The 56,263-nt window shown below is 68.1% G+C and carries 51 protein-coding genes, 1 tRNA gene and 2 pseudogenes (2 of these 54 cut by a window edge); 27 read left to right on the top strand and 27 right to left on the bottom strand.

Features of this window, described 5'->3' with window-relative positions; translation table 11 throughout:
* The 5 genes in view from AB0M15_RS29185 to AB0M15_RS29165 are tightly spaced (at most 41 nt apart) and all read left to right on the top strand, a layout consistent with a single transcriptional unit that may run on beyond the window.
* On the top strand, nt 1-585 hold the final stretch of the coding sequence (locus AB0M15_RS29185) for a thiamine pyrophosphate-binding protein (protein ID WP_363824667.1). The gene continues 1,140 nt to the left of window position 1, outside the view; only the last 585 of its 1,725 coding nucleotides appear in the window; its start codon lies off the left edge, out of view; the stop codon is at nt 583-585.
* Nucleotides 586-597: 12 nt separating this feature from the next.
* The gene (gene frc / locus AB0M15_RS29180) at nt 598-1,824 is read left to right on the top strand and encodes a formyl-CoA transferase (protein ID WP_363824665.1); all 1,227 of its coding nucleotides are present in this window, start codon (nt 598-600) and stop codon (nt 1,822-1,824) included.
* Nucleotides 1,825-1,860: 36 nt separating this feature from the next.
* On the top strand, nt 1,861-4,002 hold the full coding sequence (locus AB0M15_RS29175) for an acetate--CoA ligase family protein (protein WP_363824663.1): 2,142 nt from the start codon (nt 1,861-1,863) through the stop codon (nt 4,000-4,002).
* 41 nt (nt 4,003-4,043) lie between these two features.
* A complete protein-coding gene (locus AB0M15_RS29170) occupies nt 4,044-5,543 on the top strand; it encodes an Nramp family divalent metal transporter (RefSeq protein ID WP_363824661.1) in 1,500 nt (499 codons plus the stop codon).
* 2 nt (nt 5,544-5,545) lie between these two features.
* The gene (locus AB0M15_RS29165) at nt 5,546-6,091 is read left to right on the top strand and encodes a hypothetical protein (protein WP_363824659.1); all 546 of its coding nucleotides are present in this window, start codon (nt 5,546-5,548) and stop codon (nt 6,089-6,091) included.
* 154 nt (nt 6,092-6,245) lie between these two features.
* Here AB0M15_RS29165 and AB0M15_RS29160 read toward each other — a convergent pair whose 3' ends face one another.
* The 5 genes from AB0M15_RS29160 to AB0M15_RS29140 form a co-directional block, all read right to left on the bottom strand.
* Nucleotides 6,246-6,995, bottom strand: coding sequence for a GntR family transcriptional regulator (locus tag AB0M15_RS29160; protein WP_363824657.1), 750 nt, complete (start codon nt 6,993-6,995; stop codon nt 6,246-6,248).
* A 174-nt stretch (nt 6,996-7,169) separates the two neighbouring features.
* A complete protein-coding gene (locus AB0M15_RS29155; protein ID WP_363824655.1) occupies nt 7,170-7,331 on the bottom strand; it encodes a hypothetical protein in 162 nt (53 codons plus the stop codon).
* Between the two features lie 97 nt (nt 7,332-7,428).
* Nucleotides 7,429-8,589: an NAD-dependent formate dehydrogenase gene (locus tag AB0M15_RS29150; RefSeq protein ID WP_363824653.1), complete on the bottom strand. Its 1,161-nt coding sequence runs from the start codon at nt 8,587-8,589 to the stop codon at nt 7,429-7,431.
* Nucleotides 8,590-8,692: 103 nt separating this feature from the next.
* On the bottom strand, nt 8,693-9,634 hold the full coding sequence (locus tag AB0M15_RS29145) for a LysR family transcriptional regulator (protein WP_363824651.1): 942 nt from the start codon (nt 9,632-9,634) through the stop codon (nt 8,693-8,695).
* A gap of 93 nt (nt 9,635-9,727) precedes the next feature.
* A complete protein-coding gene (locus AB0M15_RS29140; RefSeq protein ID WP_363824650.1) occupies nt 9,728-10,111 on the bottom strand; it encodes a helix-turn-helix domain-containing protein in 384 nt (127 codons plus the stop codon).
* Between the two features lie 88 nt (nt 10,112-10,199).
* On the opposite strand from AB0M15_RS29140, the pseudogene AB0M15_RS29135 reads away from it, so the two are divergent.
* Nucleotides 10,200-10,478, top strand: a pseudogene (locus AB0M15_RS29135) (nuclear transport factor 2 family protein); the annotation flags it as partial.
* A 107-nt stretch (nt 10,479-10,585) separates the two neighbouring features.
* Here AB0M15_RS29135 and AB0M15_RS29130 read toward each other — a convergent pair.
* Nucleotides 10,586-12,952: a tetratricopeptide repeat protein gene (locus AB0M15_RS29130; RefSeq protein WP_363824648.1), complete on the bottom strand. Its 2,367-nt coding sequence runs from the start codon at nt 12,950-12,952 to the stop codon at nt 10,586-10,588.
* 18 nt (nt 12,953-12,970) lie between these two features.
* Nucleotides 12,971-13,897: an aldo/keto reductase gene (locus AB0M15_RS29125; protein WP_363824645.1), complete on the bottom strand. Its 927-nt coding sequence runs from the start codon at nt 13,895-13,897 to the stop codon at nt 12,971-12,973.
* Between the two features lie 123 nt (nt 13,898-14,020).
* Here AB0M15_RS29125 and AB0M15_RS29120 point away from each other — a divergent pair, with 123 nt between their 5' ends.
* From AB0M15_RS29120 to AB0M15_RS29100, 5 genes and pseudogenes are all read left to right on the top strand, one after another.
* On the top strand, nt 14,021-14,365 hold the full coding sequence (locus AB0M15_RS29120; protein ID WP_363824643.1) for a hypothetical protein: 345 nt from the start codon (nt 14,021-14,023) through the stop codon (nt 14,363-14,365).
* A gap of 25 nt (nt 14,366-14,390) precedes the next feature.
* Nucleotides 14,391-15,724, top strand: a pseudogene (locus AB0M15_RS29115) (hypothetical protein).
* On the top strand, nt 15,724-17,085 hold the full coding sequence (locus AB0M15_RS29110) for a hypothetical protein (RefSeq protein ID WP_363824641.1): 1,362 nt from the start codon (nt 15,724-15,726) through the stop codon (nt 17,083-17,085). The pseudogene AB0M15_RS29115 and the gene AB0M15_RS29110 overlap by 1 nt, the downstream one beginning before the upstream one ends.
* Nucleotides 17,082-17,840: a hypothetical protein gene (locus AB0M15_RS29105; protein WP_363824639.1), complete on the top strand. Its 759-nt coding sequence runs from the start codon at nt 17,082-17,084 to the stop codon at nt 17,838-17,840. Before AB0M15_RS29110 ends, AB0M15_RS29105 begins: the two co-directional genes overlap by 4 nt.
* Nucleotides 17,841-17,842: 2 nt before the next feature.
* Nucleotides 17,843-19,153 (top strand): hypothetical protein, encoded by a 1,311-nt coding sequence (locus AB0M15_RS29100; RefSeq protein WP_363824637.1) that lies wholly within the window; start codon nt 17,843-17,845, stop codon nt 19,151-19,153.
* On the opposite strand, the gene AB0M15_RS29095 is transcribed toward AB0M15_RS29100, so the two are convergent.
* On the bottom strand, nt 19,092-21,941 hold the full coding sequence (locus AB0M15_RS29095; RefSeq protein ID WP_363824635.1) for a CHAT domain-containing protein: 2,850 nt from the start codon (nt 21,939-21,941) through the stop codon (nt 19,092-19,094). The two genes, AB0M15_RS29100 and AB0M15_RS29095, sit on opposite strands and share 62 nt — an antisense overlap.
* A 38-nt stretch (nt 21,942-21,979) precedes the next feature.
* Here AB0M15_RS29095 and AB0M15_RS29090 point away from each other — a divergent pair, with 38 nt between their 5' ends.
* Nucleotides 21,980-22,747 carry a hypothetical protein gene (locus tag AB0M15_RS29090; RefSeq protein ID WP_363824633.1) on the top strand — a complete coding sequence of 256 codons (768 nt, stop codon included), beginning with the start codon at nt 21,980-21,982 and terminating at the stop codon, nt 22,745-22,747.
* Between the two features lie 31 nt (nt 22,748-22,778).
* On the opposite strand, the gene AB0M15_RS29085 is transcribed toward AB0M15_RS29090, so the two are convergent.
* Nucleotides 22,779-22,855: transfer RNA gene (locus AB0M15_RS29085), tRNA-Arg, on the bottom strand.
* 193 nt (nt 22,856-23,048) lie between these two features.
* On the opposite strand from AB0M15_RS29085, the gene AB0M15_RS29080 reads away from it, so the two are divergent.
* The 3 genes from AB0M15_RS29080 (at nt 23,049) to AB0M15_RS29070 (ending at nt 30,289) form a co-directional block, all read left to right on the top strand.
* Nucleotides 23,049-24,857, top strand: a complete 1,809-nt coding sequence (locus AB0M15_RS29080; protein WP_363824631.1) for a PrsW family glutamic-type intramembrane protease — start codon at nt 23,049-23,051, stop codon at nt 24,855-24,857.
* Nucleotides 24,858-24,947: 90 nt separating this feature from the next.
* Nucleotides 24,948-28,628: a dynamin family protein gene (locus AB0M15_RS29075; protein ID WP_363824629.1), complete on the top strand. Its 3,681-nt coding sequence runs from the start codon at nt 24,948-24,950 to the stop codon at nt 28,626-28,628.
* On the top strand, nt 28,625-30,289 hold the full coding sequence (locus tag AB0M15_RS29070) for a GTPase (protein ID WP_363824628.1): 1,665 nt from the start codon (nt 28,625-28,627) through the stop codon (nt 30,287-30,289). The genes AB0M15_RS29075 and AB0M15_RS29070 overlap by 4 nt, the downstream gene beginning before the upstream one ends.
* Here AB0M15_RS29070 and AB0M15_RS29065 read toward each other — a convergent pair.
* Entirely contained in the window at nt 30,286-30,939 is a 654-nt protein-coding gene (locus AB0M15_RS29065; RefSeq protein WP_363824625.1) for a helix-turn-helix domain-containing protein, read from the bottom strand. The two genes, AB0M15_RS29070 and AB0M15_RS29065, sit on opposite strands and share 4 nt — an antisense overlap.
* A gap of 54 nt (nt 30,940-30,993) precedes the next feature.
* Between AB0M15_RS29065 and AB0M15_RS29060 the strand changes: the two genes are divergently transcribed.
* The gene (locus AB0M15_RS29060) at nt 30,994-31,509 is read left to right on the top strand and encodes an ester cyclase (RefSeq protein WP_363824624.1); all 516 of its coding nucleotides are present in this window, start codon (nt 30,994-30,996) and stop codon (nt 31,507-31,509) included.
* Between the two features lie 36 nt (nt 31,510-31,545).
* On the opposite strand, the gene AB0M15_RS29055 is transcribed toward AB0M15_RS29060, so the two are convergent.
* The gene (locus AB0M15_RS29055; RefSeq protein ID WP_363824622.1) at nt 31,546-32,169 is read right to left on the bottom strand and encodes an SRPBCC family protein; all 624 of its coding nucleotides are present in this window, start codon (nt 32,167-32,169) and stop codon (nt 31,546-31,548) included.
* Between the two features lie 178 nt (nt 32,170-32,347).
* Here AB0M15_RS29055 and AB0M15_RS29050 point away from each other — a divergent pair, with 178 nt between their 5' ends.
* The 3 genes from AB0M15_RS29050 to ettA all read left to right on the top strand — a co-directional run bounded on the left by AB0M15_RS29050 (nt 32,348) and on the right by ettA (nt 35,870).
* Nucleotides 32,348-32,794 carry a single-stranded DNA-binding protein gene (locus AB0M15_RS29050; RefSeq protein WP_363824620.1) on the top strand — a complete coding sequence of 149 codons (447 nt, stop codon included), beginning with the start codon at nt 32,348-32,350 and terminating at the stop codon, nt 32,792-32,794.
* 112 nt (nt 32,795-32,906) lie between these two features.
* The gene (locus AB0M15_RS29045; protein ID WP_363824618.1) at nt 32,907-33,623 is read left to right on the top strand and encodes a peptidase E; all 717 of its coding nucleotides are present in this window, start codon (nt 32,907-32,909) and stop codon (nt 33,621-33,623) included.
* A 564-nt stretch (nt 33,624-34,187) separates the two neighbouring features.
* Nucleotides 34,188-35,870, top strand: a complete 1,683-nt coding sequence (ettA, locus tag AB0M15_RS29040) for an energy-dependent translational throttle protein EttA (RefSeq protein WP_363824617.1) — start codon at nt 34,188-34,190, stop codon at nt 35,868-35,870.
* Nucleotides 35,871-36,029: 159 nt separating this feature from the next.
* Here ettA and AB0M15_RS29035 read toward each other — a convergent pair whose 3' ends face one another.
* From AB0M15_RS29035 to AB0M15_RS29015, 5 genes are all read right to left on the bottom strand, one after another.
* The gene (locus AB0M15_RS29035; RefSeq protein WP_363824884.1) at nt 36,030-36,692 is read right to left on the bottom strand and encodes a response regulator transcription factor; all 663 of its coding nucleotides are present in this window, start codon (nt 36,690-36,692) and stop codon (nt 36,030-36,032) included.
* Between the two features lie 5 nt (nt 36,693-36,697).
* Nucleotides 36,698-37,963, bottom strand: coding sequence for a histidine kinase (locus AB0M15_RS29030; RefSeq protein ID WP_363824616.1), 1,266 nt, complete (start codon nt 37,961-37,963; stop codon nt 36,698-36,700).
* A gap of 30 nt (nt 37,964-37,993) precedes the next feature.
* Complete coding sequence (locus AB0M15_RS29025; RefSeq protein ID WP_363824615.1) at nt 37,994-38,806, bottom strand: hypothetical protein; 813 nt, start codon at nt 38,804-38,806, stop codon at nt 37,994-37,996.
* Nucleotides 38,803-39,729 carry an ATP-binding cassette domain-containing protein gene (locus AB0M15_RS29020; protein WP_363824614.1) on the bottom strand — a complete coding sequence of 309 codons (927 nt, stop codon included), beginning with the start codon at nt 39,727-39,729 and terminating at the stop codon, nt 38,803-38,805. The genes AB0M15_RS29025 and AB0M15_RS29020 overlap by 4 nt, the downstream gene beginning before the upstream one ends.
* A gap of 134 nt (nt 39,730-39,863) precedes the next feature.
* Complete coding sequence (locus AB0M15_RS29015; protein ID WP_363824613.1) at nt 39,864-40,313, bottom strand: MarR family transcriptional regulator; 450 nt, start codon at nt 40,311-40,313, stop codon at nt 39,864-39,866.
* A gap of 123 nt (nt 40,314-40,436) precedes the next feature.
* Between AB0M15_RS29015 and AB0M15_RS29010 the strand changes: the two genes are divergently transcribed.
* Nucleotides 40,437-41,798, top strand: a complete 1,362-nt coding sequence (locus tag AB0M15_RS29010) for an NAD(P)/FAD-dependent oxidoreductase (RefSeq protein ID WP_363824612.1) — start codon at nt 40,437-40,439, stop codon at nt 41,796-41,798.
* Between the two features lie 139 nt (nt 41,799-41,937).
* On the opposite strand, the gene AB0M15_RS29005 is transcribed toward AB0M15_RS29010, so the two are convergent.
* Nucleotides 41,938-42,396, bottom strand: a complete 459-nt coding sequence (locus AB0M15_RS29005) for a MarR family transcriptional regulator (RefSeq protein WP_363824880.1) — start codon at nt 42,394-42,396, stop codon at nt 41,938-41,940.
* 138 nt (nt 42,397-42,534) lie between these two features.
* Here AB0M15_RS29005 and AB0M15_RS29000 point away from each other — a divergent pair, with 138 nt between their 5' ends.
* Nucleotides 42,535-43,089, top strand: coding sequence for a YceI family protein (locus tag AB0M15_RS29000; protein WP_363824611.1), 555 nt, complete (start codon nt 42,535-42,537; stop codon nt 43,087-43,089).
* A gap of 129 nt (nt 43,090-43,218) precedes the next feature.
* On the opposite strand, the gene AB0M15_RS28995 is transcribed toward AB0M15_RS29000, so the two are convergent.
* The gene (locus AB0M15_RS28995) at nt 43,219-43,821 is read right to left on the bottom strand and encodes a TetR/AcrR family transcriptional regulator (protein ID WP_363824610.1); all 603 of its coding nucleotides are present in this window, start codon (nt 43,819-43,821) and stop codon (nt 43,219-43,221) included.
* Between the two features lie 75 nt (nt 43,822-43,896).
* Between AB0M15_RS28995 and AB0M15_RS28990 the strand changes: the two genes are divergently transcribed.
* From AB0M15_RS28990 to AB0M15_RS28980, 3 genes are read left to right on the top strand one after another with little or no spacing between them, the layout of a single operon-like run.
* Nucleotides 43,897-45,042 carry an acyl-CoA dehydrogenase family protein gene (locus AB0M15_RS28990; protein WP_363824609.1) on the top strand — a complete coding sequence of 382 codons (1,146 nt, stop codon included), beginning with the start codon at nt 43,897-43,899 and terminating at the stop codon, nt 45,040-45,042.
* 11 nt (nt 45,043-45,053) lie between these two features.
* The gene (locus tag AB0M15_RS28985; RefSeq protein WP_363824608.1) at nt 45,054-46,274 is read left to right on the top strand and encodes an acetyl-CoA C-acetyltransferase; all 1,221 of its coding nucleotides are present in this window, start codon (nt 45,054-45,056) and stop codon (nt 46,272-46,274) included.
* Entirely contained in the window at nt 46,274-47,029 is a 756-nt protein-coding gene (locus AB0M15_RS28980) for an SDR family oxidoreductase (protein ID WP_363824607.1), read from the top strand. The genes AB0M15_RS28985 and AB0M15_RS28980 overlap by 1 nt, the downstream gene beginning before the upstream one ends.
* An 11-nt stretch (nt 47,030-47,040) precedes the next feature.
* Here the strand turns inward: AB0M15_RS28980 and AB0M15_RS28975 are convergent, their stop codons facing one another.
* Nucleotides 47,041-47,439, bottom strand: a complete 399-nt coding sequence (locus AB0M15_RS28975; RefSeq protein ID WP_363824606.1) for a cupin domain-containing protein — start codon at nt 47,437-47,439, stop codon at nt 47,041-47,043.
* Nucleotides 47,440-47,442: 3 nt separating this feature from the next.
* The gene (locus AB0M15_RS28970; protein WP_328321054.1) at nt 47,443-48,309 is read right to left on the bottom strand and encodes a helix-turn-helix transcriptional regulator; all 867 of its coding nucleotides are present in this window, start codon (nt 48,307-48,309) and stop codon (nt 47,443-47,445) included.
* Between the two features lie 124 nt (nt 48,310-48,433).
* Here AB0M15_RS28970 and AB0M15_RS28965 point away from each other — a divergent pair, with 124 nt between their 5' ends.
* A complete protein-coding gene (locus AB0M15_RS28965; protein WP_363824605.1) occupies nt 48,434-49,471 on the top strand; it encodes an alcohol dehydrogenase catalytic domain-containing protein in 1,038 nt (345 codons plus the stop codon).
* 9 nt (nt 49,472-49,480) lie between these two features.
* On the opposite strand, the gene AB0M15_RS28960 is transcribed toward AB0M15_RS28965, so the two are convergent.
* Entirely contained in the window at nt 49,481-50,044 is a 564-nt protein-coding gene (locus tag AB0M15_RS28960; RefSeq protein WP_363824604.1) for a TIGR03086 family metal-binding protein, read from the bottom strand.
* A gap of 75 nt (nt 50,045-50,119) precedes the next feature.
* Here AB0M15_RS28960 and AB0M15_RS28955 point away from each other — a divergent pair, with 75 nt between their 5' ends.
* Entirely contained in the window at nt 50,120-51,100 is a 981-nt protein-coding gene (locus AB0M15_RS28955) for a WYL domain-containing protein (protein ID WP_363824603.1), read from the top strand.
* Nucleotides 51,101-51,104: 4 nt separating this feature from the next.
* Here AB0M15_RS28955 and AB0M15_RS28950 read toward each other — a convergent pair whose 3' ends face one another.
* The 6 genes from AB0M15_RS28950 to AB0M15_RS28925 all read right to left on the bottom strand — a co-directional run bounded on the left by AB0M15_RS28950 (nt 51,105) and on the right by AB0M15_RS28925 (nt 55,620).
* Nucleotides 51,105-51,653, bottom strand: a complete 549-nt coding sequence (locus tag AB0M15_RS28950) for a hypothetical protein (RefSeq protein WP_363824602.1) — start codon at nt 51,651-51,653, stop codon at nt 51,105-51,107.
* 23 nt (nt 51,654-51,676) lie between these two features.
* On the bottom strand, nt 51,677-52,111 hold the full coding sequence (locus AB0M15_RS28945; protein ID WP_363824601.1) for a hypothetical protein: 435 nt from the start codon (nt 52,109-52,111) through the stop codon (nt 51,677-51,679).
* Between the two features lie 97 nt (nt 52,112-52,208).
* Nucleotides 52,209-52,925: an ABC transporter permease subunit gene (locus tag AB0M15_RS28940; protein ID WP_363824600.1), complete on the bottom strand. Its 717-nt coding sequence runs from the start codon at nt 52,923-52,925 to the stop codon at nt 52,209-52,211.
* A gap of 4 nt (nt 52,926-52,929) precedes the next feature.
* Nucleotides 52,930-53,844, bottom strand: coding sequence for an ABC transporter ATP-binding protein (locus AB0M15_RS28935; RefSeq protein WP_363824599.1), 915 nt, complete (start codon nt 53,842-53,844; stop codon nt 52,930-52,932).
* Entirely contained in the window at nt 53,841-54,728 is an 888-nt protein-coding gene (locus AB0M15_RS28930; RefSeq protein WP_363824598.1) for an ABC transporter permease, read from the bottom strand. Before AB0M15_RS28930 ends, AB0M15_RS28935 begins: the two co-directional genes overlap by 4 nt.
* Nucleotides 54,721-55,620 carry an ABC transporter ATP-binding protein gene (locus tag AB0M15_RS28925; RefSeq protein ID WP_363824597.1) on the bottom strand — a complete coding sequence of 300 codons (900 nt, stop codon included), beginning with the start codon at nt 55,618-55,620 and terminating at the stop codon, nt 54,721-54,723. The genes AB0M15_RS28930 and AB0M15_RS28925 overlap by 8 nt, the downstream gene beginning before the upstream one ends.
* A 117-nt stretch (nt 55,621-55,737) precedes the next feature.
* On the opposite strand from AB0M15_RS28925, the gene AB0M15_RS28920 reads away from it, so the two are divergent.
* Nucleotides 55,738-56,263, top strand: the 5' portion of a protein-coding gene (locus AB0M15_RS28920; RefSeq protein ID WP_363824596.1) for a GNAT family N-acetyltransferase. Its footprint extends 365 nt past the window's final position; 526 of the gene's 891 nt are visible here — the first part of the coding sequence; the start codon lies at nt 55,738-55,740; the stop codon falls past the right edge of the window.

Raw genomic sequence — 56,263 nt, 5'->3', positions numbered from 1 at the left:
GACGCCAACCCGATCCACCCGCTGCGGCTCGCGCACGAGATCAACGAGTTCCTCACCGAGGACTCGATCTACATCGGCGACGGCGGCGACATCGTCACCTTCTCGGGTGGCGTAGTACAGCCGAAGTCGCCCGGCCACTGGATGGACCCGGGTCCGCTCGGCACCATCGGCGTCGGCATCCCGTTCGTGATGGCGGCCAAGTACGCCCGGCCGGACAAGGAGGTCGTCGCGCTGTTCGGTGACGGTGCCTTCTCGCTGACCGGGTGGGACTTCGAGACGCTGGTGCGGTTCAAGCTGCCGTTCGTCGGTGTGGTCGGCAACAACTCGTCGATGAACCAGATCCGGTACGGGCAGGAAGCGAAGTACGGGCACGACCGCGGCCGGATCGGCAACACGCTCGGCGACGTCAAGTACGACCAGTTCGCGAAGATGCTCGGCGGCTACGGCGAAGAGGTCCGCGACCCCAAGGACATCGGGCCGGCCATGCAGCGGGCCCGCGAGTCGGGGCTGCCGTCGCTGATCAACGTGTGGGTCGACCCGGACGCGTACGCGCCCGGAACCATGAACCAGACCATGTACAAGTAGCGGAGGACCCTTATGCCCAAGGCCCTTGACGGTGTTCGCGTACTGGACATGACGCATGTGCAGTCGGGACCGTCCTGCACCCAGATCCTCGCCTGGCTCGGCGCCGACGTGATCAAGCTCGAGGCCCCGACCGGCGACATCACCCGCCAGCAGTTGCGCGACCTGCCCGACGTCGACAGCCTCTACTTCACGATGCTCAACTGCAACAAGCGCAGCATCACCCTGAACATGAAGTCCGAACGGGGCAAGGAGATCTTCACCGACCTGGTGAAGAACTCCGACATCCTGGTGGAGAACTTCGCGCCCGGCGCGATCGACCGGATGGGCTTCACCTGGGACCGGCTCCAGCTGATCAACCCGGAGCTGATCTACGCCTCGATCAAGGGCTTCGGCCCGGGCCGGTACGAGGACTTCAAGGCCTACGAGGTGGTCGCCCAGGCGATGGGCGGCGCGATGAGCACGACCGGGTTCGAGGACGGCCCGCCGACCGCCACCGGAGCTCAGATCGGTGACTCCGGCACCGGCATCCACCTGGTCGCCGGCATCCTCGCCGCCCTGTACCAGCGGGTCTCCACCGGCAAGGGCCAGCGCGTCTCGGTGGCCATGCAGGAGGCGGTACTGAACCTCAGCCGGGTCAAGTTGCGGGACCAGCAGAGGCTGGCGCACGGTCCGCTGAAGGAGTACCCGAACGACAACTTCGGCGACGAGGTACCGCGCTCGGGCAACGCGTCCGGCGGCGGTCAGCCCGGGTGGGCGGTCCGGACCGCGCCCGGCGGCCCGAACGACTTTATCTACGTGATCGTCCAGCCGCCCGGCTGGGCCCCGATCGCTTCGCTGATCGGCAAGCCCGAGCTGGCCGACGACCCGGACTGGAACACGCCGGCTGCCCGGCTCGACAAGCTGGACAAGATGTTCGGGCTGATCGAGCAGTGGACCGAGCAGCACACCAAGTTCGAGGTGATGGAGAAGCTGAACGCGCTGAACGTGCCGTGCGGTCCGATCCTGTCCACCAAGGAACTGATCGAGGACGAGACGCTGGCCGAGCTCGGCGCCGTCGTCGAGGTGAAGCACCCGCAGCGCGGCACCTTCAAGACGGTCGGCTGCCCGATCAAGCTGTCCGACTCGCCTGTCCAGGTGGAGACCTCACCGGGCTTGGGCGAACACAACTCCGCGATCTACGGCGGCCTGGGCATCGATACCGCCGAACTCGAAGAGCTCAAGGCCGCCGGCGTCGTCTGAACGCCGAACACACACCCCTTCTGAGGAGCTTCAGGCATGACATATGACAAGGCAGCTGTCCAGACCGTCCTCGATCAGGCGCTGGCGGAAGGCCGGACCTCGCTGAGCGCACCCGAGGCCAAGCTGGTCGCGGACGCGTACGGCATCCCGACCCCGGGTGAGGGGCTGGCTACGACTGCCGAGGGGGCCGCGGCGCTGGCGGCTGAGATCGGCTTCCCGGTCGTGCTGAAGATCGTTTCGCCGGACATCCTGCACAAGACCGAGGCCGGTGGCGTGGTGGTCGGCGTCGACAGCGCCGAGGCCGCGGTCACGGCGTACGAGCGGATCATCGCGAACGCTCACGCGTATGACGCGGACGCTGAGATCACCGGCGTACAGGTGCAGAAGATGCTGGTCACCGGGGGTGACGTGCAGGAGGTGATCGTCGGGTCGGTCACCGACGAGACCTTCGGCAAGATCGTCGCCTTCGGGCTGGGTGGCGTCCTGGTCGAGGTGCTCAAAGACGTCACCTTCCGGCTGGCGCCGACCTCCCCGTCAGAAGCGCGCTCCATGGTGGACGGCATCAGTGCGCACGAGATGCTGAACGGTGTCCGGGGCTCGAAGCCGGTCGACAAGGACGCGATCGCGGCCATCATCAGCAAGCTGTCCGACCTGGTCGAAGACTTCCCGCAGTTCGCGGAGGTCGATCTCAACCCGGTGCTGGCCGGGCCGGACGGCGCCACCGCGGTCGACTTCCGGATCATCGTGGACGCCGAGGCCGGCAAGCCGGTCGAGCGCTACACCCAGGACGAGATCCTGACCGCGATGACCCGGATCATGAAGCCGCGCGCGGTGGCGGTGATCGGGGCGTCCAACGAGGACGGCAAGATCGGCAACTCGGTGATGAAGAACCTCGTCAACGGCGGTTACAAGGGTGACATCTACCCGGTCAATCCGAAGGGCGGCGAGGTCCTCGGGCTGAAGGCCTTCCCTTCGATCACCGACATCCCGGGTGACGTGGATGTCGCGGTGTTCGCCGTACCGGCCAAGTTCGTCGGTGGGGCGCTCGAGCAGTGCGGGCAGAAGGGGGTGGCGGGCGCGATCCTGATCCCGTCCGGGTTCGCCGAGACCGGTGAGCAGGAGCTGCAGGACGAGGTCGTCGCGATCGCCCGCAAGCACGGCGTACGGATCCTCGGGCCGAACATCTACGGCTACTACTACCTGCCGGAGAACCTCTGCGCGACGTTCTGTACGCCGTACGACGTGAAGGGCAGTGTCGCGCTCTCATCGCAGAGCGGGGGGATCGGGATGGCCATCCTCGGCTTCAGCCGGTCCAGCCGGATGGGCGTCTCCGCGATCGTTGGGGTAGGCAACAAGGCCGATATCGACGAGGATGACCTCCTGACGTTCTTCGAGACCGATGACAACACCAACCTGATCGCCATGCACCTAGAGGATCTCAAGGACGGCCGGGCCTTCGCCGAGACGGCCGCGCGGGTGTCGAAGAAGAAGCCGGTCGTCGTGCTGAAGGCCGGCCGGACGAGCGCGGGCGCCAAGGCGGCCAGCTCGCACACCGGCGCGCTGGCCGGCAACGACAAGGTCTACGACGACATCCTGCGGCAGAGCGGCGTGGTCCGCGCGCCGGGGCTGAACGAGATGCTCCAGTACGCCCGGGGCATCCCGCTGCTGCCGACGCCGAAGGGCGAGAACGTCGTCATCATCACCGGCGCGGGCGGCTCGGGTGTCCTGCTTTCGGACGCCTGCGTCGACAACGGGCTGCAGCTGATGACGATCCCGCCGGATCTGGACGCGGCGTTCAAGAAGTTCATCCCGCCGTTCGGGGCGGCCGGCAACCCGGTCGACATCACCGGCGGCGAGCCGCCGTCGACGTACCGGAACACGGTCGCGCTCGGGCTCGAGGACGACCGGATCCACGCCCTGATCCTGGGCTACTGGCACACGATCGTGACGCCGCCGATGGTGTTCGCGAAGCTCGTCTCCGAGGTGGTCGAGGAGTACCGGGCCAAGGGCATCGACAAGCCGGTCGTCGCATCGCTGTCGGGTGACGTGGAGGTCGAGGAAGCAAGTCAGTACCTGTTCGAACACGGGGTAGTCGCATATCCGTACACCACCGAGACACCGGTCCAGGTGCTCGGTGCCAAGTACCGCTGGGCCCGGAACGCGGGTTCATTGCAGTAGTCACACCACCCCACAGTTGGCGTCGATCTAAGGAGTCCGCCTTGGACGTCACAAGCAAGACCTCAGAAGTACCCGAAGAGCCCGCGGCAGCGGCAGTCACCGAACGGGTCTGGAAGGCCGGCCGGCTCGAACCGATGCCGATCCGGCCGCTACCGCCCGCACCGCCATCTCTGCACATCCTCGGTCCGACCGTCTTCCTGGTCGCGCTGGGCGTCGGCATGGGTGAGTCCTACATGTGGCCCCGGCTCGTCCTGGTGTTCGGTCCGGACATCCGCTGGCTGTTCATGGTCGGTGTCACCCTGCAGGCGTTCGTGCTGCTGGAGATGGCCCGGTACGCGATGGCGACCGGAGAGAGCATCTTCTTCGGTGCCGCTCGGGTGTTCAAACCGCTGATGTGGTTCTTCTATGTCGCGGCGATCCTGATCTACATCTGGCCGGGCCACCTCTCGGCCGGCGCGGCGGCGTTCGAAGAGATAACCGGCATACCTTGGCAGGCGACCGCCTGTGTCTGTCTGGTGTTCGTCGGGATCCTGTTCAGCCTGCTGTCGGTGATCTACAACTTCCTCGAGAAGCTGCTCGGCCTGCTGATCGGCTTCCTGGTGGTCGGTACCTCGATCATCGCGGCGATCGTCGGCAGCTGGGACGACCTGGCTCAGACGCTGTCCGGCATGTTCGCGATCGGCTTCCTGCCGGACAAGGCACTGACGGAGGCGTGGTTCCCGATCCTGGTCGGCTCGATCGCCTTCGCCGGCCCGTCGGGCATGCAGCAGATGTGGTACACGCTGCAACTGCGCGACAGCGGTGCCGGGATGGGCGCGCACATCCCGAAGGTCCGTGGGCTGCGGACGTCGGGCGAGGCGGAGGCGATGCCGTCGCGCGGCTACATGTTCGACACCGAGGACCCCGAGGAGATGAAGAAGTGGAGGGGCTGGCGCAAGTGGGTCACCTTCGACGCGCTGCTGCTCTTCTGGGGTATCACGATGCTGGTGACGATCTCGTTCACCGTGCTGGCGATGTCGGCGGCGCGGCAGAATCCGAACGTGGCGTCGCTGATCGAGGGTGGTGACCGGGAGGCGGCGTTGAAGGCGATGTCCGACTCGTTCGCCTCGGCGGGCAGTCCGATCCTGGGTACCTTGTTCTTCGCCTTCATCGCGTTGATCGGGCTGAATGCGACGTTGGGTCTGTTCGACTCGTTCTCGCGGGGTCAGGCGGACATGACGTACTACTTCATCCCGGGCGCCAAACGGTTCTCGATGTCGAAGCTGTACGCCGGGTTCCTCTGGGGCGTGATCACGTTCGGCATCCTGATCTTGTTGTTCGGGCCGGCCGACGGTCCGGCGGGCATCCTGGATGTGCTCGCGTTCTTGTCGACCTTCGCGATGGGTGCCTATTGCATCGTGTTGCTCCTGGTGAACAACAAGATGCTGCCCAAGCCGATCCGGCCGGGACCGGTGCGCAACGTCATCATCGGGTTCGGCGCGGTCTTCTACCTGGGCATGCTGTTCTACAGCCTGGTGCGCTTCGGCGTGGTCGTGGGCTGATCATGGACAGGTTGAAGATCCGGCAGCTGGCAGAGTTCTCGTTGCCCGCGGCCACCGTGGGAGTAGCAGCCGGGTTCGTCGCAGGTGGGTTGGCCGCGTTCGTCGGCCGGCCCATCGGCTGGGCGATCGTCACCGGCCTCGGCCTGGCTGTCCCGCTAGTGCTCTTCGGCGTCGGGTACGCCGTACTACTTGCCCTCGGCAAGCTTCCCGCCGGCGTATTCGCTCCCGCGGCCGTCTACTGGGTGATCGGCTTCCCACTAGCCCTGCTGGTCCACGCCGTAGTCACCGAATGGTCGGTCACCGGCACGCCCGGCATGCCCGCCGAACCCTGGAAGTTCCTGGCCTTCCGTGCCCTGTTGAGCATGGGATTCGCCATCGGCTTCCTCTGGATGCACGAACAACTAGGCCGCCACTGGTGGCCCCGCATCACCACCCACAACCCCTACGCCCGCAAGGTAGTCGCCGACTACATCCACCTGGCCGACTCCCTGGCAGCCCGCAAAGCCGCCACAACCCGCTCCCGCAAACCCAACCAACGCACCGTCTGACCCACACCACCTGCCCACCCACCCACCTGCCCACCTGCCCACCATCTGAGGGGTTAACCCCTCAGATGGTGGGTTGCCCCATGAGATCCGGAGGGGGCAACCCACCATCTCAGGGGTTAACCCCTGAGATGGCCCTCGGCCGGGGGGCGGGGGGCTAGTCCGTGGTGCGGCGGCGGGGTTGCTTCTTTGCCGGGGTGGGGTCTTCGGTGGGGGTGCCGGTTTGGAGGTCGTGGTACGCCTTGCGGGTGTGTTCTGTGTGTTCGCGCATGATCTGGGCTGCTTTGTCTTCGTCGCCGTCGGCGATGGCCTTGACCAGGCGGGTGTGTTCGCGCCAGGAGGCGGCGCCGCGGACGGGGGCGACCGGGGTGTAGTACCAGCGGACTCGGCGGTCGACCTGGCCGGCGAAGTCGACCAGGAAACGGTTGCCGGACATTTCGGTGATCAGGCTGTGCAGCTCGGCGTTGGTGCGTACGGTGCCGTCGATGTCGCCGGTCTCCTGCAGGTTCGCGCCGATCTTGCAGAGCTCCTTGAGCTTGGCGACGGCGTCCTTGTCGGGGTTGCGCGCGGCCAGCCGGGCGGACTCGGACTCGAGCGCCGCGCGGGCGGCCAGCAACTGGTCCACCTCGTCCTCGGCCGGTACGTGCACCATCGCGCCGAAGCCAGGCCGCAGATCCACCCAGCCCTCGTTGTTCAGCCGCTGCAGCGCCTCGCGGACCGGCTGGCGGGAGACGCCGAGCATGCCGGCCAGTTCCACCTCGACCAGGTGCCGGCCACGCTCCAGTGTGCCGTCGATGATCATCTCGGTGAGGGCCTCGTAGACCGACTCCCGCAGCGGCGTCGGCCGCTTGACGTGCCGGACGCCAGGGGAGTCGGAGTTGGCTTCCGGGCCCGCGCTGGTTGTCATCATGAGGTCCTTCCCCGCCGATGATGGAAAGCTTGTGGCACTTGGTAGACAGTCTACCAAGTGCCACGGTCTATCGTCCTGCTCCCGGTGCTCCGGATCCTTGCATTCTGCCCCGCGAGGAGTCCGCCGCCGCGGCGCTGACGCGTGTGTCCGGAGCACCGATCGGGCTGGTACTCAGGCGGCAGTGGTGACGCGCTCCTGCTCGCCGCTCTCGGTGTGCTGGTTGTGCTGGTTGTCCTGGAGTTCGACGTCGACGCCGAGCTCCTGCTGCAGCTCCGGTGCATCCGGGAACTGTGGCCGGGCCGCCAGAGCGCCGAACCTACGGGTGAAGATCATGGTGCCCTCTCATCTGGGTTGGAATTCTGCCTTCTGTATACATTCAACCAGGTGTAGCCAGCGGTTATGCCCGCGTCTCACGTGATCCCGGTTACGTTCAGGACTTGGTGGAGTACGAGTGCGCGCCGGTACCGGCCAGCCGGCCGCCGTCGACGATCAGGTACTCGTCGCGGATCGGCATACCGGCGAAGAAGGACTCGAGGATCTCGCGGGTGCCGGCGGCGTACCTGGTCTGAGCGGACAGGGACGAGCCGGAGATGTGCGGGGTCATTCCGTGGTGCGGCATGGTCCGCCACGGGTGGTCGGCCGGGGCGGGCTGCGGATACCAGACGTCACCGGCGTACCCGGCGAGCTGGCCGGTCTCCAGGGCCCGGACGATGGCGTCCCGGTCGGCGATCTTCGCGCGGGCGGTGTTGATCAGGTAGGTGCCGCGCTTCATCGTGCCGATCAGCTTGTCGTTGAACAGGCCCTCGGTCTCGGGGTGCAGGGGAGCGTTGACGGTGACGACGTCGCAGTACGGCACCATGCTGGCGGCGTCCGGGTGGAAGGTCAGGTTGAGTTCGCGTTCGATCGACTCGGGCAGGCGGTGCCGGTCGGTGTAGTGCAGCTTCACGTCGAAGGGCGCGAGGCGGCGCAGTACCGCCGTACCGATGCGGCCAGCGGCGACCGTACCGACATGCATGCCTTCGAGGTCGTACGAACGGGCGACGCAGTCGGCGATGTCCCAGCCGCCGTCGAGGACGACCTGGTGGGACGGGAGGTAGTTGCGGACCAGGCCGAGGATCATCATCACCACGTGCTCGGCGACGCTGATGCTGTTGCAGTAGGTGACCTCGGCAACGGTGATCTGGTTGGCGATGGCGGCGTCCAGGTCGACGTGGTCGGAGCCGATGCCGGCCGTGATCGCGAGCTTGAGGTTCGGCGCCTTGGCGATCCGCTCGGCGGTCAGGTACGCGGGCCAGAACGGCTGTGAGATGACCACGTCGGCGTCGGGCAGCTCCTGGTCGAGTACCGAGTTCTCGCCCTCCTTGTCGGAGGTGACGACGAGGGTATGGCCCTGGCTCTCCAGATAGTCGCGCAAGCCGAGCTCGCCGGAGACGCTGCCGAGCAGAGCGCCCGGGGTGAAGTCGATCGCCTTCGGAGTCGGCGCGGTCTGGCCGCCCGGGTAGGACGCGATGGTCGGGATGTCGTCCCGCGCGTAGCTGGTCGGGTAGCCGTCCTTCGGGTCGTCGTACAGCACACACAAGACCTTGGCCATGGTGGCAACTCCTCAACGTTTGAAGGGGATTCGGTCCTTCAACCGTGGTGGGTCCTGGGTGCTGCCGTCCAAGACTTGCTTGCTATGCCGAGATAGCCGGGCGCTATCGGGTCAGCTGTCCACCCATCAGATGGACGTCGAGCAGTTCGTCCAGAGCAGTGTGTACGCCGGCCTGCCGGGCGACGTCGAGCAGAGCGCGCGCGAGAACCGGCTCGGGACTCCGCGCGGCGATCACCAGGCCGACGCGTGGGCCGTGGGCGGGGGACTTCAGTGGTACGACCTTCATGCCGGCTGGTACGCCGAACATGTGCAGCCAGGCATGCGAGATGACTGTGCTCCAGTGGTTGCCGCGCAGGTGGCTGTAGAGGCCCGAGACGGTGTCGCTCTCGATCGCGGGAGTGGCGATGACGCCGTCGTCGGTGAAGTACCCGTTCATGATCCGGCGGTTGCGCATCTGCGGTGACAGTAGGCAGAGCGGTTGCTCGGAGACCTGTGCCCAGGTGGCGACCGGCAGCTCGGCGAGTTCGCTGCCCTCGGGGGTGAGGAGGAGGTAGCGCTCCTCGTACAGAGGTGTCTTGCGGACCTGGCCGAGGGTGTCGTCGTCGAGGTAGGTCATCGCGACGTCGAGTTCGAACTCGGCGAGTTTCTGGGTGATGTCGCGCGAAGAGAGCGATTCGAGCGTGACGCGGGCCTGGGTGTGGCGCTCGCAGAACGGTGTGGTCAGCAGCGAGACGACCGGCATCGCGGTGGGGATCGCGCCGAGCCTGAGGGTGCCGGTGAGCCCGCCTCGCATCACGGACAGCTCGTGTCTGAGGGCGTCGCGTTCGGCGAGGATGCGTTGGGCCCAGAGCAGGACGCGTTCGCCTTCGGGGGTGAGACCTTCGAAGCGGCGGCCTCGACGGACGATCGGCACGTCCAGCTCTTGCTCGAGTTTGCGGATCGCGGCGGACAGCGACGGCTGCGAGACGTAGCAGGTGTCAGCCGCGCGGGCGAAGTGCCGCTCCCGGGCGAGCGCGACGAGGTACTCGAGCTGACGCAGCAACATCGCCCCTCAGCTCCGCTTCCAGCCGTAGCCAGCATACCGTTCACCTGTATACATAATCCAACACTACGCGCTCAGGCGCGGCCCGGGAAGACGTCAGCGGTCGTCGTAGGCGTCGCGGGCCGCGAGGACCTCTGGGATGTGTTCCTCCGCCCAGCGGCAGAGGGCAGTCAGGGGGCCCTGGAGGGTGCGGCCGAGTGGGGTCAGTTCGTATTCGACGCGGGGTGGGACTTCGGGGTACGAGCGGCGGGTGACCATGCCGTCGCGTTCGAGGTCGCGGAGGGTGTCGGTGAGGACCTTGCCGCTGATGCCGTCTAGGGCGGTCCGGATGTCGCCGAAGCGGAGCGGGCCGTTGTCGAGGACGACCACGGCCATCGCGGTCCACTTGTTCGCGATCCGGGCCAGCGAGGTCCGCGACGGGCACTGGCTGGACAGCACATCCCAGTTGCGCCCCGCCGGTGGAGCGTATGTCTTCGGCATCGGGCCCCATTAGTTACGTTGAAGTGAATGGTCACCAATAGTAAGTATTGGCCTCTGTCAGGGTAAACGATCAAATCTGGAGGATCTCATGAGTGACCCGGTGGCAGTGGTCCAGCAGTACTTCGACGCGCTCGCGGCGAAGGATTTCGCGACGGTGGCGGGCTTCCTGGCCGACGACATCGTCTGGCACCAGCCCGGCGCCAACCGGTTCTCCGGCGTGCAGAGCGGCGCGGGTGCCGTGAACGCGATGATCGGCGGGATGATGGAGATCAGCAAGGGCACCTTCGAGCTCTCCCTCACCGCACCCCCGATGCTCAACGGCGACCTGGTCGCCGCCCCGATCCACTTCACCGCGAAGCGCGCCGGTGCCGACCTGGCCCAGGACGGGGTGGACCTGCTGAAGGTTGCCGACGGCAAGATCGTCGAGGCCTGGCTGTTCTCCGCCGACCAGCCGGGTGAGGACACCTTCTGGGGTCAGGAATCCAGGAGCGTCTGGAGCTGCTCGGTGGGGGCGCCGTGTTTGTCGCAGACGGCCAGGGCCAGTCGCCACTCGGTGCGGGCGTCAGCGGGCCGGCCTGCGGCGGCGTGGCTTTCGCCGGTGCGCGTGCGGATCAGGATCTCCTGGTCGAAGATGTCGTGCTCGACGGCGATGACCAGGGCTTCGGCGAGGTGCGCGAGCGCGTCGTCGTACCGGCCGAGTGCGTGGTTGACGGCACCGAGGTCGGACAGTGCCTCGGCGAGGAAGCCGTCGGCCCGGTCCGGGCTCTGCCGGTGGAGTTCGACGCACTCCTGCAGCATCTCCAGCGCTTCTTGATGACGGCCGCACTCGCGCAGCGATTCGGCGATGAAGCGGAGCCGGTGTGCGAGGTGGTCGGGGCGGCCCTTGTCGCGAAGCGGTTGGGCCGCTCGCTCGAACGCCTCGGACTGCAAGGTGAAGTCACCGGTCTCGCCGGCGAGCGATCCGATCATCAGGTGGGCTGCCGACTCCACGCCGGCCTGGTGATGGGTCTTCGCCAGCGCGAGCGCCTGCTGGGCCCTGACCAGTCCGTCCGCGGACCGCCCGAGGCGTTGCAGGCCGTAGCTGAGGTTGACGAGCAATGCGCCTTCGAGCTGCGGGGTCTTCAGCTGTACGACGTATTCCAGCCCGCGTTCGTGGTACTTGAGTGCAGTCGCGTAGTCCTGGAAGCCACCGTAGGCGTTGCCGAGATCGACCAGCAGCATCGCCTTGGGGGCCGGATCGGTCAGCTCGTCGAGTAGGTCGATGACGGACTCGATAGCGTCGCGCAGCTCGGTCCAGCGTCGCCGGTGCGCGGTGAACCGCATCAGACCGACGACCATCCGGATCGCCGTGAGCTGCTCGTCGGCCGACCCCGCGCGGGCCTTCTTGATCGCGGCGACCAGAGCGAAGCGTTCGCCGTCGAGCCAGTCCAGTAGCGCCGTCAGGTCGCTCAGGTCCGCGGCGGGCGCGGCCCACCGGGGATCCGGCCAGCCCGGCCCGATCAGGCGTCGTGGTTCGAACAGCTCCTCCGACCGCCACAGCATGGATAGGTAGCAGGCGAGGGTTCGTTCCCAGGCGGCATGGCGTTGAAGGTCGGTCAGGGTGCCGTGGGCGCGTTCGCGGCCTACTTCGGCGACCAGGTCGTGGAGACGGTAGCGGTGGAGGGCGGGGGTCTCCAGGAGGTGGACGTCGACCAGGCGTTCCAGGACGTCCTCGGCCTCGGTGAGGGAGAGTTCGAGGACGGCGGCGGCGAGGCGGAGGGGGAAGCTGTCGCCGTCGATCAGTGCGCAGAGTGGCAAGGCCCTGGCGGCGGCCTGATCGAGCGGGCGATCGCTGGTGGCTAGGGCGTCGAGGGACAGGGCGATGGTGCCGCGGACGCTGACCTCGGGGGAGGTGAGTACGTCGAGCCGGGCCTGGTGATCGCCCAGCCGAGCTGCCAGTGTCGCGAGATCGGCTGCCGACCGGCCGACGAGTTGGCCAGCGGCGACGCGGAGGGCTAGGGGGAGGCAGCCGCAGCGGCGTACGAGGTCGAGGGCTGCTGCGGGGTCGGCGTCGACCAGGCCGGCTCCGACGATCTCCGCCAGGAGTTGGAGACTCTCGTCCTCGGAGAGCATCTCGAGGAGCAGGTGGTGCGCGCCGGGGAGGGTGGTCAGGCTGTCTCGGCTGGTGACGAGGGCGGAGCAGCCCGCAGTACCGGGGATCAGCGGGACCACCTGGCTGGAGTCGGCCGCGTCGTCGAGCAGGATGAGGACCCGCTTGCCGGCGAGCGCCGTACGGTAGCGGGCTGATGCGCGGTCCAACTCGTCCGGGATGTCGCCGGCCGGCACGTCGAGGGACTGGAGCAGGATCGTCAGCGCTTCGAGTGAGGTGAGCGGGTTGCGGCCGCCGCTGCCCCGGAGGTTGAGGTAGAGGCTGCCGTCCGGGAACCGGTCGGCCATCAGGCGAGCGGCGTGGACGGCCAGGACTGTCTTGCCGACTCCGCCCATGCCGCCGATCGCCGACAGGGTGACGGCCCGGCCGACGGCCTCGGCGAGCAGTTCGGTCAGTTGCTCGACCTGGGCCGACCGGCCGGTGAAGTCGTCGAGATCCAAGGGCAGGTCGGTCGTCACCGGCAGGCGGTTCCCGGTGGCGGCATGCTGGAACTCCTCGACCTCGGCCGGCGACAGCGAGAGCGCTGCCGCCAGCCTGGTGATCGTGGGCTGCCGCGGGCGTCGCCGGCGGCCGGTCTCCAGCATCCGGATCGCCTCGACACTGAGCCCGGCCCGTTCGGCCAGGGCCTCGCGGGTCAGTCCGCTTCGCGCGCGGAATCGTCGCAACAGTTCCGCTACCGCCGCGGGCTCCATCGCGGCAGCCTACTGCGATCAGTCGGAGGGGATCGCGTCGAGGGTGGCTAGCTCGGTGGGGGTGAGGTGGATGGTGCCGGCGGCGATGTTCTCCGCCAGGTGGGTGGGGTTGCCGGTGCCGGGGATGGCCAGGACGTGAGGGCCTTTGGCCAGGGTCCAGGCGATTCGGATCTGGGCAGGGGTGGCGTGGTGGGCGTGGGCGATGGTGGCGACCGGATCGGAGTGGACCACTCCGCCTTGTTCCCGGCCGGTGGCGGTGACGGCGAAGAAGGGGACGAAGGCGATTCCCTGGGCGCCGCAGGTTGCGAGCATGGTGTCGTTGACCCGGCCGAACCCGACGCCGTAGCGGTTCTGTACTGCGACCACGGGCGCGATCTCCTGCGCCTGGGCGAGATGCTCGAGCCGGACGTTGGAGAGTCCGAGGTGCTTGATCAGACCGGCTGCTTGCAACTCGGCCAGTACGCCGAAATGCTCCGCGACCGAATCGAGCCCGGTCTGGCGGAGGTACACCAGGTCGAGCGTCTCGAGCCCGAGTTGGTGCAGATCGTGTTCGACCAGCGCGCGCAGCTGGTCGGGCCGGGCCAGCCCGTGCTCCGTCGGGCCGACCTTGGTGGCGATCGTGAGCTCGCCGGAGTACGGCGCGAGTGCCCGCCGGACCGCGTCGTTGGCCCACTCGAGACTGTCGTAGCCATGCTTCTCGCCGGCTCGTCCGACGGACGGGTAGAAGCCGGCCGTGTCGAGGTGGTTGACGCCGAGGGTGACAGCCTGGCGCAGCAGTTCGATCGCCTGGTCGGCGCTGCTACCGAGGCGCTTGGTGCCGAAGCCGATCCGGTTGACGGGTTGCTCACCGAGCCGCCAGACTCCGGCTTCGTTCGGGGAGTTGCGTTCTGCTTCGTCAGATGCTATGGTTGAGGGGAGACCTGTGTTCACATCTGTTCTATGCATGTGGTCAGGATAAAGCCCCGCTCGCTTCCGGTCTAGTGCCGTTTGCCTGCTCGGGGCTTGTTTTTTTGGCCGGACCATCGAATCCCGGGCTTCGCTCACCCCTCTACATGGGATTCTTCGGCAATGAATTCGGAGATGGTCGCGGCCGACCCGGGCCGCCACATGCTCAGTACTTATCGGCACGACTGGGACGGGCAGGGGCAAGCCGTCCAGGTGCCGGTCGAGTTCCGCGAGCAGGCCGCCGGCTCGCGTGAGTCGCTGCAGCCGCCTTTGGATGCGGACGCGGCTCGCACGATCGAGCTGGGCGGTACCGAAGTACTGGTCGCCGCATCCCTGCTCCGGGAGCTTTCCGCGCGCCTGCGCCACGACGCTGGCCGTGGCCTGATCAGTCCGGACGCCGAGCAGGTAGCGGCGCTGTCCGACGAGCTGGTCGAGCGCTTCTACACCGCCGCCGGCCTGCGCGGCTGACCGAGAACACCGGAGGAACGAAAGCATGTCCGATCCCTTCGCGGGTCTACCGAGTACTGGCCGTCCACTGCGGGTACTGGCTCTCGCTGACAAGTGGTACGGCGGTGGGCCGTTCGCGGTGAACCGTGAGGTCGCCCAGTCGCTGGCCCGGATGGGCCACCAGGTCACTGCCCGGGTCACCACCCCGACCGACCCGCACCCGCTGGTCGACATTCAGGTGCTGAAGCCCGTTCCCGGTATCTCCGACACCAGGGCGCAGTTGCTGCGTGCTGACGGGTTGCCGCCGGATGTCGACGTGATCCTGGGCCACGGCCGGTTCTCCGGTGGGGCGGCGGGCTACCTGCGGGACAACTTCTATCCGAACGCCAAAGTCATCCACTTCATGCATGTCACGCCGACGAGATGGACCGCGGCCGCGGCAATCCGCAGCAGTCCAACGAGCACACCATCACCGAGCGGGCGCTGGTCGAGCGGGCCGACCTGGTGGTCGGCGTAGGACCGCTACTGACGGAGGAGGGGCGCAGGCTGGCGCGGATGTGCGAGAAGCCGCCGCCGGTCGTCGAACTGAAGCCCGGCATGGTGATGGAGTCCCCGGCCGTGCACGATCCGAACCAGCGGATGAAGAACCTGTTGGTCTTCACCCGTACCGACGATCCACTGAAGGGCGCGGACATCGCAGCGCGGGCAGCAGCCGAGTTGCAGGCCCGCGGCCTCCAGGTGCAGCTGACGATGCTCGGCGCGCGGTCGGCCGAAGTACCGGAGCAGGAGCGGGCACTATCCGACATCGCCGGCTTTCCGGTCCGGGTGCGCGGCTACACCAAGGACCTGAGCGTGATGGCCGCCGAGATCCGGGGTGCGGATCTTGCGATGCACACAGCCCGCTGGGGTGACTACGAGTTGGCCCCGCTGGAGGTAGCCGGCTACTGGGTGCCAGTGATCGTCGGCAACCACACCGGCGTCGGTATGGACCTCAGCGACCCGAACAGCGTGCCGCAGGGGATTGGCGACGCGGCAGTCGTCGACACCACCGGCTTGTCGCAGGACCAGTACCACCTGGCCTTCGCCGACAAGGCGGAGTGGCACCTGCGCAACCCGGAGGAGTCCAAGGCCTCGGCGAACCGGCTGGGCGACTACTTCGAGCAGAACCGCAGTTGGGACCACGGCACGGCTGGGCTGGTCAAGGAGATGAGCAAGCACGGCATGATGCCGGAGCCCGAGCCCGGCCAGCCGATCAAGGGCCCGGCCGACATGAGCCGCTTCCTCGGTACCGGCGGTGCGGTCGACCTGCCGAAGGGTGATGGCGCCCGGGACAAGCCGGCCACCGTCACGTCCATCGGCCGGCCCACCCTGGAGCGTTGATGGCGGGCAGACCCTGGGTGCTGGTCGACATCGACGGGGTGCTGAACCCGGAGAAGAACCAGGCCGAGCGGGGCTTCACGCCGTACCGGCTGAAGGGTGAGGAGTACCTGGTCTGGCTGCATCCCGAGCACGGGCGGATGCTGAACGAGCTGGATCGCGAAGGACTGGTCGACCTGCGCTGGGGGACCACCTGGAACGACGCGGCCAACCGGATGGTCCGTCCGGCGATCGGGCTCGACCGGCGCTGGGAGTTCGTCAACATCGACCGGGCTGCGGCTGGGCCGGTGCGGTTCGGGCACAACTGGAAGGCGGTCAGCGTCCGGGAGGGGGTCGGCGACCAGGCGTTTGCCTGGTTGGATGACGCGATCACCGAGCCGGACCGGTTGTGGGCCGAGGACCGGGTGCTCGACGAGGGCATCCCGACTCTGTTGATGCCGATCGACCGTAACGTCGGGCTGCAGTCGGCGCATCTGGATGAGGTGCGGCATTGGGCTCGGAGCGTGTCGGAGCCGTCGCCGGTGAGCGCTGAGCAGTTGCTGCGGCGTGCGCCGCAACTGGCGGCCGATCCGGTGGCGGTGGCGCGGGCGGAGTGGCTGGCCCGGACGGTGGCGGCGTTGCCGGATACGGTTGCTGCTGGCAACGGTTCGGTGAGTCGTGGCGAGTTGGCGCTGTCGGTGTGGGATCGGACGGCGCGGGCGGTCACTGCGGAGTACAAGGCTTCTGATGGTGCGGGGAAGCCGGTGGACGACTTTGTGCGGCAGTCTCTGCGCCGGTACGGCCGGGGCCAGGGGGATGCGGCGGTGGCGTGGGCGGATCGGGCGGCGCTGCGGGCGTCGACTCCGCATGCTGGGCATGTCCGGCCGGTGGGTCCGCATGAGCATCGACTGGTGTTGCCTGCTCAGCCGGGTCGCGAGCACGGGTACCAGGTGCAGGCGTTGATCGACTCGGCTGCTGCGGTGATCGGGACGAATCCTGATTGGCAGCGGGTGCAGAAGTCCGTCCAGGTCGGTGCCGACGGGCCGACGATGCTGGTCAATCTGCGGGCGGATCGCAAGACGACCTCGACTGGGTTGACCCTTGCCTTCGGCAACGCTGGGGCTGTGGAGCGGCCGTACGAGGAGCTGCTGCGTGGTGGACCCGAGGCTGCGCTGGAGGCGGTGCGGGCGGCGACCGACTATGAGATCGAGCCGCTTGAGAAGGTCGAGAAGGTCGCGCAGGCAGACGGTTTGCGGCTGTCGCCGCTGACGGATCCGGCGTTGCTGCCGCCGGGGGCAGCCCGGCCTGGAACTACAGTGCCGCAAAGTAACAGCCGCTGGACCGGTACGGCCGGCCAGCAGAACACGACGAGGACGATGGAATGACTTTCGACCAGCCTGAGCGCAAGAGCCTGGCGCAGCAGTCGGTGGATGACTGGGAGGCGCTGCGCAGCGTGGGGGAGCTGTTCCCCGGGACTCCGCTGGCAGACAGCGCCTCGCAGCTGCCTGCTTGGCCGGAGAACCTCCAGGGCACGCCCGTTGTGCTCGCTGTTGGTGCTGCCGACTTGGTACTACGTATTGCGGCGTCTACTGCTCGCGAGCTCGCCCTGGTCGTCACCGACGACGTGGCGGCGGCGCGCGCGGTACTGGACTCGTTAGGCCGCGAAGACGTCGCCGTCGTCGCCGAATCCGCAGCATCGCCCCTGGCCTCCGCTGTCGCCGGCGCGGCCGGGGCCAGCGGCGCGGCCGGGCCGAGCGGTGAGGGGCCTGTGCGGTGGATTGGTGCTGGGCGGGATGCCGGGGCGTTGACGGGGTTGCTTGAGTCGGAGGTCGCTGGGCGGCTGCGGGTCACGCAGCTGCAGGTCGATGGGGGTGCCGGGCCGGTACTGGAGGCTGCTGCGGCTGGGCGGTTGAAGCTGGATCTCGTCAGCCCCAACCCGGCCGACGGCGAGCTCGGGCCAGCAGTGGTGGTCGCGGCCGCGCTGGCACTGCCATTCGTCGACTTCAGGCAGGTACCGGTCGGTGTGGACGGCCTCGGCCGGTTCCAGCCGCAGCAGGGCGGTGTCGTCCTGTGGTGGGGCGTGAGCACCGAGGCTGGGGCGTTGCAGGCATGGCTCGACCGCGTCGACGGCGGTAGGTGACCGTGGCGATCGAACGAGAGCTCCCAGCCCTGGCGGCGATCAGCGATGCGTACGGGCTGAAGGACAAGGCCGACCGGGATGCAGTGGACCGGATCTACAACGCCTTCCGCGCCCACCACGCGCGGTTCGTCACATCGATCGCTCGCGACATGCTGCGCGACCTGCGTCGGGAGGTGGCGGCCAACCCGCACACCCGGGTGGTATTCCTCGGCCGGGACGGCTACAGCCTGTCCGTGGCGACTCGGACGCTGGACCCCGAGTTCTTCGCGGCGCACTGCCATGACGCTGTCCTGTCCCGGGCGGTCGCGGAGGCCGCAGTACAGGACCTCGAGCAGAACGGTGGCAAGTCCTTCCCCGAGATCTCCGGCTATCGGGAGAACACCGCCAGCGTGTCCGCAGAGGACGTCGACGGTTCGTACCAGCAGCTGACGCGTTACCTGCGTGGTGCCGGCGTCCCGGTCGGTACGCCGGGCAGCCGGGTCGTACTGATGGACAGCTGTCTCAAGGGGACCGTGCAGGAGCTGCTGTCGTCGGCGTACCCGGAGACGGAGTTCGAGGGCCGGTACATGTTCTACGACGGCATCGCGTCGGATCCGCACCCGGGGACGAAGCGGGGGTACGTACTGCACCGAGACGAGGGCATCGGCGGCGGCATGAAGGAGTTGCCGCGGGATCCGTCTCTGACCTTCGGCAGCCTCGCTGCGATCCGCACGATCGAGAACTCGCTCCAGGGCCCACTGAGCAGCCCCAAGGCCCTGGACGAGTCGGGCCCGGTCCAGCGCCGCCTCACCGAGGAGCAGGACCGCACCTTCGGAGTCAACCCGATCCTGGTCGACCCGCCGTACCTGAACCCGGTAGTCCGCGAGGCCTGCAAGGTAGCCGGCCTACGAGCCGTCATGGACGCAGCAGCCGACGTCCGCGACGGCGCGCCCCTCGACACCACGGCCGTCCAGCAACAATTCACCAACGACGTCCGAGCCTGGCTCACCCACGCCCCCGGCCAGGATCCGGAACTGAAACTCCTGCTGGACAGCTTCGTCCACCGCGACGACCACCGAATGATCCGCCAGGTAGACAAAATGCTCCATGAGAGCACCCTGACCCCCGAGACCCACCACCAGGTCTGGCAAAGCTTCGAGGTAGCCCAAACCCTCCAGGAAAAACAGGCCGTACTGGCGAACGTCCAAGCCCTGACCCAACAAGCCAAGCCTGCTCAGACTGCTGTAGCCGACACCTCAATCAATCAGCAGGCTATCGGCCGAAATGGACGAATGCTGCCCATTCGATCGGAGATGCCGGGTTTGAACGGGTGAGCAGGGACTGGAGGTCGGGCGGCATCGTTCGGGGTGGCTGGCGATCCGGGGTGATCATCCAGAGCTGGGCCTGGCGCAGGGCATCGGCCGGCGGCAGATGCTCGTGCCGCAGGTAGTGGTGGAACATGAACATCAGGACCGAGGTGGCTGCGTCGGGGACGCTCCACTGGGTGCCTACCACCGTTGCCACGTTGCCGGCCAGCAGCGTTGTGCTCAAGCTGAACGCTTCGTCGTCGCCACGGCCACAGACGCCACTGCTGCAGGCGCCTAGTACCGCCAAGGCGATGGGGCGTCCTGCGCTCGCGGCCGACGACACCAGTTCCTCGGCCGACAGGCGTTCGCCGCCGGACAGCAGCAGGTAGGACGTGTCCGCGGCGTCCGTACGAGGTTCGACCACACCGTGACAGGCCAGGTGCAGCAGCGCACCGGCCTCGCCGTCGTCGGCCAGCCAGTCCGTCACATCCTTGCGGGTGCCGGGACCGTCGGGGCCCTCCGAACCGTCCGGGACACGGCCGACGTAGCGGGCATCTGGATAGAAGGCCTCCCGGATGGCCCACGCCTCAGTCCGGGCCGCACTCAGTTCGGCCGCGGCGCCGACCGTGTCCGGGTCGGCGACGATCAGGCACTGCTCCGCGAGCGGCACGGCTCCCCGCCACGCCAGGTCGCAGAGCAGGCGGGCCGATGGAGCGTACGAGAAGGTCGCGTCCTCGATCGCGTAACGCAGCCTGCCGTCGACCATCCGGCGGGCGGCGTGCCAGGGAATCCGGGCCAGGTTCCCCATCGGGATCAGCACGATCCTGGACCGGTCCGGGACACGGTCGAGGATCGGGCCGATCGCCGCCGTCCAAGCCCGGTCGCACAGGTCGTCCAGCTCGCCTACGGGGGCCTGCGCGTCGATGTCACGCTGCTGGCTGGTCCGGCTGGTCCGGCTGGTCCGGCTGGTCCGGCTGGTCCGGCTGGTCCGGCTGGTCCGGCTGGTCCGGGTGGTCGCGGTCAGGAACGTGTCGAACTCTGCGCCCCAGTCGCGGCCCAGTTGAGGCAGCATCACCCAGGTCGGCGGCTCCGCGGCCGGCACGATCACTGCCGCGCCGGTGCCGTCCGAGCCGGGCATCAGATAGATCAGCGCATCCGCACCGAGTGAGGTGAGCGCCGCGCGGACCTCGTTGACGTCAGGCGGCGTCAGCAGACGTGCTGAGCCGGCTTCCAGTGGCACCTGGGCTGCCCCAGCGGCGTCGAGGGGGATGTGGGCGATCACGCTGATCATCTCGCGACGCAGCTCTCCTGGCACATCTGAGGCTTCTGCTCCGTAGGCACTCCAGCGCTCTGCCAGGTCGGGCCGGCCTTCGTCGATCATGCGGGTGGCAAGGTCCCGGGTTTCGGTGGCGGCGTACAAAATCAGGGCCCGGCCGGCGTCCAGAGCTGTCGCCGCCGACTCGGGGTCGTGGTCCTCGATGCACCACGAAGCGACGTCCACGGCGTCGCCGGCCGCGTGCCGGGCGGCCAACTGGGCGGCCGCTGTGTCCGCCTGCAGCAGTACGTCCCACGCGTGTCCCCGCAGGCCGGACAGTGCAACCTCACGTCCCCGCACTCGCTGTCCGGCGAGGCGGTAGGCATGCGCCAACGGGTTGCTCAGGGTGGTCCAATACCCATGCAGTTCCGAACCCGCGATCGCCCGCGCCTTCTCCAGCAGCTGGATCGCCTCGGTCAGGTCGGCGCGGTCGGCGAGCAGTTCCACCCGGCCCAGCAGGGCCGTACCCAGGGTGGACATGTAGATGAGCTGCCGATGATCGTGCTCCCCGGCCACCGCGACCGCTTCACGCAGATGCTCGACGGCCGAGGTGAGCATGGCGTCCGAGTCGAATCCGTGTCCCATCTCGACGAAGCCGAGGCTGTGCAGACGCATAGCCCGTTCGGCCGGCACCATCCCCGGCACCGCGGCCTGTTTGCGCAGCGTCGCGAGGTCCTGGTCCACGTTCGGCGACGGAGCCGCGGTGGCCAAGGTCTCGTTCAGGCCTAGCATCGGACGGAGGGTCTGGATGAGATTGGCCAACTGGCGGTGACCTGGGTCGTCCGGTGGCAGCCCCGTGAAGAGCTCCTGGGCTTTGGCGAGGCCGGCTTCCATCGCCTTCAGGTCGCCCCGGGCCGCTGCTGCACCCGCCTCGGTCATCGCACCCATGGCGGTGAACTTGATCCGGATCTTCGAGGCATCGCCGATCCCGCTGCCTTCCATCGTGGCCAGGAACTCGCGAATCCGGTCGGGCGACCTGGTCATCTCGCTGAGATTCTGGTCGTTCATGTCGCGGAGCATCGTCAGCCCGACGCGAGCGATCTCCACCATGTCCTGTTGCGGATGTAAGCCCGCAACAGTGGCGGCAAGGCCCTCGACCTCGTGCAAAGCGGCCCGGGGGTTGAAGCCGGGAGCGCCGTGCATCGCCGACACCAGCAGTGAGTTGGACCGGACCGCGGCCGCGGTGGCCGGCCATTCGGCGAACGGCCGGGGATCCTCGTTGGCGACTGCCACCAGTTCGACAATTCGCTGATCACTCGTCTGCCGCGCCCGCATCATGCTGTTGACCAGGATCGCCGCCAACTTCGGCCGGCCCGGGAAGCCGTCCGGTAGTTCGTGGAAGTCGGCGATCGCGGCTGACAGGTCGGCCGCCGCGTGGCCGTCGTCGAACCGGTTCGCGGACATCCAGCAGCGGGCGAACCGCCAAGCGGCGTCGTCCGGCGCGCCCACTTGGGCGATCGCTGCGGAGGTACGGTCGAACATCGCTTGGAGTTCGGTCATGGTGGTCCCTGACGGACGCGCGTCCGTCAGAGACCACCATGACCAACAGCGTGCTGAGCGTCCTCGTCCGGATGCCCGCCGAGCGCCTGCCGACGGTGATCGCCCGGCTCACTGCCGAGGGCGACCGGCTCGGCCGGGCGGTGGCGTACGGGCGCAGCTACCAGTTCGACCACCAGCCGCAGACCCTCCTGAACGCGCTGGCCGATCTGGAGGGGTCCGTCGGCTCCACCGCCGACCGGTCGGCGGCGGCCCGCTTCCTGGCGCTGCGGGTGATCGAGGCGACGCTGGTCGGGCAGCGCGTCGGCGCATCCCGGGTGATCCGCATGCTCGCGGACGCCGACGACGACCCGGACGACCCCGGCGCTCTGACCAATCTGCGAGCGATGGCGTACGCGGCCGGTGCGCTCGGCGACGAGCCGGGCACCGACCCGGAATCCGCGCTGGCCCGGCTGGACGCCTTGTCGCCGCCGCAGGACGCTTCGTACGCTGCGCTCTGGCCGAGTCTGCGCATTGCGTTGTCGGTGCGGATCGCTGCCGAGCGGGAGGACATGAGCAGCGTGCCGGACATCCCCGAACAAGTAGCGGCGATGAAGGCCGATCCCCGCTTCGGCCCGGCGCAGCAGCCGGCGATCGAACTCATGGAGATCATGAGCGACCTGATGACCGCCGTTCAGCGCCAGGACATGCCCGCCGCAACGGCCGCGGCCACCCGCATGCAGGCGGCACTCGACCGCCTACCGGTCGGCGACCCCACCATGGACGCCTTCCGAGCCCAGCTCAGCGCCGCGATGGCCCCATTCCGCTGATGCCGCCCGAGGCGTGACCTGCACATTCAGGTGGCGCGCCCGGCAGGATTCGAACCTGCGACCAACGGATTAGAAGTCCGACGCTCTATCCAGCTGAGCTACGGGCGCTCGGCCGGATCGGTGTCCGGCACGGATCAGAGTCTGTCAGATGGTGGGCCGATCATGCTCGTGGGTTCCTCCGGCGAGGCGGTACGGCGTACGGGCCGCTCGGCTACTGCGAAGTACAGGGTTGTCGTTCCATCCCGGTAACGCCGAGTGGCCGGTCCTGCCGTGTGGATGGCTCTACAACTAGGCTGCGTGCATGAGTTACCCCTCAGGAGGCCCGCCCGAGTCGCCGCAACCCGCGGTGGAGGCTGTCGGCGTGCCCGGACAACCAGGCTCGCGGCAGCCGGAGCCGAACCGGCTCGGTACCCACCCGGTGCCCGGCCAGCGGCGGAACCAGAGCATCCTGATCGGGGTCGTCGTCGCGGTCGCCTTCGCGATCGCCGGGCTGGGCATCTTCGCGATCGTGGCGAAGTCGACCGGCGCCAGCGGGTTCATGTGGGGCCTGGTCTTCGCGTTCATCCCGGTGGTACCGGTGATCGCGCTCTACCTGTGGCTGGACCGTTATGAACCGGAGCCGGCCAAATACATCCTGACCGCGCTGTGCTGGGGCGCCTTCATCGCGACCCTGGCCGCCATCTTCATCAACACCCAGGCGTCCGAGTGGCTGCACGAGACCGGCAGCGGTGGCAGCCGGGCCGCGGTGTTCGTGGCGCCGCCGGTGGAGGAGTTCGCCAAGGGCTCGATCATCGCGTTGCTGGCGCTGCTGCGGCGCAAGGAGTTCGACGGGATCATCGACGCCCTCGTCTACGCCGGCATGGTCGGCGTCGGCTTCGCCTTCACCGAGAACATCCTGTACTACGGCCGGCTGTTCCATCAGCTGTCGGAGGAGTCGGGCAGCGACGCCGGTCTGCGCGGGACGTTCTTCCTCTTCGTGTTCCGCGGCGGGATCTCGCCGTTCGCGCATCCACTCTTCACGTCGTTCACCGCGATCGGGATCGGGATCGCCGTCCGGCATCGCAGTACCGTCGTGCGGTATCTGGCGCCGATCGTTGGGTATCTGGCCGCGGTCCTGGCGCACGCGTCCTGGAACGGTGGGGCGAGCCTGTCCGGTGGCGGCGGCTTCCTGATCGTGTACCTGTTCCTGATGTTCCCGATCTTCATCGCGATGTTCATCTTCGCGCTGGTGATGCGGTCGCGGGAGGGGCAGATGATCGCCTCCCGGCTGTACGACTACGTACGGTTCGGCTGGCTGGCGCCGCAGGACGTGCCGTTGATCGCGACGCTGCGCGGGCGCAAGGCGCTCCGGCAGAACGCGAAGCGGTACGGTCCGCAGGCGGCCGCCGCGGCCAAGGCGTTCCAGCAGACCGCGACGGAGCTGGCCTACCTGCGAGACAAGATCGTCCGCCAGGTGATCGGGCCCGACGCGCTGGTGACGGAGAAGGAGCTGCTGGACGAGCTCCGGGCCCGGCGACCCAGCGTGCCGTTCCCACCGATGCCGGCGTTCGCGCAGGCGGTTGTCCCGCAGGGGGCTCCGCAGTACCCGGTCGGAGCGCCTCAGGGGTATCCGGTCGCTGGACCGCAGGGTCCGGCCGCTGGGCACCCGGGTGTTGGACCGCAAGGCCAGCCGTACCCGGCGGGCGGACCTCCGGGGCAGCCGTACCCGGCTGGCGGGCCCCAGGGCCAGCCGTACCCGGGGACTGGGCCGCAGGGCCAGCCGTACCCGGGCAGCGGGCCGCAGGGCCAGCCGTATCCGGCGGGTGGGCCGCAAGGTCCGCAGTACCCGGCGGGTGGGGGCCAGGGATCGCCGTACCCGGGTGGGCCGCAGGACCCGCAGTACCAGGGGAGTGCCCCGCAGGGGGCGCAGTACCCGGGTGGCGGGGCGCAAGGGGCGCCGCAGCCGGGAGGGGCTGGATATCCACCGGGAGAGGCGGGTTATCCGCCGCCTCAGCCGGGGTATCCCTCCGGGCAACCCGGCTACTCAGCGGCCCAGCCCGGTTACCCACCGGGGCCCCCTGGACCGTCCGGAACCCCGGGAGGATACGGTCCGTATCCACCGTCGCAGTGACTGCCACCCGTCCACGCCGCCAAACGGGGATGAAGATGACTTTGCTTCTGCGCTGTCCGACCGGGCACTCTGTGCTCGTGGGCGGTAGCCGTGGCTGACACCAGGCCAGCTGGTGAGGGTTCGGAGCGTTCGGGAGAGCCGAAGGTTCCGGCCCAGGATCAGCCTGTCTCCGAACTGGCCCGGCTGATCGCCGAATCCGATGCCAAAGGCAAAGGTTTCTGGCGCCGCCGCAAACGCAAGTCCGCCAGTACTACGGCCGCGCCCACCCTCCCCCCAGAACCAACCGCCCCCTCAGCGGCCCCCAAGCCCACCACCCAGACGGACGCCCCGGCCACCGACGCCAAGCTGTCGGACGCCAAGGCGACCACCCCCGAGCCGACGGACGCCAAGGCGACCGACGCCGAACTGGCGGACGGCAAGGCGACCGACGCCAAGCTGACGGACGAGAAGACGACGGACGCTCACCCGGCCGACGCCGAGGCGACGGACCTCCAGCCGACGAGCGTCGACCCCGCGGTGGCGACGTCCACCGAGCAGCCTGCGGTCGAGACGTCCGCTGACCCGGCAACAGACAAGTCCACGCCGGAGAAGCCGGCCGACCCGACAACCGACGGGTCGGCCGACAAGCCTGCCGACCCCGCCGCCGACGCGACTGCCGTGACCGCTGACGCGACCGCCACCCCCGACGCAACCGCAACGGGCGCAACCGGCGACGCCTCCGCGACCGGCGCGACCGGAGATGCTTCCGCGACCGGCGGCGCGGACAACTCACCCGCGGACAAGAACAAGGCCGCCGAAGCCGCACCCACCACCGGCGCCACGCCCACCGACCCGACAGCCGTCGACTCCACCGAAGCCGACTCCACCAACGCCGAGCCGACCGACGCCGAGCCGACTGGCGCGCAGGCAGTTGACGCCGAGCCGGCCGACGTGCGGGCAGCTGACCCTCAGGCGGCTGACGGTCAGGTCAGCGGTGCGCAGGTAGCCGACGGCGAGTCGGCGACGGCTCAGTCGACCACCGATCAGCCGACCGACGGCCAGCCAGTCGACGGCGGGCAGTCGGTTGTTGTGGGGAAGTCGGCTGGCGAGCAGTCCGCAGAGCAGTCGTCGGCGCAGGTACCGGCTGCCGATGAATCCACCGCCCCGCCCACCGAGGAACCAACCGATGGACACGCAGCGGCCGAGCCCGAATCCGCCAGCGCGGTGACCCTGACCGCAGAGGAAGAGGCGGCCCGCCCGAAGGTCGGCGTCGTCTACGAGCCGGACGAGTCGGCCGAGGGCTTCCCCCTCGAGTACGGCGACATCATCATCGGTCTGCCCAAACAGCCAGGCGCCACCGAAGAGCCCACAGCCCTCCGCGACGAAGCAGACGCCGAACTAGAAGCCGTCTCCGCCGCCGAAACCGAAGCCGCCGAATTCGAAGACGAGCCAACCGCCGACGCACCAGCCGAGACCGACCCTGAGCCCGATGCACCGCAGGACGCAGAGCCGGCTGCCGAGGTACCGGCTGAGCCTGACGCCGAAGCTCCAGCTGAGTCTGAGGTCGAAGCTCCGGCTGAGCAGGCAGACGCTCAGGTTGAGCAGGCTGATGCTCAGGCTGAGTCCGAGCCTGATGCACCGCAGGACGCAGAGCCGACTGCCGAGGCGCCCGCTGAGTCTGAGGCCGAAGGTCCTGCAAGCCCGACAGATGTTGTGGACGACCAGGATGCCGATGGCGACGCCGAGACGTCCGCGGATGCTTCGACCGATGCCGATGCCGATGCCGATGCCGATGCCGATGCCGATGCCGATGCCGATGCTGGTGGTGACAGCGATGCCGGTGCTGAGGCTGACGCCGAGGGTGCTGTTGCAGACGCAGGTACCGAGGTAAGCGAAGCTCCTGCAGAGTCCTCGGAGGGAGACGCTGAGCCTGCCGGTGACGCGGAGGCTGGCGGTGAGTCGGCGGAGGGCGCTGACACAGAGCAGCCTGCCGACGCTGAGGGGGAGCAGGACGCCGAGGCTGATGTGGTCGCCGGGGCGGTGGATGAGGTTGTGCGGGAGAGGTCTGCTGAGGAGGTGGCTACTGAGCAGGCGGCTATGGCGTTGATTACGGCGTTGATGAAGCTGCGGGGCGCCTTGGCTGCCAGTCGGTTGCCTATTGATGTGGTGGGGGCTGACGAGGCCCGCCAGCAGCAGAAGGCGATGTTGGATCAGCTGGATGACTACGTGCTGCCGCGGTTGGTGCAGCTCGAGGCGCCGGTGCTTGCGGTGGTTGGTGGTTCGACCGGCGCGGGCAAGTCGACGCTGGTGAACAGCATCATCGGCCAGGTCGTCAGCGAGCCGGGCGTACTGCGCCCGACGACCCGCTCTCCAGTCTTGATCCACAACCCGGCCGACGCCGACTGGTTCACCAACGACCGGGTACTGCCCGACATGGCGCGCTCCAGCGGTGACAGCCCGGGTGGGATGGAGGATCCCGGGCAGATCCGCCTGGTCGCCGCCGACACCATCCCGCAGGGCCTAGCCATCCTCGACGCCCCGGACATCGACTCGGTCGTCGAGGCCAACCGTGACCTCGCCACCCAGTTGCTCGCGGCCGCCGACCTCTGGCTGTTCGTCACCACAGCCGCCCGGTACGCCGATGCCGTCCCGTGGGAGTTCCTGCAGAGTGCGTCAGACCGCAGTACCGCGGTAGCCGTGGTGCTCGACCGCGCCCCGTCCGACACGATCGACGACATCACCGGCCACCTGGCCCAGATGCTGCTCGAGCGTGGACTCGGTGACTCGCCGCTGTTCAGCATCAAGGAGACCGTTGTCGACGGCAACGGAATGTTGGCCAGCGAGGTCGTTGCCTCGATCAAGGACTGGCTGATCGACCTGGCCGCCGACGCCGAGGCGCGTTCGGGCGTCGTACGGCGTACCCTGCAAGGCGCCGTCACCGCGATGACCAAGAAGACGCCGGCCTTCGCCAAGGCGGTCAGGGCGCAAGCGGACACCGTCGTGGAGCTACGGTCGACTGCCGAAACGGCGTACGACCAAGCCGTTCAGGACATCGCCAAGGCGACCACGGACGGCACGATGTTGCGCGGCGAGGTGCTCGCTCGCTGGCAGGAGTTCGTCGGTACTGGCGAACTGCTCAAGGGTCTGCAGACCAACGTCGGCCGCCTGCGCGACAAGGTCCGTACTGCGGTAGTCGGCGACCCGCCGCCGACGCGGGACCTCAAGGACGCGATCGAGTCGGGCCTGGAGTCGTTGCTGCGCGAGCACGCTGCGGCCGGCGCCGAGCGGGCCGAGGCGGCGTGGCAGGCGTCGGCCCCTGGTCGCCAGTTGCTCGCGGCCGGAGACCCCGCGATGGGTGGAATGTCCGAGGGCTTCCCGGACGCGGCGGGTCGCGTGGTGCGGGAGTGGCAGGAGAGCGTGTTCGAGCTGATTCGCGAGGAAGGCGCCGACAAGCGCAGTACGGCGCGAATCCTTGCGTACGGCGAGAACGGCCTCGGCCTGGCCCTGATGATCTCCATCTTCGCCAGCGCCGCGAGCGTTCCGACCGGCTCGAAGGCCGCCACCGGAGTCGGTACGGCCGTGGTCGGACAGCGGCTGCTGGACGCGGTCTTCGGCGAAGAGGCGGTTCGCGGGCTGGCCGCTAAGGCCCGGGACGATCTTGACGCTAGAGTTCATGCGTTGATGGATGCCGAATTCGCCCGCTACCTGGCTGTGCTCGACCAGCATCCGGTCGATCCCGATGCACCCAGGCAACTGACGGAGGCCGCGCGCGCGGTGGAGGACTGCACGTGACGGGAACTGTGGATACGGTCAAGGGCCTGACGCGAGGCGCTACCGATGTCCTGACGAAGATCGAGGCCGTCGAGGACGCTGCCGAGGCCGGCCGCGGACGGCTCGACCAGGTGGTCTTGAGTGAGGCGTCGCAGATCGTGGACCGGGCCAGTCAACGGCTCAGGATGTCCGGCGATCTGACCGTCGTGGCGCTGGCCGGTGCGACCGGTTCGGGCAAGTCGTCGCTGTTCAACGCGCTGACCGGGCTGGACCTGGCCGCGATCGGGACGCGGAGGCCGACCAGCTCGATGCCGCTGGCCTGCGTGTGGGGCGAGGAGCCGGCCGGTGAGCTGCTGAACTGGCTGGGCATCCCGCGCCGGCACCAGGTGCAGCACCGCAGCTCACTCGAGGACGCGCACTCCGAGGACCTCGACGGGCTGGTCCTGCTGGACCTGCCTGACCACGATTCCACCGAGGTCGAGCACCGGCTCATCGTCGACCGGCTGGTCGAGCTGGTCGACGTACTGGTCTGGGTGGTCGATCCGCAGAAGTACGCCGATGCCGCGCTGCACAACCGCTACATCAAGCCGTTCGCTTCGCACTCATCGGTGATGGTGTTCGCGCTGAACCACGCCGACAAGCTCACCGATGCCCAGCGCGAGAGCTGCCTCACCGACCTGACCCGGCTGCTCAAGTCGGACGGTCTCAAGAACCCGCAGCTGGTCGCGACGTCCGCGATGAGCGGCGACGGGCTGGACGACCTGCGAGACCTCCTGGTCAAGCGGGTCAGTGCGAAGCGGGCTGCCCGCGAGCGGCTCGCTGCCGATGTAGATCGCGTGGCGGACCGGATGGCCAGCCAGTGCGGCAACGCGAAGACGCCGGAGATCGCCCAGGCGGACATCACCGAGCTGGTGGACGCGCTGTCGGACGCTAGCGGTCTACCGGTCGTTGTGGAGGCAGTACGCCGGTCCTACTTGCAGCGGGCAACTGCTGCGACCGGGTGGCCGGTCACCAAGTGGCTTGCTCGCTTCCGGCCGGATCCGTTGCGGCGCTTGCATCTGGACCAGGTGCCCCGCCAGCAAGGCAAGGCGCTGCGCAAGTCGGCCTCCAACGAGGTATCGATCGCACGCTCTTCGTTGCCCGCGGCAACGCCGGTGCAGCGGGCCCGGATGGACACTGCCGTCCGGACCATCACCAACAAGGCTGCTGCCGGGCTGTCCCGCCCCTGGGCGGATTCGGTCCGTACTGCGATCCGCAAGCGCGAGGAGTCCCTCGGAGACGAGCTGGACCAGGCAGTGGCTCGTACGGACCTGGGCGCCAACAACAACCCGGGCTGGTGGGCCGCGGCGCGGTTCCTGCAGTGGCTGCTGTTCCTGGTGGCGCTGGGTGGAGCCGTCTGGCTCGTACTGGCCGCCTTCCTCGAGGGCGTGACGCTGCCGGAGTGGGAGGGCATCCCGTACGCGACGATGATGCTGGTCGGTGGAGCAGTCCTCGGAGTGGCGCTCTCGATCGCCTGCCGCCTCTTCGCCACCAGCGGCGCCAACCGGCGGGCTCGCCTGGTCGCCAAGGCGCTCCGCACGGAGCTGGAGAAGGTCGCCGACAGCCATGTCGTCGCTCCGGCTCGTGAGGAGCTCGACGCTTACACCATCTGCCGCGACAAGCTGGCCACCGCCCGCAGCTAGTTGTTCGTGCTGGGGTCGCAGAGGGCTGCTGTGATGGCTTGGGTCAGCCAGGCGGTATAGCGATCGAGGGACCAGCGGCGTTGCAGGACGAGTAGTTCGTACTGCTCTACGGCGATGTACGTCCACAGCAGGTCGCGTACTTCGGGGTGGTCGATACCGGCGCGGAGCTGGCCGGTGTCGACCAGGTGCCTGGCCATCATCTCCATGCCGGTCAGGCGCTCGTCCAGCAGCTTCTGCCAGACCTCCTCCAGGGTGTCGTCGGTGTGCCGGCCGTCGCGGATGAGGATCTGCACCTTGGCCGACTGCTCCTGCCGGTGCGCCAGCCCTGGTACGTAGAGGGCGATCTTCCGGCGTACGTCCGGCTCGGCCTGGATGGCCAGGGATTCGGGCCGCTCGGCGACTGGTACCGGCTCGTCGTCGCCGGCGAGCACCTGGTCGAAGACTGCCTTCGCCAGCGCCGCCTTGGTCCCGAAGCCCTTGTAGACGCTCTCGGCCGACACACCTGCCGCCTTGGCCACCGCCGCGATCGTGGTCGCCCTGAAGCCCTCCTGCTCGAACAGCTCACGCGCGGCCAGTACTACCGCCCGCTGCCGGGCGCGGGCGCGCTCCTGCCGCCCGGAGGCGTCGTATGTCCTCTTGACTTCCGTCATGCACCGATCCAATATTTTGGAGACAGTCCAACTGTATCTAATTTGGGAGGGGCAATGAACACCGACCTGGGATCCATCGTGATCAGCAGCATCCTGGCCATGGCCGACGGTAGTCCGGCCGACTTCGAACAGCTCGTCCACCCGGCCGCGGTGGATCGGGAGAACCTGGTGCAGCCGCCCTCGTCGCGGGTGCCGGGGCCGGCTGGGTTCTACTCGACGGCGCTGTGGCTGCGGGGCGCGTTCGCTGAGCTGGGGTACGAGATCCACCACTCGATCGTGGACGGCGACCTGGTCGCGGTGAACTCGACGATGAGCGGGCGGCATGTGGCGCCGTTCGTCACGTACGACGCGGCGGGGGAGATCGATGCGGTGTTCCCGCCGACGGGCAGGACGTTCGCGGTGACCCAGTCGCATTGGTTCCGGGTCGATGGCGGCCAGGTGCTGGAGCACTGGGCGAATCGGGATGATCTGGGTCAGGCTCGACAGCTGGGTTGGGTGCCGCCTACGCCGATCTACCTGTTACGGATGGCCCGGGCAAAGACGGCGGCCAAGCGCTCGCTGGCTGGCTGATGCGGTTGGCCGGCGTCTCGTAGTACGGGTGGCTCGTTAGAGGTAGTCGTCTGCGGAGGAACCTGGGGCGAACTGGGTGGCTGAGGCCTCGGTGGCGGCCCGCAGCTCTTCCGCGGAGACCAGGCCGGAGTCGCGGAGTGCCTTGACCCAGGCGTGGATCGACGCCTTGTTGAACTCGATGACCTCGGGGGAGTTGGCCATCTCCTGCGGGTCGTGATGCTCCTCGAGCTTGCCCTCGACGTACAAGGCGAGTCCGAGGAGGGCGCCGTCCCAGCCGGGGCCGACGTAGAGCGCTCCGCTGGCGCCACCGAAGTCGGCGGGGACTGAGTGGTCCATCTGAAGCTCGGTGGATTCGCCCTCCTGGCTCAGGCTGATCTCGACCAGGCTGGTCGGTCCGCCGAAGCTGACCTTGAATCTCTGTGGTGGTTCGCATTCGAGGATCTCGCCGCCGGCGTTGCCCTCCAGCTGGAAGCTGCCGCCGACCTTCAGCTCGCCGGTGATCGGCATCATCCAGCGGCGGATCCGGTCCGGGTCGGTCAGTGCGTCCCAGACGTCCTCGACCTCGGCTTGATAGGTACGCCGGAGCGTCACGCGGACCTCTTCGCCGGTCTGACTCACCTGGCGCTGGATCGCGGCGATGTGCTCGAGGATGTCGATCACTGGTCTGGCCTCTCGGTTCGTGGTCGTCTTCGGTGGGACCAGAGTGCCGGGTTCGGCTTATATAAGTAAAGGCTGAAATATAGTTTTCCCCAGGCTGGAAAGTCGTTCCCGGAATCGGGGCGTCAGCGGGCACCTTCTCTGGTGACAGCACAGATGCGACTCGAGGAAGGCGGAGGACATGAGCATCAGCGATACCTATCTGGCAGTGCAGGGGTGGATCGGCAGCGACATCCGGTACCGGGAGGTGTCCGAGAGGGTGCCGGTGGTGACGTTCCGGCTGGCCACCACGCCGCGGCAGTTCGACCGGAGCTCCGGCGGCTGGATCGACCGGCCGACGAACTGGTTCACCGTCGAGTGCTGGCGGGCGCTGGCGACGAACGTCAAGCAGTCGATGGAGCGCGGCCATCCGGTGGTGGTGACCGGCCGCTTCCGCACCAACGAGTGGCGGGACGAGGAGGGCACGCCCAGATCCCAACTGATCCTGGAAGCCTTCGGCGTAGGCCACGACCTCTCCCGAGGCACGGCGACCTTCGTCAAGTCCCCACCTCGCGCCCAACTCCAGGACGTCCCAGCCCTCGATCAAGATCTCGCAGCCGACCAACCTCCGGAATCTCAAGCCGCCTAGCGCACGCCCTTGAGCGGGCTCGTGCGAATTGGGTGGCCGTTCGCGACGGGAGCGGGTTGGCTGGACCGAGTCATGTGCAAACCGAGTTGCGTGGAACCTGAAAGGAATCTCGATGGCCGATTCGCAGATCCTGGCGATGGGCGGTGGCGGCTTCTCGATGGAGCCGGACAACCCGTTGCTCGACGACTACCTGCTCTCGCTGGCGCCGGCGGGTCGCAAGCCGCGGGTCTGCTTCGTGCCGACGGCTAGCGGCGACTCCGACGGCTACAGCGAGAAGTTTCTCGCCGCCTTCGGGCCGGAGCGGGCCGAGGCGACGGTGCTGTCGCTCTTCAATCGCACCGTCGCCGACCTCGACGCGTTCGTCCTGGAGCAGGACATCATCTACGTCGGTGGCGGGAACACCGCGAACCTTCTGGCGGTCTGGCGCGTTCACGGTCTCGACGTCGCGCTCGCGAAGGCCTACCGAGAGGGCGTGATCCTGGCCGGGATCAGCGCCGGCATGAACTGCTGGTTCGAGGCCTCGGTGACCGACTCGTTCAACATGAACGCCCTGGACCCCCTATCCGACGGCCTCGGCCTGCTCCCCGGCAGCGCCTGCCCCCACTACGACGGCGAAGCCCTCCGCCGCGGCACCTACCTCGCCCTCATCCAAAACGGCTTCCCCGCTGGCTACGCAGCCGAGGATGGCGCAGCCCTCCACTTCACCAACGGCGAACTGACAGCCGTAGTCACCTCCCGCCCCCAAGCCACCGCCTACAAACTCACCCCAGGCCCCACCGCCCCCACCGAACACCCCCTACCCACCACCTACCTCGGCCCACCCGCCTAACCCAACCCCCAACCACCCGCTCTCGGCGTATTCGCGAGCGGCCAACTTGGGTCCGCGCATATCCGCGAGGTCGATGCACCCGCGAACCGGAGTACCGGCGTACCTGCGAGGCCGAGGCAACGGAGTACTCGCGTCCCGGAGTGTCGGCGCGCGCAGTCGGTGTACCGGAGCCGGAGTAGTCGCGGACTCGGCGTATCGGAGTAGCTGTGCACCCGGCGTACCGGCGAACTCGGGTGCTGTGCCCGCGTTGTGAGTCAGGTGCGTGGGAGTAGTCGCGGAACGATGCATCGGGTGCCGGAGTGCGCGCGGCCCGGCGTATCGGAGTGCTCGTGTGCTGGTCGAGGTGGGTGGCCGGGTTTCGCGAGTTCGGTGCAGCCGGGCGCTGGAGTACCTGCGGAGCCGGAGCGGCGGAGTGCTCGCGGGGCGGCGTGCTGGAGTGTCTGCGAGGTTTGGCGTCAGGTCGCCGGGTGGGGTTGGAGATGTGGGTCACAGGGGGACCGCTCGCTGGTGGGGGTGTGAGGGCGGATTGGGGGTGGGTGGGGGTTGGGACATAGGCTCTGGGGTATGGCGGAATTCATCTACACCCTTCGCAATGTCCGGAAGGCGCATGGGGACAAGGTCGTGCTCGACGACGTCACCTTGAACTTTCTGACCGGCGCGAAGATCGGCGTGGTCGGGCCGAACGGTACCGGCAAGTCCTCGTTGTTCAAGATCATGGCGGGGATGGATCAGCCCAACAACGGTGAGGGGCGGCTGGCCGAGGGCGCGACGGTGGGGATCCTGTTGCAGGAGCCGCCGTTGACCGAGGGCAAGACCGTGCTGGAGAACGTCGAGGAAGGGGTCGGCGACACCAAGAAGAAGCTCGACCGCTTCAACGAGATCTCCGCCGAGCTGGCCGATCCGGACGCTGACTACGACACCCTGCTCACCGAGATGGGCGACCTGCAGACCGAGCTGGACCACCGCAACGCGTGGGACGTCGACGCTCAGCTGGAGCAGGCGATGGACGCGCTGCGCTGTCCGCCACCGGACGCGCTCGTCGACAACCTGTCCGGTGGTGAGCGCCGCCGGGTCGCGCTGTGCAAGCTGCTGCTGCAAGCGCCCGACCTGCTGCTGCTGGACGAGCCCACCAACCACCTGGACGCCGAGTCCGTGCTGTGGCTCGAGCAGCACCTGCAGAAGTACGCGGGTGCCGTGCTGGCGATCACCCACGACCGGTACTTCCTGGACAACGTGGCCGAGTGGATCCTGGAGCTCGACCGCGGCAAGACCTACGGGTACGAGGGCAACTACTCGAAGTACCTGGAGACCAAGCAGCAGCGGCTGGTCGTCGAGGGCCAGAAGGACGCGAAGCGGGCCAAGATCCTGGAGCGCGAGCTCGAGTGGGTCCGGTCGAACGCGAAGGCCCGGCAGACCAAGAGCAAGTCCCGGCTCGCCCGGTACGAGGAGCTCGCGGCCGAGGCCGAGCGGTCCAAGCCCCGCGACATCGACGAGATCAACATCCCGGCGGGTCCGCGGCTGGGCAGCACCGTGCTCGAGGCGAACAAGCTGGAGAAGGGCTTCGGCGATCGCAAGCTGATAGACGGGCTCAGCTTCTCGCTGCCGCGGGCCGGCATCGTCGGCGTCGTCGGCCCGAACGGGGTCGGCAAGTCGACGCTGTTCCGGATGATCGTCGGCGAGGAGACGCCCGACAACGGCAGCCTCAAGCTCGGTGAGACGGTCCGGATCTCGTACGTCGACCAGTCGCGCGGCGGCCTGGATCCGAAGAAGACGGTCTGGCAGCAGGTCTCCGACGAGCTCGACTACATCAAGGTCGCGAACTTCGAGATGCCGAGCCGCGCGTATGTCGCGTCGTTCGGCTTCAAGGGTCCGGACCAGCAGAAGCCGACCGGCGTACTGTCCGGCGGTGAGCGGAACCGGCTGAACCTGGCCCTGACGCTGAAGATGGGCGGCAACCTGCTGCTGCTCGACGAGCCGACCAACGACCTGGACGTCGAGACACTGCAGTCGCTCGAGGACGCGCTGCTCGAGTTCCCCGGTTGCGCTGTGGTGATCTCCCACGACCGGTGGTTCCTCGACCGCGTGGCGACCCACATCCTCGCCTGGGAAGGTACCGACGAGGACCCGTCGAAGTGGTTCTGGTTCGAGGGCAACTTCGCCGCCTACGAGGCGAACAAGATCGAGCGCCTCGGCGCCGAGGCGGCCCGCCCGCACCGCGTCACCTACCGCAAACTCACCCGCGACTGACAGCAACCGAAGCGCCCCTCACCGCCCAGCCGGTGAGGGGCGCTTCGCACGCCGGAGGCCGGGCCGGGGCCGGGTCGGGCCGGGTCAGCGCGGACTCCCAAACAATCGGCGCAGCCCGCGGGGCCGGGGCGGTAGCGGCGGAGGCGGTGGCGGATGGTGTCAGGTGGTGGTGTTGGGGTGGGTGAGCTCGAGGTCGTAGGCGAGGATCACCGCCTGGATCCGGTCGCGGGCGTTGATCTTGGCCAGGACTCGGCCGACGTGGGTCTTGACGGTTGATTCCGACAGGGACAGGCGGTCGGCGATTTCGGTATTGGTCCAGCCGCGGCCGATGGCGATCAGGATTTCGCGTTCTCGGTCGGTGAGGGTGCGGAGGCGGGGGTTGTCCTCGGCGGGCATGGTTCGGGTCGGTAGGTGGTGGACGTAGGCGTCCAGGAGGCGGCGGGTCAGGGCGGGGGCGATGATGGCGTCGCCGGCGGCTACCGCGCGGATGCCGGCCAGGAGTTCCTCGGGGTGGGCGTCTTTCAGGAGGAAGCCGCTGGCGCCGGCGCGGAGGGCCGAGTGGGCGTACTCGTCCAGATCGAACGTGGTCAGGACGAGAACCCGCGAGCGGCCACCGTTCGCGACGATCTGGCGGGTCGCCTCGATGCCGTCCATGCCGGGCATGCGGACGTCCATCAGTACGACGTCGGGGCGGAGTTCGGCGGCTTGACGGACCGCCTCGGAGCCGGTCGATGCCTCGCCTGCCACCTGGGTGTCGGGGACGGACTCCAGCAACATCCGGAACCCGAACCGCTGCAGAGGCTGGTCATCCACAATCAACACGGTCGTCACGAGACACCCACAGCCGGCGTCAGGTCTAGGTCGGTGTGGATAGTCCAGCCGCCGCCGGGGCGAGGACCGGCGGTTACCGTTCCGCCATACAGGGCGGCGCGTTCCTTCATGCCGATGAGGCCGTGGCCGTCTTCGGAGGGATGGGCGGCGAGGGGCAGGGGTGGGCCGGTGTCTTCGATGTGGACGCGTAGCTGGTGGTCGACGACGGCCAGGGAGACTTGGGTCGCGGTTTCTGGGCCGGCGTGTTTGAGGGAGTTGGTGAGGGCCTCCTGCACGATCCGGTACGCCGCCAGCTGCACACCCCGGTCCAACGCGTCGACATCGCCCGTCGTCCGATAGACCACGCCAGGACCGGCAGCGCGAATCCGCCCGCACAGCGAGTCGATGTCGGCCACCCCAGGTTGGGGACTGAGCTGGGGAGCATCGGAGTGCTCGCGCAGCGCACCGAGCATCCGCCGCAGCTCACTCATCGCCTGCCGCCCGGTCTCGCCGATCAGCTGCAGCGCCTCGGCGCCTCGCGCAGGACTCACCCCGGCCGCGTAGGCGCCACCATCGGCGAGCGTGATCATCACCGACAGGTTGTGGCCGACGATGTCGTGCATCTCCCGCGCCACCCGGGCTCGCTCCTCCGCGGCCGCCAGTTGGCTGCGCTGGTCCCGCTCGATCTCGAGCTGAGCCGCGCGATCGCGTAGCCCGGCCACCTGGGCCCGTCTGATCCGGACCACGAGTCCCAGCGCTACGGCCGCCGTCGCGGCGGCGAACAGGAAGAAGAGCGGCTCGCCCACGGTGGTCACCTTGGAGATCCGTACCGCGATCACCGTCAGCACGGCGACCATGATCGCGCCGGCCCAGAGCAGGCGCTGCAACCGGCCGTGCAGCGTCAGGCTGTAGAGCGCGACCAGCAACGCGATGTCCGCCCGGAGGAACGACCCCTGCAGCCATTGCAGCGCGAACACTGACGCGATCACGACGAAGGCGGCGAAGGGTGCCCGTCGACGGAAGAACAGGGGCAGGACGAGACCGGCCTGGAAGGCGAGCATGCTGCCGAACGGCAGAGCGGGGAAGAGCTCGCCCACTTCGCGGTGATCCTGGCCGGGGACGAGATCCGGCAAGCAGAAGACCACGAAGACCAGCAGCACCACGAGGGTGTCCAGGACCCAGGGGCGTCGGCTGTCTGTCTGACGCAGGCGGGCACCCGTGCGGCCGAACCGCACTACGAGGTGGTTCTGCCACAGCGGGTCGCTCAGGGAGCTGCTGGTCATGGTGTTCACCTGTCCATTGTTGCCACGCGGTCAGACGTCGGCGCGCTTCAGTCGCCAGGCGGCCGCGGCCAGGAACGCGACGGTCCAGGCGGCGAAGACGAGGAAACCGTTGGTGGGCGACAGGGTGTGCGGGGCCTGCTCCAGGGCGAACATCGAGCTGCCGGCGGTACCCGGCAGGTACGGCTCGATGTTGTTGTGCCAGGCGGCCGGGAGCAACGAGATCAGGCCCGGCACCAGCATCAGGGCTGCCACCAGGACCGAGATGCCGCCGGCGATCGAGCGCAGCAGGGCACCCAGGGCGGCGCCCATCACCCCGACCAGGCCCAGATAGACAGCCGCGCCGAGCAGGCTGCGGACTACGCCGGTGTCCGAGAGCGTCAGGGCGGCCGGCGTACCGGACAGGATGCTGCTGCCGATCAGGAACGTGACGAAGACAGCAGGCAGGGTGACGACGAAGGCGACCACGCCGAACGCTGCGGACTTCGACCACAGCACCGGCAGACGCTTCGGTACTGCGGCCAGCGTCGAGCGGATCATCCCGGTCGCGTACTCGCCCGCGGTGACCAGCACGCCCAGTACTCCGATCGCCAGCTGAGCGAAGGTGGTACCGAACAGCGAGAGGTCGAGCACGGTGGCGCCGGCGAAGTCCGGATCCGGCTGGGCGCTCGCGTAGCCCGACTTGTACCGCAGCGCGCCGATGATGCCGAAGGCAACCAAGAACAGCAGGCCGACCCCGAGCGTGATCCAGGTCGAGCGCAGCGACCACAGCTTGGCCCACTCCGACCGCAGCACGCGCAACCCGGTGACCCGGTACTGCGGCTGTGGTGACGTGATGACGCTCATGCGGCCACCTTCTCGGAGAGGTGGGCGTGGTACTCGACGGAGTCCTTGGTCAGATCCATGAACGCCTGCTCCAGCGACACGGTCTTCGACGTGAGCTCGAACAGTGCGATCCCCGCCGCGGCCGCCGACGTACCGATCTCCCGAGCCGTCAGCCCGCTCACCTGCAACTCCTCCGAACCTGCCTGCCCGGTGATGTCGACGCCTGGCCCGGCCAGCACCTCACGCAGCCGCCCTGGATCGCCGGTCGCCACGGTCACGCTGTTTCCGTCGGCCTGGCGGACCAGCTCCTCGACCGTCGTATCGGCGAGCAACCGGCCGCGGCCGACGACGATCAGGTGGTCGGCGACGAGCGCCATCTCGCTCATCAGGTGCGACGAGACGAACACCGCCCGGCCGTCGGCGGCCAACCCGGTGAGCAGATTGCGGATCCAGAGCACACCGTCGGGGTCGAGTCCGTTGACCGGTTCGTCGAGCATCACCGTGTGCGGGTCGCCGAGCAACGCGGCAGCGATGCCGAGTCGCTGACCCATGCCGAGCGAGAACGCCCCGGCGCGTTTCTTCGCGACCGACTGGAGCCCGGTCATCTCGATCACCTCGTCGACCCGGCGGCGCGGAATGCCGTGCGTGTACGCCTGCGCCATCAGGTGGTCGAACGCGGACCGGCCCGGGTGGATCGACTTCGCCTCCAGCAGCGCGCCGACTTCCTGCAGGGGTGCGCGGTGGTCGGCGTACCGGCGTCCGTTGACGAGGACCGAGCCGCTGGTGGGCGCGTCCAGGCCGAGGATCAGCCGCATCGTCGTCGACTTGCCCGCGCCGTTCGGGCCGAGGAAGCCGGTCACGCTGCCCGGGTGGACGGTGAAGTCCAGCCGGTCGACCGCAGTGGTCTCCCCGTAGCGCTTGGTCAGTTGGTGTGCCTCGATCATCGCGTGGTCCCTCGACTCCGGGTGCCGGGCTTCCCGGCAACCTCGGTACCAACGCTAGGAACGGCGACGGCGCCAACCGTGGTACCGGAGCCTGATTTCCTGGCGGCCCGTGGCACCCCGGTACTACCCGGCGATCAGGCGGTGTCGACTGGCTGGGCGTTGTCGATCGCGTCGGCCAGGAAGGTGGAGATCACTCGCAGCTCGTCGTCGGAGCGGGTGGCGAGGACGGATTGCATGCGGCGGCCCTGTTCGGCGTACAGGGGGGCGAGCTTTTCCTGGATCGCCTCGAAGGACGGGGTGACCAGGACCTTGCGGCGGTCGTTGGGGTCGGGCTGGCGGGTGATCAGGCCGATGCCCTCCAAGCGGTCGATGACGCCGGTGACCGTACCGGAGGTGAGGCCGGTGTGTTCGGACAGCTGCCGTGGGGTCAGCGGGCCGTGCGACTGCAGCAGCGTCATGAACTGGGAGTCGCTCCCGCCCAGGCCGACCTTGGCCGAGACGGCGTGGTTGAACAGGATCACGTCCGCGATGAAGCGGACCATCCGTTCCTGCAGCTCGGCGGCCAGCTCTCCCCGGGTACTCATCACAGACCTCCACGAACGACGGACTTGCATTTCTCTCGGATCTCCAAGATACTCGGCTAACCAAGATATATGAATGGCCGAGATACTCGAAGATCCGAGACAATCGTAGTGGAGGCGAGACCGATGAAGGTGCTGGTGATCGGTGGCGGGACCGGCGGGCTGGCGCTCGCCCACGGGCTGAAGCGGGCCGGCATCGAGGTGCGCGTCTTCGAGCGCGACGTACTGCGGACCGACGGGCTGCACGGCTACCGGGTCGGGATCGACCCCGACGGCAGCCGGGCGCTCAGCGTGTTGCTGCCCAAGGAGCTGTTCGACACCTTCGTCGCGACCAGGGCCGGCGACCCGAAGTACTTCAACATGGTCACCGAGGACCTCGAGGAGGTGCTCTCGATGGAGCTGCCGCCGGTGACCGACCCGATCGAGAGTGAGAAGTCGATCAGCCGGATGACGCTGCGGCAGGTGCTGCTGACCGGACTGGAGGACGTGGTCGAGTTCGGCAAGGAGTTCGTCCGGTTCGAGCAGCAGGGTGAGGTCGTCACGGCGTACTTCGCCGATGGCTCGTCGGAGACCGGCGATCTGCTGGTCGCCGCGGACGGCTCAGGCTCGCGGGTACGCCGGCAGTACCTGCCGCAGGCGAAGACCGAGGAGACCGGGATCGTCGCGATCGCCGGCAAGCTGCCGATCACGGAGGAGAGCGCGAAACTCGTCTCGCCAAAGGTGTTCGAGGGCATCACGATCGTGAACGCGCCGCACGGCTGGGCCTGCATCCTGCACGTGATGGAGTTCCAGTGGGACCGGGACGGCAAGGTCAAGGAGGGGATCGGCGGCAACACCGAGGAGCTGATCCGGCGGTGGCCCGGCTTGCAGTTCGACAACACGCGGGACTACATGAACTGGGGACTCTCCGCGACGGCGGACAAGCTGCCGGCCAACGTGATGGAGCTTCGCGGCCAGGAGCTGATCGAGGTCGCGCTGAAGTCGACGCCCGGCTGGTCGCCGAAGTTGCGGCGGCTGTTCGAGCTGACCGATCCGGGGACGTGCTTCCCGGTCAACATCTGGACCTCGGTGCCGGTGGATCCCTGGCCGACCACCAATGTGACGTTGATCGGTGATGCGATCCACACGATGACGCCAGGGCGTGGGGTTGGCGCCAACACGGCGCTTCGCGACGCGCTACTGCTCTGCCGGAAGCTGATCGAGGTGAGGGACGGGCGCAGTGGGCTGATCGAGGCGGTTGCGGAGTACGAGAGGGCGATGATCGAGTACGGCTTCGACGCGGTGCTGAAGTCGCGGGCTCAGATGACATCCGCCGACCCGATGCACAAGCCGGTGATCGGGCGGGTGGTGCTGGCGGGCATGCGTACTGCGATGCGCGCCGTCAACCACCTGCCACCGGTGAAGCGCCGGATGCAGCAGTCGATGATGGCCTACCGCGGGGCTGACCGCGATGAGACCACCTTCGAGATCACCCCGCCGGTGACGTGACCGCGGAGATCCAGGCGTCGGCGAGCATCCGCTGCCCGGCGTACGTCGGATGGATGCCGTCCCAGATCCAGTGTGCGGCGGGTGATCGAGTCGCCCTGGAAGACGACCTGAGCACCCGTCGGGAAGCCGAGATCAGCGCTCAGCGCTGGCCGATGTGCTCGGAGACGGCGTCGAAGACGCGGCCGAGGGCGGCGAAGTCCTCGGGGGAGACCAGGTCGACGAGGTTCTCCCGGACGCCCTCGACGTGGTAAGGCGCCGCTTGCTCCAGGAGTGAGAAGCCGGCCTCGGTGAGCTCGGCCCAGACGCCGCGCTTGTCGCTCTTGCAGGACGTACGGCGAACCAGTTCGGCTGCCTCCAGGCGGCCGACCGTGTGGGTCAGACGGGACCGGCTCTGGTGCAGCCGGTCGGCCAGCTCGGCCATCCGGAGGCGGCGCTCGGGCGCCTCGGAGAGCCGGACCAGGATCTCGTAGTCGTTGATGCCCAGGCCGAACTGTCGGAGATCGTCGTCGAGTTTGGCCATCAGGCGCGCAGTGCCCAGCAGGTAGGCGCGCCAGGCCACCTGCTGCTCGGAGTCAAGCCACCGGGTCTCAGTCGTCATCGTCACCCGAACAGTGTACCGGGAATGTAGTTGACTTTTAAATAGTTCATATCTACTGTCGACGTCGTTGGTTGAAGTTTTAACGAACCTCGACTGCGACGCCCCCATAGCTTCCCGGTTTGTGAAAGGACCCCCTACATGAGCACCGCCACCACCACGATTCCCGGCCTGGTGTCCGGAACCTACGCACTCGACGTCGCGCACACTGAGATCGGCTTCACCGTCCGGCACCTGATGACCAAGGTCCGCGGCACCTTCGAGGAGTTCGCCGGCGAGATCGTCGTGAAGGACTCGCTCGAGGAGTCGACCGCCAACGTCACCGTCGAGCTCGGTTCCGTGCACACCCGGAACGCCCAGCGTGACGGCCACCTGCGCTCCGGCGACTTCTTCGACGCCGAGAACAGCCCGAAGATGTCGTTCGCCAGCACCGCCCTGAAGCCGGAGGGTGACGACTACATCCTGGCCGGCGAGCTGACCATCAAGGACGTCACCAAGCCGATCGAGTTCGCCGTCGAGTTCCTCGGCGTGGAGCAGAACGCCTACGGCCAGACCATCATCGGCTTCGAGGCCTCGACCTCGATCAGCCGCAAGGACTGGGGTATCGACTTCAACGTCCCGCTGGAGGGCGGCAAGCTCCTCATCGGCGACAAGGTCGACATCCACCTCGACGTACAGGCTGCCCTGCAGGCCTGATCTGTACTACGCAACGCGACGAGGCCCGGCTCCCCGAGGGGAGCCGGGCCGCGGTGCGTTGCGCGGAGACCCGGTGATGTCGCGTGCTGGGCGGGCGGGCCGCCGGGCTCCGTGCCGTGGCGCGGGCGCCTACGCCTGGACCATGCGCAGGGCTAGGTCGGCGTACGTTGCGCCTAAGGCTTCGGGGGAGGCTCGGCGGGTGGGGTCGTACCAGCGGGCTACGTCTATGGAGAGGGAGAGCACCGCCAGCGTGGTGCCGGGGAGGTCGGGGACTGCGAAGGTGCCGTCGGCTACTCCGTCGGCCAGGACCGTCTCGATCAAGGACGAGATGGCTCGGCGGATGGTGGCTACTTCGGTGAAGTGTTCGGGGGAGAGGGCTGCGAGCTCGTACTGGACGACGCGGGCGATCGTGTGGTGTTCGGCGTGCCAGGCGGTGAAGGCGGCGACCATGGCGCGCAGGCGGTCCGCTGGAGTGTCGGCGGTGTTGGCCGCGGTCAGGATCTCCAGCGCGGCGCGGTGTCCGTACAGGCTGATCTCGAAGAGCAGGCGTTCCTTCGACGGGTAGTGCACGTAGAGCGCCGCGGGGGACATCCCGGCCCGGGACGCGATGTCGCGCGTCGTCGTGGCCTGGAAGCCACGCTCGGCGAAGGCGTCGATGGCGCCGGTGAGGAGCCGGCGGGCGGCTGCGGGCTGGACGTGCTCCCAGACGAGGGGGCTGGTGACTGCGGACACGTTGACACCATGCCCTAAGTTCGCGAAGCTAAGCAAGCGCTTAGCCATCAGTCTTACGTCTCGGGAGGCCCCACGATGGAACGGATCATCTTCAACGAGGACCACCACGCCTTCCGGGCCAGTGCCAAGGAGTACTGCGACCGCTCGCTGGTACCGCGGATGGAGCAGTTCCTCGAGGAGAAGACGATCGAGCGGGCCGCCTGGCTGGAGGCCGGCAAGCAGGGCTTCCTCGGCCTCGACGTACCGGAGGAGTACGGCGGCTCGAGCGTCGGCGACTACCGGTTCAACCAGGTGTTCGCCGAGGAGGTCTCGAAGGTCTCCGCCTCGCTGTCGAGCTGTTTCGGCATCCACTACGACTGCGCCGCGCCGTACTTCGTCGACCTCGGCACCGAGGAGCAGAAGCAGCGCTGGCTGCCGAAGTTCTGCTCGGGTGAGTACATCGCCGCGATCGGGATGACCGAGCCGTCCGGCGGCTCCGACCTGGCCGCTCTGAAGACGACCGCGAAGAAGGCCGACGGCGGCTGGGTGCTGAACGGGTCGAAGACCTTCATCACCAACGGCGACATGGCCGACCTCGTCATCGTCGCCGCCCGGACCAACCCGGAGAAGGGTGCGAAGGGCATCACGCTGTTCGTGGTCGAGGAGGGCATGACCGGGTTCGCCCGCGGCCGCAAGCTCGACAAGGTCGGGCAGACCGAGTCCGGCACGTCGGAGCTGTTCTTCGAGGACCTGTTCGTCCCGGACGAGAACGTACTCGGCCAGCTCGACCGTGGCTTCATCCACATGATGGAGCGGCTGGCCCAGGAACGGATCGGCGCCGCGGTGTCGAACATCGCGCACGCGACCCAGATCCTCGACGAGACGATCGAGTACGTGAAGCAGCGCAAGGCGTTCGGTCAAGCGGTCGGTTCGTTCCAGTACAACAAGTTCCTGATCGCCGAACTCGTCACCAAGGCCGAGGTGACCCAGGCCTACGTCGACAACGCGGTGGTCGCGCACGACGAGGACCGGCTGTCGGCTGTGGACGCCGCCAAGGCGAAGTGGTGGAGTGCACAGGTACAGAACGAGATCCTCGACGCTTGTGTCCAGCTGCACGGCGGCTACGGCTACATGAACGAGTACCGGGTCGCCCGCGCCTGGCGGGATGCGCGCGTCACCAAGATCTGGGCCGGTTCGAACGAGATCATGAAGGAACTCATCGGCCGCGATCTGGGCCTCTGAAAGGAATCGGTATGCCTGAAGCAGTCATCGTCTCCACCGCGCGGTCGCCGATCGGCCGGGCCAACAAGGGGTCGCTGACCTCGATCCGGCCGGACGACCTGGCCGTCCAGATGATCAAGGCGGCCGTCGACAAGACCGGCCTGACCGGGGACCAGATCGAGGACCTGATGCTCGGGTGCGCCGAGCCGCACGACGAGCACGGCGGCAACATGGCCCGCCGGGTCGCCGTCCAGCTGGGCTGGGACAACACGCCCGCGACGACGATCAACCGGTTCTGCGCGTCCTCCACGCAGACCGCGCGGATGGCCTTCCACGCGATCAAGTCCGGTGAGGGCGACATCTTCGTCAGCGCCGGGGTCGAGTGCGTCTCGCGGTACAAGAACTTCGGTTCGGCGGGTGTGGGTGACCCGAGCTCGTTCAACGAGGTCTTCGCGGATGCGGTCCAGCGCACGGTGAAGTACGCCGAGACGAACGAGACGTGGCACGACCCGCGCGAGGACGGCCTGATCCCGGACGTCTACATCTCGATGGGCCAGACCGCTGAGAACGTCGCGACGCTGAAGGGCATCACCCGCGAGGACCAGGACGCTTTCGGCGTCCGGTCGCAGAACCTGGCCGAGAAGGCGATCGACAACGGCTTCTTCGAGCGCGAGATCGTCCCGGTCACGCTGCCCGACGGCACGGTGGTCAGTGCGGATGACGGCCCGCGGGCCGGTACGACGCTGGAGAAGGTCAGCCAGCTCAAGCCGGTGTTCCGCCCGGACGGTACGGTCACCGCCGGCAACTGCTGCCCGCTGAACGACGGCGCGGCGGCCGTGGTGATCATGAGCGACACCAAGGCGCGCGAGCTCGGCCTCACCCCGCTGGCCCGGATCGTCTCCACCGGTGTGAGCGGCCTGTCGCCGGAGATCATGGGCCTCGGTCCGGTCGACGCGACCAAGCAGGCGCTGGCCCGGGCCGGGATGAGCATCGGTGACATCGACCTGGTCGAGATCAACGAGGCGTTCGCCGTTCAGGTGATCGGCTCGGCGCGTGAGCTCGGCATCGACGAGGACCGGCTGAACGTGCACGGCGGCGCGATCGCGCTCGGCCACCCGTTCGGCTCGACCGGCGCGCGGATCATGACGACGCTGGTCAACGGTCTGCAGTTCGAGGACAAGCAGTTCGGCCTGGAGACGATGTGCGTCGGCGGCGGGCAGGGCATGGCCGTGATCCTGGAGCGCTTGAGCTGATGAGCCTGAAGGGTAAGACGGCGATCGTCACTGGTGCCTCCCGCGGGATCGGGCTGGCGATTGCCAAGCGGCTGGTGGCCGATGGCGCCCATGTGGTCATCACCGGCCGCAAGCAGGACGCGCTGAACGAGGCGATCGCCGATCTGGGCGGCCGCGACTACGCCTTGGCCGTCGCGGGCAACGCCGCCGACGGCGAGCACCGGGCCAGCGTGGTGGCCGCGGCGGTGGCGACGTACGGATCGGTCGATCTGTTGGTCAACAACACCGGCATCAACCCGATCTACGGCTCGCTGCTCGACGTGGACAGCGCCGTCGCGGCCAAGATGGTCGACACGAACGTGCTGGCGACCATTGCGTGGGTCAAGGCCTGCAGCGATGCGTGGATGCGCGCTCATGGCGGCTCGGTGGTCAACCTGTCGTCGGTGGCCGGGTTGTCGCCGTCACCGGGTATCGGCTGGTACGGCGCCACGAAGGCGATGCTGTCGCGCGTGACGGCAGAGCTGGCGGTGGAACTCGCCCCGGCGATCCGGGTCAACGCGGTCGCTCCGGCAGTGGTCAAGACGAGGTTCGCCGGCGCGCTCTACGAAGGCCGCGAGGAGAAGGTCGCGGCGGCGTACCCGCTGAAGCGCCTGGGCACTCCCGAGGACGTCGCGTCCCTGGTCTGGTTCCTGCTCTCCGACGAAGCCTCCTGGATCACCGGCCAGACCATCACCATCGATGGCGGCCTGACCCTCAACGGCGGCATCACCGGCTGAGCCGGCCCGTACTACGAGACCCCGTACTCCGCGTCCGTGACGTGCTCGCCCCACTCGGACTCGGGCACATCCGGCGCACCGGCCTCCCAGATCGCCGTGTGGACCATGAAGCTGTCCGGCGACCCACCGTGCCAGTGCCACTCGCCCGGCGGCGTGTAGATCACGTCGCCCGGGCGGATCGTGGTGACCTCGCCACCACGTGCCTGGATCAGCCCGACCCCGTCGGTGACGTGCAGCGTCTGGCCTTGAACGTGCCGGTGCCAGGCCGTGCGGGCGCCCGGAGCGAAGCGCACGGTGTTCACCCGCACGCGGGACGGCTCCTCGCCGCGGATGATCACGTCGAACCAGACGTCGCCGGTGAACATCTCGGCCGGTCCCTTGGTGCTCGGCGTGTTGGGTAGCAGGTGCACTGGTTACTCCTTGCTGAGGGCAACGGGTTCGGTGGCGGCCCAGCTGGCGAGCAGCTTGAGCGCGTCGGCGGTCGGTGTGCCGGGGGCCGCGGTGTAGACGAGCAGGGTCAGGCCGGGGGAGGACGGGAACTCCATCGCCTCGAAGTCGAGGTCCAGGGCGCCGACCACCGGGTGGTGCAGTTGCTTCTTGCCAGTGCGGTGGAAGCGGACGTTGTGGGCGGCCCAGCGGGTCCGGAAGATCTCGCTGCGGGTAGAGAGTTCGCCGATCAGCTCGGTTAGCGCCTTGTCGTGGGGGTTGCGGCCGGCCGCGGAGCGCAGGATTGCCGCGATGTCGTCGGCAGTCCTGTCCCAGTGCGGGAAGAAGTCCTTCGAGGCGGGGTCGAGGTAGACGAAGCGAGCGGTGTTGGCCGGTCGCCGGGAGTCGGCCAGCATCGGTGCGTACAGGGCCAGCGCCAGCTTGTTGGCGGCGAGCAGGTCGTGCCTGTCGTTGCGGATCCAGGCCGGTGCGTCGGTGATCGCGTCCAGGATCTGCTGGATGGCAGGCTTCACGCCCTGCGCCGTGCTACGCCGGCGCCGGGCGGGCGTCGCCTCGCTCTCGCGGGCCAGGGCGAACAGGTGCGCTTGCTCGGCCTCGTCGAGTTGCAGCGCTCGCGCTACCGCTTCCAGCACGCTCTCGGAGGCGCCGGACAGGTTCCCGCGCTCCAGGCGGATGTAGTAGTCCACTGACACTCCCGCGAGCAGGGCGACCTCTTCGCGACGCAGACCCTTCACCCGGCGGTTGCCGCCGTACGCCGGGAGCCCGGCGCGCTCAGGGGTGATCCGCGCACGCCTGGAGCTGAGGAACTCCCGGATCTCGGCTCTGTGGTCCATGCCCTCCACGCTACTTCGCTGCTCCGCTGGGAAGGAGGTACTGCCATTACCTGGAACGACAGGCACTCCCCGCGGCCGCGCTGGGCGCCTTCACTGGGGTCATCAACCCCCTTGAGAGGAAGCAATGCGAGCCACTTACCTGTACGGCGCCGGCGACGTCCGCGTGATCGACGTACCGGACCCGGTCATCCAGCAACCCACCGACGCGGTACTGCGCGTCGTCCGCTCCTGCGTGTGCGGGAGCGATCTGCACCCGTACCACGGAGCGCCCGTACCGGTCGGCGGTAAGCCGATGGGCCATGAGCTCATCGGGGTCGTCGAGGAGATCGGCAGTGAGGTGTCGACCGTCAAGCGCGGCGATCTCGTCATCACGCCGTTCGCCTGGTCGGACGGGACCTGCGACTTCTGCCTTGAAGGACTCCAGACTTCCTGTCGGCATGGCGGGTTCTGGGGAAGCAACGGCGTCGGAGGGTTGCAGGCCGAGGCGGTCCGCGTACCACTGGCCGACGGCACGCTGGTCAAGGTCCCGGTCGACGAGAACTCCGAGTTGTTGCCGTCGCTGCTCACCTTGTCCGATGTGTACGGCACTGGCTACCACGCGGCGGTGAAGGGTGGCGTCAGCGAGCGCACGTCGGTGACTGTGGTCGGCGACGGCGCGGTCGGCTTGCTCGCGGTCTTGTCGGCCCGTCAGATCGGAGCCGAGCGGATCATCCTGATGGGCCGGCACAAGGAGCGCACGGATCTCGGGGTCGAGTTCGGTGCGACCGATGTCGTGGCCGAGCGGGGCGACGAAGGGATCGCGAAGGTTCGCGAGCTGACCGGGGGCGATGGCACCCACGTGGTAATCGACGCGGTCGGGTTCCGGGAGGCGTACGACCAGGCGCTGGGCGTCGTGCGGGCCGGCGGGGTGATCAGCCGGGTGGGCGTTCCGCAGTACGCCGAGGCGCCGGCCGGGTTCGCCGATTTCTTCATCCCCAACATCACCCTCACCGGAGGCGCCGCTCCGGCCCGCGCCTACATCGAGCGGTTGCTGCCCGATGTCCTCACCGGCAAGGTTGCTCCTGGCAAAGTTTTCGATCAGACGGTCGCGCTGGAAGACGTTCCGGCCGGCTATCGCGCGATGCACGAGCGGACGGCACTGAAGGTACTCGTCCGCCCGTGATCGGTCTGCTTAGGGCTGGCGGCCTTGCCAGGCTGCTAGGCGGTCGTAGGGTGAGGCGTCTGCGGGGACCTCGATGACGGGGCCGAACGGGACGTGGCCGCCTCGTGGGGTGGCCGGTAGGAACTGCTGGGACAGAGGTAGGCAGTAGGTGGCGAGCTCGTCGTCTAGTAGGTCGGTGCGGCCGGTCGCCTTGGCGAGGTCCCAGGCGTGGGTGGCGAGTTCGCTTGTGTAGGAGGCGATTGCTGCGGCGCCGGGGATGGTTCCCCAGGGGACTGTGCAGGTCATGGTGAGGACGGCCGGGTTGGAGAGCGTTTCGTCGGCGACGGCGCGGCGTTCCTTCCAGGTACCGGCGAAGTCCTTCACGCCGGGCGTCACCGTCGGGATCGACAGCGGGTTGTTACCGGTCAGCGCAAGGTCGATCCGGGCGATGACTGTCATCAGGTGGCCGAGCAGCGTCTCGACGTCGTACTCCGGGCAGGGCGTCGGCAGGGCCAGGTCGTCGGCGCCGATGGTGTCGATCATCGCCTGGGTCTGGTCCAGGGCGCGGGCGAGCATCGGGCGTGGGTCCGTCACGGTTCCTCCAGTGATTGCGGTGTCAGAACCACTCTCGCTGGATAAGTACGACATCTTCTGTCGTATATTCGAAAGATGAGGGCCGACCGATTGCTGCAGCTCATCCTGCTGCTGCAACGCCATCCGCGGTTGAGCGCACGCGAGCTGTCGGAGCGGCTGGAGGTGTCGACCCGGACAGTCATGCGCGACATGGAGGCGCTGTCGGCTGCCGGCGTACCGGTCTACACGGAGCGCGGGCGTAACGGCGGTTGTGTGTTGCTGCCCGGCTATCGGGCCGATGTGAGTGGGCTGACTCCGCGGGAGGCGCAGGCGCTGTTTGCCTGGAGCGGCAGGGCATCGCTGTCGCAGGAGCTCGGCCTGCACGACGCACTGCAGTCCGCGATGGGCAAGCTGTCCTCCACGCTTCCCCTACAGCTACAGGACGATGCAGAGGCCCTGTCCGACGCCATAGTCGTCGACCGACGCCGGTGGTTCGCCGACGCCGAGGACACCGGAGCACTGCCGGTACTACGCCAAGCGGTGGTCACCCGCCGCCGAGTGACCATCCGCTACGCCTCAGCCAGCGAGGGCCGCCCGGTACGCCGTACCGTCGACCCCTGGGGCCTCGTCGAGCAGGCGGGACGCTGGTACTTGGTGGCGGCCCATCGCGGGGCCTCCCGGATGTACAGGGTGTCCCGGGTCGAGCAGGTCGACGTACTGGACGAAGCAGCCGTGCGGCCCGAGAACCTCGACCTGCAAGAGGAATGGGACCGTCTACGGTCGGGGCTCGAGCGGACGCTGCCGGCCAGGGGAGTGTACGTACTGCTCCGAGTCCGGCCGGATCGGGCGGAGCAGGTCAGGCGGATCTCCGCGTCCATGCTGGCTAGAGGCGAGCAAGCGCACGACGTACCGGCCCAGGATGACGAGTGGGTGCGGATGTCGATGCGGTTCCGCATCCGGGAGGCCGCATGCGGGATCCTGCTCGGCTTCGGCGACGTCGTCGAGGTACTTGAGCCCCTCGACCTGCGCGACGAACTCCTGCGGCTCGCGAAGGCAGCCGTCGCGGTCTACAGCTGAGCGTCTAGGGCTGAGCGTCGACAGCTAGAGCGCGGGTGCCGGAGAAGTGTTGCCGCACGCTGACTCTGCCGTCGGCGTCCTCGTCCTCGTTGCGCCACTGGAAGGTCGTCGCGGTGATGTCGGTGAAGATCCACCGGGTCTTGGCTGCATCCGAGTCCCGGGCCTCGAGCGTGATGCTGCCCGGTCCGGCATGCCCGATGAAGGTCTTCACCAGTGCATTCCTCGGCCCCATCCAGGTGGAGCGGAAGGCGTCCAACTCGGGGTCGTAGATGCGGATGCTGAGCCCCCACTCGCCGTCGTCCGGCGAGGTGCGAACAGCCCGGCTCGGCGTGATCCAGACGTCAGCCACCGCGCTGCCGTCGAGCGCCCAGGCGAAATGCCACTCGCCCTTCGTCTCCCGGGTCACCTGCCCCTCGTCGTCGTACCAAGTGACGTCCAGGTCCCAGCTGCCGATCAACGGCGCATACGGCTGGAAAGCCTGCTCGAACTCGGGCCGCGGCGCATCGGAGACGAACAACCCTGCCAACACCGAAGCCGGTGATATTCCCGCCATGCCGCGCACGCTACAACATCCGGTCAGGAGGGGAAGACCCGCTGCGAAACGAGGAACTTCCTGGCACCGGTCGCGTAGTCGAACGCCATCAGACTCACCCGGACCGAGGATGCGCCGCCGACGACGTCTGCCGGCACGTCGATAGCCCAGGTCACGTCACCCTCACAGACTGTCGGGGATTGGCCGTACGCCGCGTCGTTGATCTGGTGACCCTGTGCGTTGAGTGCCTCGACCCGGACGTAGCGGCAGTCGTTCGAATCCACCGACCTGGCCGACGTCTGAGCCGTTACGCCACGATTGAAGAAGGTCACCGTGCCCACGGCATAGGTGTTTCCGTATCTCACCTCGAAGTCAGCCGTCGGAAACGCGGTGCCGGCTGCCTGGCTGGACAGCGGAGCGGCCAGACAGGCCAACCCGGCCGCGACAGCCACGGCAGCGGTAGCAGACCTTCTGATCATCCTCGAGACCCTTCGTCGGACCGGGAACTGCGGCCGTCACAGCCTGCAGCAGTCAGCCGTACGACAGAAGCCTTTTGCAGGTACTTGCAACGAGGGTTTACTCGGCCGTGGAAAGGATGAGGGAGCGGAGGCGGGCGACGGCGAGGGTGAGGCCGATGATGATGACGGCCAGCAGGAGGATGGTGGCGATCGGGAGTTTGACGGCGGAGTCGACGTCGGGGTGGTCGGTGAGTTTGTTGATGACGGCCAGGGACCATTGCTGGACGCTGAGGGTTTTGGCGCCGTCGACGTACTGGCCCATCACGCCTTCCCAGAGCAGGGCGTAGATCAGGCCGATGGTGACCGCGTTGCCGGAGATCACCGACAGTGCGATGAAGATGGCGGTGTAGGCGATCCCGGCCACCAGGGAACCGATGCCGAAGGCAACGGCTGTCTGTGGGTCGTGGACGTCCAGGATCAGGCCGGCGGCGAACATCGGTACGGCGCCGAGGACGAAGATCACTGCGATCGCGACCAGGGCCTTGGTCAGGACGATCGTGGACCGCTTGATCGGCTTGCTCAGCAGGTAGACGATCGAGCCGTCGTCGATCTCGGACGACAGCGCGCCGGTCGCCGCGATCAGCGAGACCAGCGGCACGATCACCGCGAGGCCGAACAACTGGAGCAGGCTGATGCTGAAGTCGGACGAGTCGTCCAGCGTCAGCGCCAGCAGCACGCACAGGGCGAGCAGTACGCCGGGCAGGATGAAAAGCAGCAGGCCGCGCCGGTGACCGAACAGAGTGGCCATCGTGAGCCGGGCGATCGTCGCGTTCATGAAGTCAGCGCCTCCCGACGAGGTAGGAGAAGACGCTCTCGAGGGACTCGTCGGTCGGAGCAACTTCGAGTAGGCGGATGCCGAGGTCGCGCGCCAGCGACGGCACGATCCGGCTGAACCGTTCGAAGTCGACCACCTGCACCTGCAGGGCACCGCCTTCGAGATCGGCCCCGGAGGTACAGGGATCGCCGATCAGCGCGGACGCGAGCTTGCGGTCGTCCGACGAGCGCAGCCGGTACAGCACCGGCCGGTCCGTCATCAGCGTGCGGATCGCGCGATAGTCGCCCGACGCCGCGTGCCGGCCGGAGACGACGACCTCGATGTGCGTCGCGACCTGCTGCACCTCCTCGAGGATGTGCGAGCTGAACAGCACCGTACGGCCGTCCGCGCCCATCTTCCGCAGCAGGTCCATCAGGTGCAGCCGCTGCCGCGGATCCATCCCGTTGAACGGTTCGTCGAGCAGCAGTACCGACGGATCGTGGACGAGCGCCGCGGCCATCTTGATCCGCTGCTTCATCCCCTTCGAGTACGTCGAGATGCGCCGCCCGGCCGCGTCCTCCATCGCCACCGTCGCGATCGCGGCGGCTGCGGCGGCGCGCGGATTCGGCAGGCCTTGGAGCTCAGCGTTTGCGACCACGAAAGCCGAGCCGGTCAACGTGTCGTACACGGCCTCGGTCTCGGGAACGAGCCCGATGTGCCGGTAGGAGCTCTCGTTTCGCCAGACCGGTACGCCGTCCAGCGTGACGGCTCCGGTCGACGGCGGCAGGAAGCCGGCCATCATCGTGATGAGCGTCGACTTGCCCGCGCCGTTCGGCCCGAGCAACCCGGTCACACCAGGACCGATGGTCATCGTGACGTCGTTGACCGCGACGACGTTGCCGTACCAGCGGGAGACCTTCTCGATCTGGATGACGCTCATCCGCGGGCCACCTTGGCATAGCGCGAGTTGACGCCCCAGACGCAGAGCGCGACGAGGAGGACGTACACGGCCGCGAAGACCAAACCCTCGGCCGTCGTCGGTTTGAAGTCGCCGCCGCCGCGGAGGATGAAGCTCTGCAGCACCTGGACGAGCGTGAACGGCGAGCCCAGGTTGGTGTAGTGGGCCGCTGTGCTGTCCTGGTCCGCCTGCGAGTCGAGGATCGCGGTGGTGGTGACGACGGCGGTGAAGGAGACGATGAGGACCGCGATGATCGCAGCGACGGCGAAGCCCCGGCGCGGGGTCGCGGCGGAGATCAGTCCGCCGATCGCGGCCAGCAGGATCGAGAGCAGCAGGGCGGCGACGAGTCCGCTGAGGAACTGCTTGGTCATGTCGGTGAAGTCGAACTTGGCCAGCAGCGCGCCGGCGTACAGGATCACCAGCGGCAGGCCGGTGAGGATCATCAGCGCGAGGATCAGTGCCGTCAGCTTGGCCAGCGCGTAGTCGGTCCGCCGCAGTGGCCGGGCGAGGTAGAGCACGATCGAGCGGTACCGGAGATCGCGCGAGAAAAGCTGCGGCGCCTGCGAGGCCAGATAGAGCGCGATGACGGCCTGCAGCAAGAAGAGGTAATCCACCTGGTTCACCGGTGGCTTGTCGAACTGCAGTGCGCTCTCGATGCCGACGATGATCGCCACCGGCACCACCATCACCGCGAGCAGCAGGATCGGCATCACCTTCGACTTGCCGGACCGGCCGAGTCCGTAGGCGTGCCGCAGACTCGACACGACCAGCGCCTGCCAGATCGCGAACCGGCCGAGGCGTGGACCGTCGTAGTGCCGGTAGCCGATGTCATGGATGACACCAGCCCCACGCTCCTGGTCAGACACTGAAAACCTCTTCCAGCCGGTGGCGGTGCTGCTCGACCCTGACGAGTCCGAGGCCGAGCTCGGCGATCGAGTCGCGGACCAGGTCGTACGTCGCCTCGCCGCTGATCTCGACGAGAACCAGTGGGCCGTCTGTCCGGGCCCGTCCGCCGGCTCGCTCTAGCGCGGCGGCCAGTCGGTCGCGTCCGCTGAGATCCCGTACCTCGACCGCCAGCACTCCGGTCTCGCCGGTCAGCGCGGCCTTCGACTCCGACCTCAGCAGCCGGCCGCCGTCGAGGACGACGATGTGGTCGCAGACGTGTTCGAGCTCGCCGAGCAGATGCGACGTGATCAGCACGGGGATGCCGAACTCGGTGCCGATCCGGCGTACCAGCGTGAGCATCTCGTCGCGGCCGGCCGGGTCGAGCCCGTTGGTCGGTTCGTCGAGCAGGACGAGTTTGGGGTCGTGCACCAGCGCCTGGGCCAGCTTCACCCGTTGCTTCATGCCGGTGGAGTAGCCGCCCATCGGCCGGTAGCGGGCTTCGTCGAGGCCGACGTGGCGCAGTACGTCGGCGGCTCGTTCCCTCGCTGCGGTCGCGGGCAGGCCGGACATCTGGGCGAGGTGCACCGCGAACTCGGTCGCGGAGACGTCGGGGGGCAGGCAGTCGTGCTCCGGCATGTAGCCGACGAGAGCACGGACCGCCTCGCCGCCGGTGACCACGTCGTGTCCCAGCACGATGGCGCTTCCGGCGGTCGGGGCGATCAGTCCGAGCAGAATTTTCAGCAGGGTCGACTTGCCGGCACCGTTGGCTCCGACCAGTCCGGTCACGCCGGACCCCACTTCGACAGTCAGCTCGTCCAGGGCCGTCACACGCGGGTATCGCTTGGTCAACGATGTGGTCGCGATAACGGGCACCGGCCAACCCTAATGCCCACCCGGCCCACGACAGAATCACAGCCACCCCACAGCTGTTGCGATCGCGTCCCAACTAATCCGCTGGCGGCCTGGAGGCGCCCTGGTTAGGGTCCGGAGATGCGGATCAGGGTGATGACGGCCGATGACGCCGAGGCGGTTTCGCTGTTGCGGCGGGAGGTCTATTCGTACTCCGTGATGTCGCCGGCCTATCTCCGGCACCAGTTCGCGACACGGTCCGCGGCGGAGCGGCATCTCGGGCTGATCGCGGAAGACGGCGGTCAGGTGGTCGGGATGGGAACCGCTGGGCTGAACGTCTGGACCAGCGAGCCAGGTCAGAGCGAGGTGGCGATCCAGGTCCATCCATCGCATCGCCGACGTGGCATCGGTGGCGCGTTGGCGTCGCGGTTGCATGGCCATCTGAGCGAGGTCGGCGCTGTGCGGATCCGGACTTTCGCGACACTTTCGGGTCTGTCTTTTGCGACTGGGCTTGGGTATGAGCCGTCGCGCGAGATGCACTACTCGGGTCTCGATCCGCGAGTACTTCCTGAGCAGCCTCCGGTGCCGGACGGGATCCGGATCGCGACGCTGGACACCTTGCATCCACGGCAGGTCTTCGTCGCCGACACGACCGCCACCCTCGACG

This window comes from Kribbella sp. NPDC051718 (assembly GCF_040681515.1).
Lineage (GTDB): Bacteria > Actinomycetota > Actinomycetes > Propionibacteriales > Kribbellaceae > Kribbella.
This window is presented reverse-complemented; position numbering and strand designations above follow the sequence as displayed.

Bases quoted from the DNA above. Each gene is read 5' to 3' on its own strand.
- AB0M15_RS29120 (WP_363824643.1), top strand. From the start codon at position 14,021: ATGAATTCGGAGATGGTCGCGGCCGACCCGGGCCGCCACATGCTCAGT.
- AB0M15_RS29165 (WP_363824659.1), top strand. From the start codon at position 5,546: ATGGACAGGTTGAAGATCCGGCAGCTGGCAGAGTTCTCGTTGCCCGCG.
- frc (WP_363824665.1), top strand. From the start codon at position 598: ATGCCCAAGGCCCTTGACGGTGTTCGCGTACTGGACATGACGCATGTG.
- AB0M15_RS29140 (WP_363824650.1), bottom strand. From the start codon at position 10,111: ATGCCGAAGACATACGCTCCACCGGCGGGGCGCAACTGGGATGTGCTG.
- AB0M15_RS29110 (WP_363824641.1), top strand. From the start codon at position 15,724: ATGGCGGGCAGACCCTGGGTGCTGGTCGACATCGACGGGGTGCTGAAC.
- AB0M15_RS28940 (WP_363824600.1), bottom strand. From the start codon at position 52,925: ATGAACGCGACGATCGCCCGGCTCACGATGGCCACTCTGTTCGGTCAC.
- AB0M15_RS29030 (WP_363824616.1), bottom strand. From the start codon at position 37,963: ATGACCAGCAGCTCCCTGAGCGACCCGCTGTGGCAGAACCACCTCGTA.
- AB0M15_RS28965 (WP_363824605.1), top strand. From the start codon at position 48,434: ATGCGAGCCACTTACCTGTACGGCGCCGGCGACGTCCGCGTGATCGAC.
- AB0M15_RS29105 (WP_363824639.1), top strand. From the start codon at position 17,082: ATGACTTTCGACCAGCCTGAGCGCAAGAGCCTGGCGCAGCAGTCGGTG.
- ettA (WP_363824617.1), top strand. From the start codon at position 34,188: ATGGCGGAATTCATCTACACCCTTCGCAATGTCCGGAAGGCGCATGGG.
- AB0M15_RS29065 (WP_363824625.1), bottom strand. From the start codon at position 30,939: ATGACGGAAGTCAAGAGGACATACGACGCCTCCGGGCGGCAGGAGCGC.
- AB0M15_RS28950 (WP_363824602.1), bottom strand. From the start codon at position 51,653: ATGGCGGGAATATCACCGGCTTCGGTGTTGGCAGGGTTGTTCGTCTCC.
- AB0M15_RS29130 (WP_363824648.1), bottom strand. From the start codon at position 12,952: ATGGAGCCCGCGGCGGTAGCGGAACTGTTGCGACGATTCCGCGCGCGA.
- AB0M15_RS28985 (WP_363824608.1), top strand. From the start codon at position 45,054: ATGCCTGAAGCAGTCATCGTCTCCACCGCGCGGTCGCCGATCGGCCGG.
- AB0M15_RS28945 (WP_363824601.1), bottom strand. From the start codon at position 52,111: ATGATCAGAAGGTCTGCTACCGCTGCCGTGGCTGTCGCGGCCGGGTTG.
- AB0M15_RS29020 (WP_363824614.1), bottom strand. From the start codon at position 39,729: ATGATCGAGGCACACCAACTGACCAAGCGCTACGGGGAGACCACTGCG.
- AB0M15_RS29005 (WP_363824880.1), bottom strand. From the start codon at position 42,396: ATGACGACTGAGACCCGGTGGCTTGACTCCGAGCAGCAGGTGGCCTGG.
- AB0M15_RS28935 (WP_363824599.1), bottom strand. From the start codon at position 53,844: ATGAGCGTCATCCAGATCGAGAAGGTCTCCCGCTGGTACGGCAACGTC.
- AB0M15_RS29155 (WP_363824655.1), bottom strand. From the start codon at position 7,331: ATGATCTTCACCCGTAGGTTCGGCGCTCTGGCGGCCCGGCCACAGTTC.
- AB0M15_RS29045 (WP_363824618.1), top strand. From the start codon at position 32,907: ATGGCCGATTCGCAGATCCTGGCGATGGGCGGTGGCGGCTTCTCGATG.
- AB0M15_RS28980 (WP_363824607.1), top strand. From the start codon at position 46,274: ATGAGCCTGAAGGGTAAGACGGCGATCGTCACTGGTGCCTCCCGCGGG.
- AB0M15_RS29000 (WP_363824611.1), top strand. From the start codon at position 42,535: ATGAGCACCGCCACCACCACGATTCCCGGCCTGGTGTCCGGAACCTAC.
- AB0M15_RS29015 (WP_363824613.1), bottom strand. From the start codon at position 40,313: ATGAGTACCCGGGGAGAGCTGGCCGCCGAGCTGCAGGAACGGATGGTC.
- AB0M15_RS29080 (WP_363824631.1), top strand. From the start codon at position 23,049: ATGAGTTACCCCTCAGGAGGCCCGCCCGAGTCGCCGCAACCCGCGGTG.
- AB0M15_RS29095 (WP_363824635.1), bottom strand. From the start codon at position 21,941: ATGACCGAACTCCAAGCGATGTTCGACCGTACCTCCGCAGCGATCGCC.
- AB0M15_RS29125 (WP_363824645.1), bottom strand. From the start codon at position 13,897: ATGCATAGAACAGATGTGAACACAGGTCTCCCCTCAACCATAGCATCT.
- AB0M15_RS29010 (WP_363824612.1), top strand. From the start codon at position 40,437: ATGAAGGTGCTGGTGATCGGTGGCGGGACCGGCGGGCTGGCGCTCGCC.
- AB0M15_RS29145 (WP_363824651.1), bottom strand. From the start codon at position 9,634: ATGTTGCTGCGTCAGCTCGAGTACCTCGTCGCGCTCGCCCGGGAGCGG.
- AB0M15_RS29050 (WP_363824620.1), top strand. From the start codon at position 32,348: ATGAGCATCAGCGATACCTATCTGGCAGTGCAGGGGTGGATCGGCAGC.
- AB0M15_RS28970 (WP_328321054.1), bottom strand. From the start codon at position 48,309: ATGGACCACAGAGCCGAGATCCGGGAGTTCCTCAGCTCCAGGCGTGCG.
- AB0M15_RS28990 (WP_363824609.1), top strand. From the start codon at position 43,897: ATGGAACGGATCATCTTCAACGAGGACCACCACGCCTTCCGGGCCAGT.
- AB0M15_RS29025 (WP_363824615.1), bottom strand. From the start codon at position 38,806: ATGAGCGTCATCACGTCACCACAGCCGCAGTACCGGGTCACCGGGTTG.
- AB0M15_RS29090 (WP_363824633.1), top strand. From the start codon at position 21,980: ATGACCAACAGCGTGCTGAGCGTCCTCGTCCGGATGCCCGCCGAGCGC.
- AB0M15_RS29160 (WP_363824657.1), bottom strand. From the start codon at position 6,995: ATGACAACCAGCGCGGGCCCGGAAGCCAACTCCGACTCCCCTGGCGTC.
- AB0M15_RS29060 (WP_363824624.1), top strand. From the start codon at position 30,994: ATGAACACCGACCTGGGATCCATCGTGATCAGCAGCATCCTGGCCATG.
- AB0M15_RS29150 (WP_363824653.1), bottom strand. From the start codon at position 8,589: ATGGCCAAGGTCTTGTGTGTGCTGTACGACGACCCGAAGGACGGCTAC.
- AB0M15_RS28955 (WP_363824603.1), top strand. From the start codon at position 50,120: ATGAGGGCCGACCGATTGCTGCAGCTCATCCTGCTGCTGCAACGCCAT.
- AB0M15_RS29175 (WP_363824663.1), top strand. From the start codon at position 1,861: ATGACATATGACAAGGCAGCTGTCCAGACCGTCCTCGATCAGGCGCTG.